General features: G+C 72.4%; 46 protein-coding genes (2 of these 46 running past the window's edge). 26 read left to right on the forward strand and 20 right to left on the reverse strand.

Going from position 1 to position 57,170, the window contains the following annotated elements; genetic code table 11:
• A protein-coding gene (locus AOQ37_RS01695) for a THUMP-like domain-containing protein (protein ID WP_062641355.1) crosses the window boundary here: on the reverse strand, window positions 1–797 show its 5' portion. Its footprint begins 400 nt before the window's first position; only the first 797 of its 1,197 coding nucleotides appear in the window; its start codon is at window positions 795–797; its stop codon lies off the left edge, out of view.
• A 139-nt stretch (window positions 798–936) separates the two neighbouring features.
• Between AOQ37_RS01695 and AOQ37_RS01700 the strand changes: the two genes are divergently transcribed.
• The 4 genes from AOQ37_RS01700 (at window position 937) to groL (ending at window position 5,052) form a co-directional block, all read left to right on the forward strand.
• Window positions 937–1,926 (forward strand): polysaccharide deacetylase family protein, encoded by a 990-nt coding sequence (locus AOQ37_RS01700; RefSeq protein WP_374701468.1) that lies wholly within the window; start codon window positions 937–939, stop codon window positions 1,924–1,926.
• The gene (locus tag AOQ37_RS01705) at window positions 1,923–2,747 is read left to right on the forward strand and encodes a polysaccharide deacetylase family protein (protein ID WP_374701469.1); all 825 of its coding nucleotides are present in this window, start codon (window positions 1,923–1,925) and stop codon (window positions 2,745–2,747) included. The genes AOQ37_RS01700 and AOQ37_RS01705 overlap by 4 nt, the downstream gene beginning before the upstream one ends.
• Window positions 2,748–3,006: 259 nt before the next feature.
• On the forward strand, window positions 3,007–3,315 hold the full coding sequence (groES, locus tag AOQ37_RS01710) for a co-chaperone GroES (protein ID WP_020132158.1): 309 nt from the start codon (window positions 3,007–3,009) through the stop codon (window positions 3,313–3,315).
• A gap of 111 nt (window positions 3,316–3,426) precedes the next feature.
• On the forward strand, window positions 3,427–5,052 hold the full coding sequence (gene groL, locus AOQ37_RS01715) for a chaperonin GroEL (protein WP_062640374.1): 1,626 nt from the start codon (window positions 3,427–3,429) through the stop codon (window positions 5,050–5,052).
• 116 nt (window positions 5,053–5,168) lie between these two features.
• Here the strand turns inward: groL and AOQ37_RS01720 are convergent, their stop codons facing one another.
• The 3 genes from AOQ37_RS01720 to AOQ37_RS01730 all read right to left on the reverse strand — a co-directional run bounded on the left by AOQ37_RS01720 (window position 5,169) and on the right by AOQ37_RS01730 (window position 7,682).
• Window positions 5,169–5,876, reverse strand: a complete 708-nt coding sequence (locus AOQ37_RS01720; RefSeq protein ID WP_062640376.1) for an ester cyclase — start codon at window positions 5,874–5,876, stop codon at window positions 5,169–5,171.
• A gap of 89 nt (window positions 5,877–5,965) precedes the next feature.
• A complete protein-coding gene (locus tag AOQ37_RS01725) occupies window positions 5,966–6,739 on the reverse strand; it encodes an SDR family NAD(P)-dependent oxidoreductase (RefSeq protein ID WP_062640378.1) in 774 nt (257 codons plus the stop codon).
• A 223-nt stretch (window positions 6,740–6,962) separates the two neighbouring features.
• The gene (locus AOQ37_RS01730; RefSeq protein WP_062640382.1) at window positions 6,963–7,682 is read right to left on the reverse strand and encodes an MOSC domain-containing protein; all 720 of its coding nucleotides are present in this window, start codon (window positions 7,680–7,682) and stop codon (window positions 6,963–6,965) included.
• Window positions 7,683–7,762: 80 nt separating this feature from the next.
• Here AOQ37_RS01730 and AOQ37_RS01735 point away from each other — a divergent pair, with 80 nt between their 5' ends.
• Window positions 7,763–8,698 carry a LysR family transcriptional regulator gene (locus tag AOQ37_RS01735; protein ID WP_062640384.1) on the forward strand — a complete coding sequence of 312 codons (936 nt, stop codon included), beginning with the start codon at window positions 7,763–7,765 and terminating at the stop codon, window positions 8,696–8,698.
• Window positions 8,699–8,785: 87 nt separating this feature from the next.
• Here AOQ37_RS01735 and AOQ37_RS01740 read toward each other — a convergent pair whose 3' ends face one another.
• Window positions 8,786–9,115 (reverse strand): WhiB family transcriptional regulator, encoded by a 330-nt coding sequence (locus tag AOQ37_RS01740; RefSeq protein WP_020132152.1) that lies wholly within the window; start codon window positions 9,113–9,115, stop codon window positions 8,786–8,788.
• 379 nt (window positions 9,116–9,494) lie between these two features.
• On the opposite strand from AOQ37_RS01740, the gene AOQ37_RS01745 reads away from it, so the two are divergent.
• The 4 genes from AOQ37_RS01745 to AOQ37_RS01760 all read left to right on the forward strand — a co-directional run bounded on the left by AOQ37_RS01745 (window position 9,495) and on the right by AOQ37_RS01760 (window position 14,081).
• A complete protein-coding gene (locus AOQ37_RS01745) occupies window positions 9,495–10,106 on the forward strand; it encodes a response regulator transcription factor (RefSeq protein ID WP_003948568.1) in 612 nt (203 codons plus the stop codon).
• A 452-nt stretch (window positions 10,107–10,558) separates the two neighbouring features.
• Complete coding sequence (locus tag AOQ37_RS01750) at window positions 10,559–11,146, forward strand: sigma-70 family RNA polymerase sigma factor (RefSeq protein WP_028807228.1); 588 nt, start codon at window positions 10,559–10,561, stop codon at window positions 11,144–11,146.
• Window positions 11,147–11,323: 177 nt separating this feature from the next.
• A complete protein-coding gene (gene guaB, locus AOQ37_RS01755; RefSeq protein ID WP_062640386.1) occupies window positions 11,324–12,829 on the forward strand; it encodes an IMP dehydrogenase in 1,506 nt (501 codons plus the stop codon).
• A gap of 127 nt (window positions 12,830–12,956) precedes the next feature.
• Window positions 12,957–14,081, forward strand: coding sequence for a GuaB3 family IMP dehydrogenase-related protein (locus AOQ37_RS01760; RefSeq protein WP_057602914.1), 1,125 nt, complete (start codon window positions 12,957–12,959; stop codon window positions 14,079–14,081).
• A 434-nt stretch (window positions 14,082–14,515) separates the two neighbouring features.
• On the opposite strand, the gene AOQ37_RS01765 is transcribed toward AOQ37_RS01760, so the two are convergent.
• A complete protein-coding gene (locus AOQ37_RS01765; protein WP_062640388.1) occupies window positions 14,516–15,724 on the reverse strand; it encodes a nucleotide sugar dehydrogenase in 1,209 nt (402 codons plus the stop codon).
• Window positions 15,725–16,124: 400 nt separating this feature from the next.
• Here AOQ37_RS01765 and AOQ37_RS01770 point away from each other — a divergent pair, with 400 nt between their 5' ends.
• Window positions 16,125–17,831, forward strand: coding sequence for a glycerol-3-phosphate dehydrogenase/oxidase (locus tag AOQ37_RS01770; RefSeq protein WP_078889932.1), 1,707 nt, complete (start codon window positions 16,125–16,127; stop codon window positions 17,829–17,831).
• A gap of 127 nt (window positions 17,832–17,958) precedes the next feature.
• On the opposite strand, the gene AOQ37_RS01775 is transcribed toward AOQ37_RS01770, so the two are convergent.
• Window positions 17,959–19,002 (reverse strand): serine hydrolase domain-containing protein, encoded by a 1,044-nt coding sequence (locus AOQ37_RS01775; RefSeq protein WP_062640397.1) that lies wholly within the window; start codon window positions 19,000–19,002, stop codon window positions 17,959–17,961.
• 252 nt (window positions 19,003–19,254) lie between these two features.
• On the opposite strand from AOQ37_RS01775, the gene AOQ37_RS01780 reads away from it, so the two are divergent.
• From AOQ37_RS01780 to AOQ37_RS01800, 5 genes are all read left to right on the forward strand, one after another.
• Window positions 19,255–21,417 (forward strand): serine/threonine-protein kinase, encoded by a 2,163-nt coding sequence (locus tag AOQ37_RS01780; protein ID WP_062640399.1) that lies wholly within the window; start codon window positions 19,255–19,257, stop codon window positions 21,415–21,417.
• 188 nt (window positions 21,418–21,605) lie between these two features.
• Complete coding sequence (locus AOQ37_RS01785) at window positions 21,606–24,329, forward strand: serine/threonine kinase C-terminal domain-containing protein (protein ID WP_062641358.1); 2,724 nt, start codon at window positions 21,606–21,608, stop codon at window positions 24,327–24,329.
• Window positions 24,330–24,500: 171 nt separating this feature from the next.
• Entirely contained in the window at window positions 24,501–26,237 is a 1,737-nt protein-coding gene (locus tag AOQ37_RS01790) for a serine/threonine protein kinase (RefSeq protein ID WP_062640401.1), read from the forward strand.
• 72 nt (window positions 26,238–26,309) lie between these two features.
• Complete coding sequence (locus AOQ37_RS01795; protein WP_062640403.1) at window positions 26,310–27,971, forward strand: serine/threonine-protein kinase; 1,662 nt, start codon at window positions 26,310–26,312, stop codon at window positions 27,969–27,971.
• Window positions 27,972–28,063: 92 nt separating this feature from the next.
• Window positions 28,064–29,683, forward strand: coding sequence for a serine/threonine-protein kinase (locus AOQ37_RS01800; RefSeq protein WP_062640404.1), 1,620 nt, complete (start codon window positions 28,064–28,066; stop codon window positions 29,681–29,683).
• Here the strand turns inward: AOQ37_RS01800 and AOQ37_RS01805 are convergent.
• On the reverse strand, window positions 29,680–30,594 hold the full coding sequence (locus AOQ37_RS01805; RefSeq protein ID WP_062640406.1) for an AraC family transcriptional regulator: 915 nt from the start codon (window positions 30,592–30,594) through the stop codon (window positions 29,680–29,682). The two genes, AOQ37_RS01800 and AOQ37_RS01805, sit on opposite strands and share 4 nt — an antisense overlap.
• A gap of 95 nt (window positions 30,595–30,689) precedes the next feature.
• Between AOQ37_RS01805 and AOQ37_RS01810 the strand changes: the two genes are divergently transcribed.
• The 4 genes from AOQ37_RS01810 (at window position 30,690) to AOQ37_RS01825 (ending at window position 37,158) form a co-directional block, all read left to right on the forward strand.
• Entirely contained in the window at window positions 30,690–31,586 is an 897-nt protein-coding gene (locus AOQ37_RS01810; protein ID WP_062640408.1) for an MBL fold metallo-hydrolase, read from the forward strand.
• Window positions 31,587–31,617: 31 nt separating this feature from the next.
• Window positions 31,618–33,513, forward strand: coding sequence for a serine/threonine-protein kinase (locus tag AOQ37_RS01815; RefSeq protein ID WP_062640410.1), 1,896 nt, complete (start codon window positions 31,618–31,620; stop codon window positions 33,511–33,513).
• Between the two features lie 122 nt (window positions 33,514–33,635).
• A complete protein-coding gene (locus AOQ37_RS01820) occupies window positions 33,636–35,279 on the forward strand; it encodes a succinic semialdehyde dehydrogenase (RefSeq protein ID WP_062640412.1) in 1,644 nt (547 codons plus the stop codon).
• Window positions 35,280–35,331: 52 nt separating this feature from the next.
• Window positions 35,332–37,158 (forward strand): GMC family oxidoreductase N-terminal domain-containing protein, encoded by a 1,827-nt coding sequence (locus AOQ37_RS01825; protein ID WP_062640414.1) that lies wholly within the window; start codon window positions 35,332–35,334, stop codon window positions 37,156–37,158.
• Window positions 37,159–37,234: 76 nt separating this feature from the next.
• Here the strand turns inward: AOQ37_RS01825 and AOQ37_RS01830 are convergent, their stop codons facing one another.
• The 5 genes from AOQ37_RS01830 to AOQ37_RS01850 form a co-directional block, all read right to left on the reverse strand.
• Window positions 37,235–38,305: an LAETG motif-containing sortase-dependent surface protein gene (locus AOQ37_RS01830; RefSeq protein ID WP_234436762.1), complete on the reverse strand. Its 1,071-nt coding sequence runs from the start codon at window positions 38,303–38,305 to the stop codon at window positions 37,235–37,237.
• A gap of 134 nt (window positions 38,306–38,439) precedes the next feature.
• Window positions 38,440–39,483, reverse strand: coding sequence for a hypothetical protein (locus tag AOQ37_RS01835; protein WP_062640416.1), 1,044 nt, complete (start codon window positions 39,481–39,483; stop codon window positions 38,440–38,442).
• A 253-nt stretch (window positions 39,484–39,736) separates the two neighbouring features.
• Entirely contained in the window at window positions 39,737–40,786 is a 1,050-nt protein-coding gene (locus AOQ37_RS01840) for a hypothetical protein (RefSeq protein ID WP_062640418.1), read from the reverse strand.
• Between the two features lie 43 nt (window positions 40,787–40,829).
• Window positions 40,830–41,447, reverse strand: coding sequence for a hypothetical protein (locus AOQ37_RS01845; protein WP_234436763.1), 618 nt, complete (start codon window positions 41,445–41,447; stop codon window positions 40,830–40,832).
• Between the two features lie 789 nt (window positions 41,448–42,236).
• Complete coding sequence (locus tag AOQ37_RS01850) at window positions 42,237–42,518, reverse strand: chorismate mutase (protein ID WP_062640420.1); 282 nt, start codon at window positions 42,516–42,518, stop codon at window positions 42,237–42,239.
• Between the two features lie 344 nt (window positions 42,519–42,862).
• Here AOQ37_RS01850 and guaA point away from each other — a divergent pair, with 344 nt between their 5' ends.
• Window positions 42,863–44,443, forward strand: coding sequence for a glutamine-hydrolyzing GMP synthase (gene guaA / locus AOQ37_RS01855; RefSeq protein WP_062640421.1), 1,581 nt, complete (start codon window positions 42,863–42,865; stop codon window positions 44,441–44,443).
• 25 nt (window positions 44,444–44,468) lie between these two features.
• Here guaA and AOQ37_RS01860 read toward each other — a convergent pair whose 3' ends face one another.
• Together AOQ37_RS01860 and AOQ37_RS01865 are read right to left on the reverse strand one after the other, a co-directional pair.
• The gene (locus AOQ37_RS01860) at window positions 44,469–44,942 is read right to left on the reverse strand and encodes a pyridoxamine 5'-phosphate oxidase family protein (protein ID WP_062640423.1); all 474 of its coding nucleotides are present in this window, start codon (window positions 44,940–44,942) and stop codon (window positions 44,469–44,471) included.
• 139 nt (window positions 44,943–45,081) lie between these two features.
• Entirely contained in the window at window positions 45,082–45,708 is a 627-nt protein-coding gene (locus AOQ37_RS01865) for a hypothetical protein (protein WP_062640425.1), read from the reverse strand.
• Window positions 45,709–45,818: 110 nt separating this feature from the next.
• Between AOQ37_RS01865 and AOQ37_RS01870 the strand changes: the two genes are divergently transcribed.
• Window positions 45,819–46,613: a class II aldolase/adducin family protein gene (locus AOQ37_RS01870; RefSeq protein WP_062640427.1), complete on the forward strand. Its 795-nt coding sequence runs from the start codon at window positions 45,819–45,821 to the stop codon at window positions 46,611–46,613.
• A 7-nt stretch (window positions 46,614–46,620) separates the two neighbouring features.
• Here the strand turns inward: AOQ37_RS01870 and AOQ37_RS01875 are convergent, their stop codons facing one another.
• Complete coding sequence (locus AOQ37_RS01875) at window positions 46,621–47,556, reverse strand: LysR family transcriptional regulator (RefSeq protein ID WP_062641364.1); 936 nt, start codon at window positions 47,554–47,556, stop codon at window positions 46,621–46,623.
• Window positions 47,557–47,734: 178 nt separating this feature from the next.
• Between AOQ37_RS01875 and AOQ37_RS01880 the strand changes: the two genes are divergently transcribed.
• Complete coding sequence (locus tag AOQ37_RS01880) at window positions 47,735–49,087, forward strand: MFS transporter (protein WP_078889933.1); 1,353 nt, start codon at window positions 47,735–47,737, stop codon at window positions 49,085–49,087.
• A 162-nt stretch (window positions 49,088–49,249) separates the two neighbouring features.
• Here the strand turns inward: AOQ37_RS01880 and AOQ37_RS01885 are convergent, their stop codons facing one another.
• Window positions 49,250–50,173 (reverse strand): DUF4429 domain-containing protein, encoded by a 924-nt coding sequence (locus AOQ37_RS01885; protein ID WP_062640428.1) that lies wholly within the window; start codon window positions 50,171–50,173, stop codon window positions 49,250–49,252.
• A gap of 201 nt (window positions 50,174–50,374) precedes the next feature.
• On the opposite strand from AOQ37_RS01885, the gene AOQ37_RS01890 reads away from it, so the two are divergent.
• Entirely contained in the window at window positions 50,375–51,664 is a 1,290-nt protein-coding gene (locus tag AOQ37_RS01890) for a hypothetical protein (RefSeq protein ID WP_078889934.1), read from the forward strand.
• A 293-nt stretch (window positions 51,665–51,957) separates the two neighbouring features.
• Window positions 51,958–52,494, forward strand: a complete 537-nt coding sequence (locus tag AOQ37_RS01895) for a DoxX family protein (protein WP_078889935.1) — start codon at window positions 51,958–51,960, stop codon at window positions 52,492–52,494.
• A gap of 190 nt (window positions 52,495–52,684) precedes the next feature.
• On the opposite strand, the gene AOQ37_RS01900 is transcribed toward AOQ37_RS01895, so the two are convergent.
• Window positions 52,685–52,930 carry a hypothetical protein gene (locus tag AOQ37_RS01900; protein WP_062640434.1) on the reverse strand — a complete coding sequence of 82 codons (246 nt, stop codon included), beginning with the start codon at window positions 52,928–52,930 and terminating at the stop codon, window positions 52,685–52,687.
• Window positions 52,917–54,605, reverse strand: coding sequence for a PspC domain-containing protein (locus AOQ37_RS01905; protein ID WP_199824913.1), 1,689 nt, complete (start codon window positions 54,603–54,605; stop codon window positions 52,917–52,919). Before AOQ37_RS01905 ends, AOQ37_RS01900 begins: the two co-directional genes overlap by 14 nt.
• A gap of 142 nt (window positions 54,606–54,747) precedes the next feature.
• On the opposite strand from AOQ37_RS01905, the gene AOQ37_RS01910 reads away from it, so the two are divergent.
• Window positions 54,748–56,076: an ATP-binding protein gene (locus tag AOQ37_RS01910; RefSeq protein WP_199824914.1), complete on the forward strand. Its 1,329-nt coding sequence runs from the start codon at window positions 54,748–54,750 to the stop codon at window positions 56,074–56,076.
• A complete protein-coding gene (locus AOQ37_RS01915) occupies window positions 56,073–56,825 on the forward strand; it encodes a LuxR C-terminal-related transcriptional regulator (RefSeq protein ID WP_062640436.1) in 753 nt (250 codons plus the stop codon). The genes AOQ37_RS01910 and AOQ37_RS01915 overlap by 4 nt, the downstream gene beginning before the upstream one ends.
• 13 nt (window positions 56,826–56,838) lie before the next feature.
• On the opposite strand, the gene AOQ37_RS01920 is transcribed toward AOQ37_RS01915, so the two are convergent.
• Window positions 56,839–57,170 carry the end of a C40 family peptidase gene (locus AOQ37_RS01920; protein WP_062640438.1) on the reverse strand. The gene runs 751 nt beyond the window's last position, so only the last 332 of its 1,083 coding nucleotides appear in the window; the start codon falls outside the window, past its right edge — the gene reads right to left on this strand; the stop codon is at window positions 56,839–56,841.

Here is a 57,170-nt window from a genome sequence, read left to right on the forward strand (position 1 = left end):
ACCGGCCGCACGTCCGGGTCGGGCAGCCCGGCGCCGAGCAGTGTCCGCGGCCCCGGGAGCAGGGTGGCCCGCACGGCCCCCGGCGCGGTGCCGAACCACAGCACCGCCTCCTTCACGTCCCCGCCGTCCGAGATCCACTCGGCCTCGGCCTCGGCCGGGATCGCCTCGTGCGGCACACCGGGCGCGATCTTCAGGGCGGCGCGCGGGGCGGCGAGCGCGGCGCCCACCGCCCACGACAGGGGCGGCGAGTACGCCTCGGGATCGAAGATGCGCCCGCGGCCTCCCCGGCGCGCCGGATCGACGAACACGGCGTCGTAGCCCGCGGTGTCCACCTCGGTGACGTCCGCCTCCCGCACCTCGATCAGCGCGCTCAGTCCCAGCACCTCGGCGTTCGCGCGCGCCGCCTGTGCGGTGACCGGGTCGCGGTCCACGGCCAGCACCCGGATCCCGGCCCGGGCCAGCGCGATCGCGTCGCCCCCGATCCCGCAGCACAGATCGGCGACGGACGTCACGCCCAGCGCCTTCATGCGCTCGGCCCGGTATCCGGCGACACTCGCCCGCGTCGACTGCTCCACGCCGTTCGGCGTGAAGAACATCCGCTCCGCGTCCTCGGCCCCGAACTTCGCCGCCGCGCGCTGCCGCAGCCGGGCCTGGCCGAGCGCGGCGGACACCAGCTCGGCGGGGTGCTCTCGGCGCAGCCGGGTCGCGACGGCGAGCTCGTCGGCGGGGGCGGTGTCGCGCACCAGATCGAGGAGGGCACGGCCCTCGGAGGTGCGGAGGGGAGCGAGGTCGTTCACCACCTCATTGTCGACCAGCCGCCCGCCGCACCGGTCACCGCCCGCCTCGTCGGCCTCTTTGGGCCAGTCGGTGGACGGTGGGTCCGCGGCGGCGGTGTCGGACGGGGTTCCCGGGCGGTGACTGCGAGGATCCCGCGCCATGGGACCTGTCGTACAAAATGATGACAAGCGCGGCTGTTCTCGGATGCGGCGTCGGCGCGGGCCCGGGTACGGGCGCGCGGGCGTCCGGAGCCTGATCGCCGTCCTCGCACTGGCCACCGTCGCCTCGGGCTGCGCGGGAGGCGGCGAGGACGCCGGCGGCCCCGCGAGCCCCGCGCCGGGCCAGCAGCCCGGCAAGGCGGGGCCGCCCCCCGCGGCGGCGCCCGCCCGCGCCCTGCACGCGTACGCCGCCAGGCTCCGCGCCGCGCACCAGGCCCGGATCGCCGCGGCGCGGCGCTGGGGCCTGAAGAGGGTCCCGTTGACACCCCCGGCGCCGCCCGCCCACAAGCCGGAGATCACCACCCGCAAGGGCTTCGAGGTCGACGACCACGAGGAACTCGGCCTGCCGCCGGTCTTCACCACCGTCCCGACGAAGGACCGGGTCGTCTTCCTCACCATCGACGACGGCGCCGAGAAGGACCCGGCGTTCCTGCGCATGATGACCGAACTGAAGGTCCCGTACACCGCCTTCCTCAGCGACTACCTGGTCAAGGACGACTACGGGTACTTCAAGAAGATGCAGGACCGGGGCGTGGCGCTGAACAACCACACCCTGCACCACCCCTACCTGCCCGCCCTCTCCTACGCCCGCCAGAAGCGCGAGATCTGCGGCATGCAGGACGTGATCGAGAAGCGCTACGGCAAACGCCCGGCCCTCTTCCGGCCGCCCTTCGGCAACTACGACCGGGACACCCTGCGCGCCGCGAAGAACTGCGGCGTGCGCTACGCACCGCTCTGGGCCGAGGAGGTCTTCGTCGACCACTGGGAGTACCGCGAGTGGGACCAGGACCTGCACCCCGGCGACATCGTGCTGAGTCACTTCCGCGGCCGCGGCGACTGGAAGGGCACCATGCCCGACATGGTCCGCCGGTTCCTCGACAAGGTCACGGCGAAGGGGTACGCGGTGGGACGACTGGAGGACTACCTGTGAGGACGCGGGGCCTGCCGGCCGTACTGCTGATCCTGACGACCCTCACCTCCCTGGCGGCCCTCACGGGCTGCGCCCAGTCCGTCGACCCGATCGAACGGCTCGGCAAGAAGGCCGCCGCCCGGGTCCGCCCGCACGGCCCGGCAGGACACGACGCGTACCGGCGCTGGGGCCTGACGGTCCCGCTGGCCCCCGCGCCGCGCCGACCCGCCCGCTCCCTTGCGGGCAGCCCGGGAGCGGCCTTCCCGCCGGTCGTCGACCACGTGCCGACCACCGACCGGGTCGTCTTCCTCACCTACGACGACGGCGCCGAACGCGACCCCCGCTTCGTCGACATGGTCCGCGAACTGCGCCTCCCGGTGAGCATGTTCCTCACGGACAGCGTGGTGGGCCCGGGGTACGCCCACTTCGCCCGGCTCCGGTCCGTGGGCGCGAACATCCAGAACCACACCCTGGACCACCCGGCCCTGCGCGGCCTGCCCTACGCCGGCCAGCGTGCCGAGATCTGCGGCCAGCAGGACAAACTCCGCGCCCGCTTCGGCCTGCGCCCGCGTCTCTTCCGCCCGCCCTACGGCGCCTACGACACCACCACCCGGCGCGCCGCCGCCGACTGCGGCATCGCGGCCATCGTCCTGTGGCGCGCCTCGATGGGCCCCACCGGCCTCACCTTCACCCACGGCCCCCACCGCCTCCACCCCGGCGACGTCATCGCCGTGGCCCCCGACGAGTCGACGGGCCCGGGCCTGCGCGACCGCACGACCCGCCTCCTGCGCCGCATCCAGGAAGAGAACCTGACGGTGGCCCGACTGGAGGACTACGTCTGAGGGATCCTTCCGGTCCGGTGCGGGCGGCGGTCTCCCGGTCCGGCGACGGGGGCCCGCCGCCCGAAAACCTGCCGACGCGCCGTCGGCATTGGCACTCCGCTTGACCGAGTGCTAATCGCGGTCATAGTCTCGCTTCTGGCACTCCCCCCTGGAGAGTGCCAACAGCGACGGGCAGGTCCGGCACCCGCGACGACGGATCCACCTGGTCGCCACCTCAGACAGTTAGCCCCGTGAGATCTCCGAAGGGGGAGGTCGGATCGTGACGACCACCAGCTCCAAGGTTGCCATCAAGCCGCTCGAGGACCGCATTGTGGTCCAGCCGCTCGACGCCGAGCAGACCACCGCCTCTGGCCTGGTCATCCCGGACACCGCGAAGGAGAAGCCCCAGGAGGGCGCCGTCCTCGCGGTGGGCCCGGGTCGCTTCGAGAACGGCGAGCGCCTGCCGCTCGACGTCAAGGTCGGCGACGTTGTCCTGTACAGCAAGTACGGCGGCACCGAGGTGAAGTACAACGGCGAGGAGTACCTCGTCCTCTCGGCTCGCGACGTGCTCGCGATCATCGAGAAGTAATTCACCCAGTTTTGCAGTGAACTGCGCTCCTGGCCCCGCGACTTTGTGAAGCCGGGTGCTGGGGGCGCAGTTCGTTTCTCCCACGTTTTCCGAGAGGGCTGAACCGCTCCCATGGCGAAGATCCTGAAGTTCGACGAGGACGCCCGTCGCGCCCTCGAGCGCGGCGTCAACAAGCTTGCCGACACGGTCAAGGTGACGATCGGCCCCAAGGGCCGCAACGTCGTCATCGACAAGAAGTTCGGCGCCCCGACCATCACCAACGACGGTGTCACGATCGCCCGCGAGGTCGAGCTCGACGACCCGTACGAGAACCTCGGTGCCCAGCTGGTGAAGGAGGTGGCGACCAAGACCAACGACATCGCGGGTGACGGTACGACCACCGCCACCGTGCTCGCCCAGGCGCTCGTACGCGAGGGTCTGCGCAACGTCGCCGCCGGCGCGTCCCCGGCCTCCCTGAAGAAGGGCATCGACGCCGCCGTCAAGGCCATCTCCGACGATCTGCTGGCCACCGCCCGCCCGATCGACGAGAAGTCCGACATCGCCGCCGTCGCCGCGCTGTCCGCCCAGGACCAGCAGGTCGGCGAGCTCATCGCCGAGGCGATGGACAAGGTCGGCAAGGACGGTGTCATCACCGTCGAGGAGTCCAACACCTTCGGTCTGGAGCTGGACTTCACCGAGGGCATGGCCTTCGACAAGGGCTACCTGTCGCCGTACTTCGTGACGGACCAGGAGCGCATGGAGGCCGTCCTCGAGGACCCCTACATCCTCATCAACCAGGGCAAGATCTCCTCGATCTCCGACCTGCTGCCGCTGCTGGAGAAGGTCATCCAGACCAACTCCTCCCGCCCGCTGCTGATCATCGCCGAGGACCTCGAGGGCGAGGCCCTGTCGACCCTGGTCGTGAACAAGATCCGCGGCACCTTCAACGCGGTCGCCGTGAAGGCCCCCGGCTTCGGTGACCGCCGCAAGGCGATGCTCCAGGACCTGGCCGTCCTCACCGGCGCCACGGTCATCTCCGAGGAGGTCGGCCTCAAGCTCGACCAGGTCGGCGTCGACGTGCTCGGCTCCGCCCGCCGCGTCACCGTCACCAAGGACGACACCACGGTCGTCGACGGCGCCGGCGACTCCTCCGAGGTCACGGGCCGCGTCGCGCAGATCAAGGCCGAGATCGAGAACACGGACTCCGACTGGGACCGCGAGAAGCTCCAGGAGCGCCTCGCGAAGCTGGCCGGCGGCGTGTGCGTCATCAAGGTCGGCGCCGCCACCGAGGTGGAGCTGAAGGAGAAGAAGCACCGTCTCGAGGACGCCATCTCCGCGACCCGCGCCGCGGTCGAGGAGGGCATCGTCTCCGGCGGTGGCTCCGCTCTCGTCCACGCCGCCAAGGTGCTGGAGGGCGGCCTCGGCAAGACCGGCGACGAGGCGACCGGTGTCGCCGTCGTGCGCCGCGCCGTCGTCGAGCCGCTGCGCTGGATCGCCGAGAACGCGGGCCTCGAGGGCTACGTCATCACGGCCAAGGTCGCCGAGCTCGACAAGGGCCAGGGCTTCAACGCCGCGACCGGCGAGTACGGCGACCTGGTCAAGGCCGGCGTCATCGACCCGGTCAAGGTCACCCGCTCCGCCCTGGAGAACGCCGCCTCCATCGCCTCCCTCCTCCTGACGACCGAGACCCTGGTCGTCGAGAAGAAGGAAGAGGAAGAGCCGGCCGCCGCGGGCCACAGCCACGGCCACTCCCACTGACGCAGCGCGTCGGTGACCCCGACCCGGGCCGGTAGGCACCGACCACCGACCCGGGTCGACAGCACGGCAGAGGCCCGGCACCCCATGCGACAAGGGGTGCCGGGCCTCGGCGTCCACTACCGCTCCAGCGCGTCCAGCGCCCCCAACTGCTCCATCAGCCCCAGCCGGTCGTACTGCCACCAGGCCTCGACGATCTTCCCGTCCTCCCGGCACCGGCAGACGGTCGTGCCGGTCATGGTGACCCGCTTACCCGTGGCCGGGATCCCCATGAAGTCGCCCTTGTGGGTGCCGGTCCAGGTCCACCGGGTGCACACGCGGTCGCCCTGCTCGATCTGGTCCTCGAGGGTGAAGGCGAAGTCGAACCCGCCCCGCCACATCTCGACCTCCCGGCGCATCGCGTCCATCCCCATGGTGTCCTGCTCGTTGGCGGGATCGTGGTCGTGGTAGTCCTCGGCCAGCAGACCGTCCAGCGGAGCCAGTTCGCCGGGCGCGCCGATCGTCTCGAAGAACCGCCGCGCCGTCCCGGCGTACAACTGCTCGTCCCGTACGACGTCGAGATCCGTGAAGGTCGGCATCTCGTCGCACAGGGCCACCAGCTCCCGGAAGACCTTGTCGGTCTCCGGAAGGTTCGAGTTGCGCATCGCCTCCTCGTACGAGGGGAACTCCACGATCTCGATGAAGTGCGACGCGTCCGAGCGGTCCTTGCCGACCACCGCGTGCGACGCGGTCCGCTTGCCCCTGGTCTGTTCGACCCAGGTGTCCATCAGCCGGTCCATCTCGTCGAACCGGCTGGTCTTGCAGTCGATGAGCTGTACGAACGTCATGACGCCGCCTCCGGCCCCCCTGGGTCCGGTCTCCGTCACGCTCATTTTCCCACCGGAGCGCCGACGTCACCCGTCCACCGCCGGGGCCGCTACTGGGGCCCGTACTTCCGGCCCGTCCTGGAGCTGATGCCGCCGAGCAGCGCCCGGGGGGTCACCTTCACCAGCCCCATCAGCGCCTTGTAGCGGGGGTCGGGGATCGACAGCGACTTCCCGCGCGCCAGGTCGTGCAGCGCGGCCGCGACCAGCTTGTCCGCGTCCAGCCACATCCAGCCCGGGATGTTGTCCGTGCCCATCCCGGCCCGCTCGTGGAACTCCGTGCGCACGAACCCGGGGCACAGCGCCATCAGCCGCACCCCGCTCCCCGCCAGGTCCTTCGCGGCTCCCTGGGTGAACTGCACGACCCACGCCTTGGACGCCCCGTACGTCCCGCGCGGGACGAAGGCCGCCACCGAGGCCACGTTGACGACACCCCCGCGCCCGCGTTCGCGCATCGCCGCCGTCGCCGCGGACGTCAGCCGCAGCACGGCCTCGCAGTGCACCTTGAGCATCCTCAGCTCGTCGGCCATGGACACGTCGAGATAGCGGCCCTTGTTGCCGAAGCCGGCGTTGTTGATCAGCAGGTCGACGGGGTTCTTGCGGTCGCCGAGCCGCGCGGCCACCGCCTCGATGCCCTCGTCCGTGGCGAGGTCGGCCGTCAGCACCTCCGCCTCGATGCCGTGCCGGTCGTGCAACTCGGTCGCCTGCTCGCGCAGCCGCTTGATGTCCCGTGCCACGAGGACGAGATCATGCCCGTCCGCCGCCAGTCTGCGCGCGAACGCGGCGCCGATGCCCGCGGTCGAACCCGTAATCAGAGCCGTTGTCATGGCAGAAGATTAGTGACCCGGAGTACGGGCGTCCGATGTCTGCACGCGGCCTCCCGAAGGTGAAGGGCTCGTGCGTGAGACCGCGTACGCCGTCCCGCGCCCCATCCGCTCCCCGGGCACCTGGCACGGGCCGGACTGACGCGAACTCAGCCCCCTTACCCGTCACCGCACTTGGCCCCCGACCTGCTCCCTGCCCGCCCCTCACCTGCTCCCTGCCCACCCCTCACCTGCCCCCGGACCCCTTCCCGGAGGCGATCCCGGACTCGTTCCCGGACTCGTCCCCGTATTTCTCCACGTACCTACGGGCCGCCGCCAGCGCCTCCGGGTGCAGCGCCTCGCCCGCCGCGAGCAGCCGGGGCAGCAGCTCCCGGTGCGTGGTGCCCGCCTGGAACTCCATCCGGGCCGTCACCTCGTGCTCCGGCAGGTGGACGATCCGCACCTCGTCCCCCGCGCGGATCTCGCCCGGCACGATCACCCGCAGATACGCGCCGGTGGCCGCCTTCTCGGTGAACCTCCTGACCCACCGCTTCTCGCCCAGGTGGCCCTGGAAGGTGCGGCACGGTATCCGCCCGGAGGTCACCTCCAGCACCAGGTCGGGGCCGACCCGCCAGCGCTCGCCGATCCGCGCGCCGGAGACGTCGAGCCCCGTGGTGGTGAGGTTCTCGCCGAACGCGCCGTTGGCCAGCGGGCGCCCCAGCTCGCGCTCCCAGTCGTCGAGGTCCTCGCGCGCGACGGCGTACACCGCCTGGTCGTCGCCGCCGTGGTGGCGCAGGTGGCACACCGCGTCCCCGGCCAGTCCGCTGCCCCCGACCCCCTTGGGGCCGGGCGCCGCGACCCGCACGGGCCCTTCGACCGGCCGTTTGTCGATCCCGGTCAGCCCCTGCGGGTGGTCGGTGTACGGCACGGCCTTCGGGCGGCCCAGATTCACAGACAGAAGCCTCATAGCGGCACGGTACGAGCCCTGAGGTCAAAGTGTCGACGCATTATTCGCCTGGCTGCCCAAGGCTCCCTTATGCTCGATGAATGATCGAGGCCCGTCATCTCCGCGTCCTGCGTGCCGTGGCCGCCGGCGGTTCCTTCTCGGCGGCGGCGCGCGAACTGGGCTGCACCCAGCCGGCCGTCAGCCAGCAGATGAAGGCCCTGGAGGCGTCCGTCGGCACGCCCCTGCTGGTCCGCAGCGGACGCGAGATGCGCCTGACCCAGGCGGGCGAGGCCCTCGTCCGGCACGCGGCCGGCATCCTGTCCGGCCTGACCGCGGCCGAGGAGGAGGTCGCCGCCATCGCGGGCCTGCGGGCCGGCCGGGTCCGTCTGGTGTCCTTCCCCAGCGGCAGCTCCACCCTCGTCCCCACCGCCCTCGCCGCCCTGCGCGCGGCCCACCCCGGGACCCGGGTCTCGCTGGAGGAGGCCGAGCCGCCGAAGTCGGTCGAACTCCTCCGCGAGGGCGACTGCGACATCGCTCTCGCCTTCCGCTACGAACGCGCGACGGGCACCGGCGACGCCGCCCAGGCGGGCGAAGGCGAGTGGGACGACCTCGTCGTACGGCCGCTGCTGACGGACCGGCTGGTCGCTCTCGTCCCCGAACGGCACCGCCTGGCGCGCACCGACCCCTCGGGGTCCGTCGCGATCGGCGACCTCGCCGCCGAACCGTGGATCGCCGGCTGTCCCCGCTGCCGCGGACAACTGGTCCAGGTGTGCGAGAGCGCGGGCTTCACGCCCCGCATCGACTTCGCGACCGACGACTACCCGGCGGTGGTCGGCCTGGTGGGCGCGGGCCTCGGCGTCGCCGTGCTGCCCCAGCTCGCGATCGAGTCCGTCCGGCCGCGCGGTGTCCGCGCGGTGGCCCTGGAACCGGCGGTGCGACGGGAGATCGTCGCGCTCACGCTGCCCGACCTGGCCCAGGTGCCGGCGGTGTCGGCCACGCTGGAGCAGCTGGGCCGGGCGGCGGCACGCGTCGGCTGACCGGCAGCGAAAAAACGGCGGGCACACACGTGTGTGCCCGCCGTTTTTCGGGACCGCCGCGTCACAGCGCTTTGAAGAAACGTTCCTTCATGTGTTCGAGGACGCGTCTCTCGCGCCCGACGACGCCGACACCAGGCGATTGCGCGCCCGGCCCATCAGCTCCTCGCGCTCGTCCTCGGTCAACCCGCCCCACACGCCGTACGGCTCGCGTACCGCCAGCGCGTGCGCCGCACACTGCGCGCGGACCGGGCACCTCATGCAGACCTCCTTGGCCGAGTTCTCTCGAGCGCTCCGAGCCGCCCCGCGCTCACCCTCCGGATGGAAGAAGAGCGAACTGTCCACCCCGCGGCAGGCAGCGAGGAGCTGCCAGTCCCACAGGTCCGCGTTCGGTCCGGGAAGGCGGGAGAAATCTGCCATTGCGTGACCCCTTGTAGCCGTTCAGAGCGGATACGGTGCCCACGACCGTACAACTACGATCTAAGGAGATGAAAATATGACTCATTGCGAATCTAGCCTCAGACACCAGTAAAAGGGAAGAAATAGGGCCGAATGGGGCATCGCTTGTGATGAAAGCTTGAGGGTCCGTGTGGCTGCCTCCTCTGTATCCGCCCCCTCACGTAGAGTGCCGAAGAATGCATGCGGCCCCGTAACTCTTTCGAGTGACCGTCGTTGAGAGTGCGGTGGCGGTTGAAAACACAAACGCTCGGGCAGGCGTCCGAGACGGTCGACCGCACAGGTGACGATTCGTAACAGCCTGGAGGCACAAGGTGACGCGCATCAGCTGCGGAGGGCGGCCATGACATCCGTCCTCGTCTGCGACGACTCCCCGCTTGCCCGAGAGGCGCTCCGCCGCGCGGTCGCGACCGTGCCCGGCGTCGAGCGCGTGACGACGGCGGCCAACGGCGAGGAAGTCCTCCGCCGCTGGGGTGCCGACCGCTCGGACCTGATTCTGATGGACGTACGCATGCCCGGACTGGGCGGCGTCGAGACCGTACGGCGACTGCTGTCCGCCGACCCGGGAGCACGCATCATCATGCTGACGGTCGCGGAGGACCTCGACGGCGTCGCCCTCGCGGTGGCCGCCGGCGCCCGCGGCTATCTGCACAAGGACGCCTCGCGCGCCGAACTGCGCGCGACCGTCACGCAGGCGCTCGCCGACCCGACCTGGCGGCTCGCCCCGCGCCGGCTGCGCTCGGCCGAGATGGGCGCGGCGCCCACGCTCACCGCCCGTGAGATCCAGGTCCTCGAGGGCATGAGCCACGGCCGCTCCAACGCGGAGATCGGCCGTGAGCTGTTCCTCTCCGAGGACACCGTCAAGACGCACGCCCGCCGGCTCTTCAAGAAGCTCGGCGCCTCGGACCGCGCGCACGCGGTGGCGCTCGGCTTCCGGTGGGGACTGGTCCGCTAGGAGCTCTCCCCGCCTGCCCGTCCCCGCCGCCTGTCTCCGATGTCCGTCCCCGCGGGCCCGGAGCGGACCCGAGCGGGACCGGGCCGGGCCGGTCCACCGAGGGACGGACCGCGGCCGTCCGGTGGATCCGATCGGCTTCGGGTGACATCCGTCATCCGGTGAGGGGAGCGGGGTCGTGGACCGAACTCCCAGCTCAGACGCGGTGCGGAGGCCGGACGGCAACCTCTGTCACCGCACGGCGTACCGGAGCGGCGCAGCCTCTCGCAGGATGCCCGCTGCTCGTTTCGCCGCGGATGCCGCATCCTTGAGGTGTGGAGTTCCTCGGGGACGAGTCGGTCGAGCGGGAGGGGAGGGCGCAGGGGATGACTTCCGGCGCACCTGCTCATAACGCTTCGGTGCACAACGAAGGGCACGGTGCCGCGGCCGGTCCGGCCGCAGTGCACCATGGACCGATGCGCGATGACGAGGCGGTCACTGCCGTGGGGACGATCGGGTCGCTCGTCCATCGCGCCGTGGACGGCGACGAGCAGGCCACTCATGACCTGCTGGCCCATGTCCACCCCTTGGCGCTGCGCTACTGCCGTACCCGGCTGTCCCGGCTGCCCGGCGACGCGCGCCACTTCGTCGAGGACCTCGCGCAGGAAGTCTGCGTGGCGGTTCTTCTCGCCCTGCCCCGTTACCGGGACACCGGCAGGCCTTTCGAGGCCTTCGTCTTCGCCATCGCCGCGCACAAGGTCGCCGATCTCCAGCGCGCCGCGATGCGCCACCCGGGCTCGACGGCGGTGCCCTCCGACGAGATGCCCGAACGGCCGGACGACTCGCTCGGTCCCGAGGAGCGCGCCCTGCTCAGCAGCGACGCCGAATGGGCCAAGAAGCTGATGGCCAACCTGCCCGAGAACCAGCGGGAACTGCTCCTGCTGCGGATCGCGGTGGGCCTCACCGCCGAGGAGACCGGCCAGATGTTGGGAATGTCACCCGGCGCGGTCCGGGTCGCCCAGCACCGGGCGCTGAGCAGACTGCGGGCGCTCGCCGAGCAGTAGCGCGATCCGCGGTGGCCCCCTGGCGCCGCCCTCGAAAGGCGCGTCGCTGAACAGGGCGCCGACGGTTTCCGTACGAACATACGAAGCCCGGAGTCACGTCCGACCGTGGAATTCGGGAGGTGCGGTTCCCGTTAGCATGGACATCCGCACCGATCAAGGCCATTTGGGGAAGGTGTCATGACTGCCAACGTCGACGGAGTGCCCGGAAAATTCGCGACCCTCGGGCTCACCTACGACGACGTGCTGCTGCTGCCGGGCCCGTCGGACATGGCTCCCGACGAGATCGACACCGCCTCGTACGTCTCGAAGAACGTGCGGGTGAACATCCCGCTGCTCTCCGCCGCCATGGACAAGGTCACCGAATCGCGCATGGCGATCGCGATGGCCCGTCAGGGCGGCGTCGGTGTTCTGCACCGCAATCTCTCCATCGAGGACCAGGCCAACCAGGTCGACCTCGTCAAGCGCTCCGAGTCCGGCATGGTGACCGACCCGATCACCATCCACCCGGAGGCCACGCTCGCCGAGGCCGACGCGCTGTGCGGCAAGTTCCGCATCAGCGGTGTCCCGGTCACCGACGGCAACAAGCGGCTGCTCGGCATCGTCACCAACCGCGACATCGCCTTCGAGACCGACCGTTCGCGCCGCGTGCACGAGGTCATGACGCCGATGCCGCTGGTCACCGGCAAGGTCGGCATCTCCGGCGTCGAGGCCATGGAGCTGCTGCGCAAGCACAAGATCGAGAAGCTTCCGCTGGTCGACGACGAGGGTGTCCTCAAGGGCCTCATCACGGTCAAGGACTTCGTCAAGGCGGAGAAGTACCCGCACGCCGCGAAGGACGCCGAGGGCCGGCTGCTGGTCGGCGCCGCCGTCGGCGTGGCCGGTGACTCCTTCGAGCGGGCCCAGGCCCTGATCGAGCGCGGTGTCGACTTCATCGTCGTGGACACCGCCCACGGCCACTCGCGGCTCGTCGGCGACATGATCGCCAAGATCAAGTCGAACCACACGGGCGTCGACGTCATCGGCGGCAACATCGCCACCCGCGACGGCGCCAAGTCCCTCGTGGACGCGGGCGCCGACGCCATCAAGGTCGGTGTAGGACCGGGCTCCATCTGTACGACCCGCGTGGTCGCCGGCATCGGCGTCCCGCAGGTCACCGCCATCTACGAGGCCGCGCTCGCCGCCAAGGAGGCCGGTGTACCGGTCATCGGCGACGGCGGCCTCCAGTACTCCGGCGACATCGCCAAGGCCCTGGTCGCGGGTGCCGACACGGTGATGCTCGGCTCGCTGCTCGCGGGCTGCGAGGAGTCGCCGGGCGAGCTGCTGTTCATCAACGGCAAGCAGTTCAAGTCCTACCGCGGCATGGGCTCCCTGGGCGCCATGCAGACCCGCGGCGAGCGCAAGTCGTTCTCCAAGGACCGCTACTTCCAGGAGGGTGTCGCCTCCGACGAGCAGCTGATCCCCGAGGGCATCGAGGGACAGGTGCCCTACCGCGGCCCGCTGTCCTCCGTCGTCCACCAGCTGGTCGGCGGCCTGCGCCAGTCGATGTTCTACGTCGGCGGCCGGACCGTGCCGGAGCTCCAGGACAACGGCCGCTTCGTCCGGATCACCTCCGCGGGCCTCAAGGAGAGCCACCCGCACGACATCCAGATGACGGTCGAGGCGCCGAACTACAGCCGTAAGTGACCCGCACGCGCGCGTGAAGCGTTGGTCAGGCGTACCAAGGGCGGCCCCGGGGACTCCGGGGCCGCCCTTGTCGTACCCGTCGGCGATACTGGAAGACGCTGCAACGCATCAGGGAAAGGCCACACACGTGACTGAGATCGAGATCGGGCGCGGCAAGCGCGGCCGCCGGGCGTACGCCTTCGACGACATCGCCGTCGTCCCCAGCCGCCGTACGCGGGACCCGAAGGAGGTCTCGATCGCCTGGCAGATCGACGCCTACCGGTTCGAGCTGCCCTTCCTGGCCGCCCCCATGGACTCGGTCGTCTCCCCGGCCACCGCCATCCGTATCGGCGAGCTGGGCGGCCTCGGCGTCCTCAACCTCGAGGGCCTGTGGACCCGGCACGAGGACCCGCAGCCGCTGCTCGACGAGATCGTCGAGCTGGACGCGCAGACCGCGACCCGCCGCCTCCAGGAGATCTACGCGGCTCCCATCAAGGAGGAGCTGATCGGGCAGCGCATCAAGGAGGTGCGCGACTCGGGCGTGGTCACCGCGGCCGCCCTGTCCCCGCAGCGCACGGCCCAGTTCTCCAAGGCCGTCGTGGACGCGGGCGTGGACATCTTCGTCATCCGCGGCACGACCGTGTCGGCGGAGCACGTCTCCGGTTCGCACGAGCCGCTGAACCTGAAGCAGTTCATCTACGAGCTCGACGTCCCGGTGATCGTCGGCGGCTGTGCCACCTACACGGCGGCCCTGCACCTGATGCGCACGGGCGCGGCTGGCGTCCTGGTCGGCTTCGGCGGCGGCGCGGCGCACACCACGCGCAACGTGCTGGGCATCCAGGTCCCGATGGCGACGGCGGTCGCGGACGTGGCGGCGGCCCGCCGTGACTACATGGACGAGTCCGGCGGCCGCTATGTGCACGTGATCGCGGACGGCGGCGTCGGCTGGTCCGGCGACCTGGCCAAGGCGATCGCCTGCGGTGCCGACTCGGTGATGATGGGCTCGCCGCTGGCGCGCGCGACCGACGCGCCGGGCCGTGGTCACCACTGGGGCATGGAGGCCGTCAACGAGGAGCTGCCGCGTGGGCAGAAGGTCGACCTCGGCACGGTCGGCACCATCGAGGAGGTCCTCACCGGCCCGTCGCACACGCCCGACGGCTCGATGAACCTCTTCGGTGCCCTGCGCCGCGCCATGGCCACCACCGGGTACAGCGAGCTGAAGGAGTTCCAGCGCGTCGAGGTGACGGTGGCGGACTCGGTGCACCGCCGATAGGCGCTTCTCCGTAGGACGTCGGCAGGGGCCGGTCAACTCACTCGGGTGAGGTGGCCGGCCCCTTTCGCATGCCCGGACGGGCCGGGGCGGGTGACGCGGAGCGGGGGCGCGCGGTCGCGTTCGGGGCGGAACCGGGCTGGTCAGGGGGGCGTGGGCCATGGCGGCGTCGTGGAAGGGGGCGCCCGTTGGACGTCACCGCAAGCCCACCCGCTGGGACCGCTTCGGACGGTGCGGTGCCGGAGGAGGTGGATCTTGCGTCTTTTCGGATGGTGAGCGGCCGCCCCCAACACACGTAGGGGCGGAGATTCCGTGATGCATCCTGGAGCCTGCCGCAGTGACCGCTGCGGTGGGCTCCGCCTGTTCCGTACGTTACCGGCGGGCGGTGGCGCACGCCACCAGCCCCCGGAGCCCTGGGCGGCCGTGTGCGCCCCGGCTCACAACCGGTGCGCCGCCCCCGTAGGGGTGGCCCCCCGCGTGTCCAGCAGCAGCTGCGCCTTCACCGACAGGCCCTGGAGGTCGTACGTCCGGTGCTGCTGGAGGAGGATCGTCAGGTCGGCGTCCGCCGCGGCCTCGTACAGGGAGTCGGCGCGCGGCACCGGGCGGTCCAGGACGCTCCAGGACGGGACGTGCGGGTCGTTGTAGCTGACGGCGGCGCCGAGCTCCATCAGGCGGATCGCGATCTCGCGCGCGGGGGTGTTCTGCTGGTCGGCGAGGTCGGGCTTGTAGGTGACGCCGAGCAGCAGCACGCGCGCGCCCCGCGCCGACTTGCCGTGCTCGTTGAGGAGGGCGGCGGCGCGCTGGACGACGTAGCGGGGCATCCGGCTGTTGACCTGCTGGGCCAGTTCGACCATGCGCAGCGGGCTGCCGGAGTGGCCGGTCCGGTCCAGGGGGACGGAGTGGCCGCCGACCCCGGGGCCGGGGCGGAAGGCCTCGAAGCCGAAGGGCTTGGTCTCCGCGCAGCGGACGACGTCCCACAGGTCGACGCCGAGGTCGTGGCAGAGGACGGCCATCTCGTTGACGAGGGCGATGTTCACGTGCCGGAAGTTGGTCTCCAGGAGTTGCACGGTCTCGGCCTCCCGCAGGCCACGCGCGCGTACCACCTTGTCGGTGAGACGGCCGTAGAAGGCGGCGGCGGACTCGGTGCAGGCGGGGGTGAGACCGCCGATGACCTTCGGGGTGTTGGCCGGGTTGAAGGCGCGGGTACCCGGGTCGACCCGGCTGGGGGAGTAGGCCAGGTGGAAGTCGCGTCCCGCGCGCAGGCCGGAGGTCTCCTCCAGCAGAGGCCGCAGGAAGTCCTCCGTGGCGCCCGGGTACACGGGCGACTCGAGGATCACGGTGGTGTGCGGGCGCAGGTGCCCGGCGAGGGTGCGGGCGGCCGTTTCCAGCTGGGTCAGGTCGAGCCCGCCGTCCGCGTCGCGTGGGGTGGGGGCGCAGATGACGGCGGTGCGTACCCGGCCCAGCTCGGCGGGGTTGGTGGCGGGCCGGAAGCCTCCCGAGAGCATCCGGCGCAGTTCGGCGGGGCTGAGGGAGCCGGCCTCGGGGCCGGTGCGGTAGCCGATGGTGGGGATTCCGGCGGCCACGGCGGCCTGGGCCAGGGGCAGGCCGAACGGGCCGAGTCCGATGACGGCGAGATCTGCGGGCATGGCGTATGCCGTCCTTCCCAGTAACCGAGGTGGGACAGGTGCGCAAGCCCGGTGGACAGAGTGGGCGAGCGCAATGTCAGACTAGGAGTAAATATGACCGTTATGCGGGATTGATCGACTGTGTTGGCGGTTGTGTCGATCGGCCTGCCCGGGCCGTGCGCCGAGCGGCGGCGACCCGCGGCTGCGGCGGTCGGCGACGACCGGCAGCGACCAGCCGTGACGGCCCGTGGCCTCCGTCGCGTTCTCCGGAAGGGTCGGTTCAGGTTCCGTGGGAGTTGTCCACAGGCTGGGGGCGAGTGGTGGCTGAAGCGGGGCATCGCGGTCAGAATTTGGGCATGAGGGATACGAACCGGATCTCGCCCTGAGGGTGCGGCCGGCGCGACCTGTACGGGAGGCAGCGGTGAGGACAGCGACACTGGGGCCGGCACAGCGAGCCGAGTCACTGGCAGCCATGGCCGAGCGGGAGCTGGACGTGCTCGTGGTGGGAGCCGGTGTGGTCGGCGCGGGCACCGCCCTGGACGCCGTGACACGCGGCCTGTCCACGGGCCTGGTCGAGGCGCGCGACTGGGCGTCGGGCACGTCGAGCCGGTCCAGCAAACTGATCCACGGTGGCCTGCGCTATCTGGAGATGCTCGACTTCGCGCTCGTACGGGAAGCGCTCAAGGAGCGCGGGCTGCTGCTGGAGCGGCTCGCTCCGCACCTCGTGAAGCCCGTGCCCTTCCTGTACCCGCTCCAGCACAAGGGCTGGGAACGCTGGTACGCCGGTTCGGGCGTAGCGCTCTACGACGCGATGTCCATGGCCCGCGGGCACGGCCGGGGCCTGCCGACGCACCGCCACCTGACCCGCGGTCACGCCCTGCGGGTCGCCCCCGCCTTGAAGAAGGACGCTCTGGTCGGCGCGTTGCAGTACTACGACGCCCAGATGGACGACGCCCGCTTCGTCGCCACCCTCGTGCGCACGGCCGTGGCCTACGGGGCGAAGGCGGCCAACCGCGCGCGGGTGACGGGCTTCCTGCGCGAGGGCGAACGGGTCGTGGGCGCGCGTGTGCAGGACGCCGAGGGAGGAGGGGAGTACGAGATCCGCGCCCGGCAGATCGTCAACGCCACAGGGGTGTGGACCGACGACACGCAAGCGATGGTGGGAGAGCGCGGGCAGTTCCACGTCCGCGCGTCCAAGGGCATCCATCTCGTCGTGCCGAGGGACCGCATCAGCTCCTCCACCGGTCTGATCCTGCGCACCGAGAAGTCCGTGCTGTTCGTCATCCCGTGGGGCCGGCACTGGATCATCGGCACCACCGACACCGACTGGGACCTCGACAAGGCCCACCCGGCCGCCTCCAGCGCGGACATCGACTACGTGCTGGAACACGTGAACTCGGTCCTGCGGGTCCCGCTCTCCCGGGACGACGTCGAGGGCGTGTACGCCGGGCTGCGCCCGCTGCTGGCCGGCGAGTCCGACGCCACCAGCAAGCTGTCGCGGGAGCACACCGTCGCGCATCCGGTACCGGGGCTGGTGGTCGTGGCGGGCGGCAAGTACACGACGTACCGGGTGATGGCGAAGGACGCGGTCGACGAGGCCGTGCGCGGGCTCGACCAGCGGGTCGCCGACTGCGTCACGGAGGACGTGCCGCTGATCGGCGCGGAAGGCTACCGGGCGCTGTGGAACGCGCGGGCGCGGATCGCGGCGCGGACCGGGCTGCACGTGGTGCGGGTGGAGCATCTTCTCAACCGTTTCGGGGCGATGGCGGAGGAGGTGCTGGACCTCATCGCCACAGACCCGACGCTGGGCGAGCCGCTCCAGAGCGCCGACGACTACCTGCGTGCCGAGATCGTCTACGCCGCCTCCCACGAGGGGGCACGGCACCTCGACGACGTCCTGACGCGCCGCACCCGTATCTCCATCGAGACCTTCGACCGCGGCACGCGCAGCGCCCGTGAGGCCGCCGAGCTGATGGCGCCGGTCCTCGGCTGGGACAAGGACCAGATCGAGCGCGAGGTCCAGCACTACGAGAAGCGGGTGGAGGCCGAGCGGGAGTCCCAGCGTCAGCCCGACGACCTGACGGCGGACGCGGCCCGGCTGGGAGCGCCGGACATCGTGCCCCTCTGAACTTCCGAACGTCCCTTCCCGGCCCGGTGAATTCCCCTGTCGGCCCCGCGCCCGCCTCGGCTTGCGCGGGGCCGATTCACTCGAACGGGTGCGCCGATCCGGGATATCCGTTCGGAGCCGGGTCGTTCTACGGACAGCGAGGACAGAACTCGGCGGCGAGCAGGGCCGGTTCGAGGGCGGGGTCTGCGATCGCCGTCGTGTTCACCCGGAAGGTGAGGACACGCCGACCGTCGACGGTGGCCGCGGTGCGCACGTAGCTTCCGGTGATCCGGCCGTTGTGTCCCCACACCGTGACGCCGCACGGGAGCTTCACGGGGAACAGACCCATGCCGTACGAGCCGTGTGCGGTACGGGTGTCGAGCATCTCGCGCAGCCGGCGCGGGGGCAGCAGTTCGCCGCCGAGCAGCGCCGCGTAGAAGCGGTTCAGGTCGGTGAGCGTGGTCACCAGCTCGCCCGCGGCCCCGGCCACCCGCGGGTCGAGTGCGGTGACGTCGGTCCCGTCCGGGGCATAGGCATGGCCGTGCGGGGAGGGCAGAGAGGTGCGGGAGCCGGGGAAGGAGGTGCCCGTCAGACCCAGCGGAGAGATGATCCGCCGCTTCGCCTCCGTGGCGTACGGGCGGCCGGTGACCCGCTCGACCACCAGGCCGAGCAGGACGTAGTTGGTGTTGGAGTAGGCGAAGCGGCCGCGGTCGGCCGGAGGGTGGGTGACGGCGATACGGACGGCTTGCAGCGGGAGGACGGGCACGACTCCCTCGGTGTCCCGGGTGAAGTCGTACAGGCCACTGGTGTGGGTGAGCAGGGAACGCAGGGTCAGCGCGCGCCCGTCGTTGCCCGCCCCGCGCACCAGGCCCGGCAGGTGCGACTCCACCGTGTCGGACAGCGACAGCCGGTGCTCGGAGGCCAGTTGGAGCACGACGGTGGCGAGGAAGGTCTTCGTGATGCTGCCGGCCCGGAAATGGTCGGAGCGGGAGACGCCGGGGCCGGCCTCCGCGTAGCGGGTGCCGCTCTCCTCACCGGCCAGCAGGGCGGCGGCGGGCGCCTTGCCCCGGGTGAGGAGCAGCGGGAGGAGGGAGGCCGTGGGCGGTGCGGGGGCGGCCTGTGAGCCGGTCGCGAACAGGCCGAGGAGCGCGAGGGCCACGGGTCCGGCCACCATGCTCCGCAGCGGTCGCATCACGACTCCTCCCTTCTGCTCTCCTTCCCCGGCAGCCCCATCATCCAGGGCCGGTGGTGTCTCACTTCAGCGGGTCCCCGCCCCGCGAAAGGGGCCCGTGGGGCCCTGTGGCCGGAGCGTGCTGCACCTTCTGGCCGGAATGCACCGCTCCCGAGTGCGGCCGGAAGGGGATGAGAGGCACCCTGGGCGTCGGGCACTTGTCGGGTGAGGGACAATGGAGGCTCTGTCAGGGCGGGTTGCATGAGGGGACGCATGTCGGAGGCGGAGCGGGCGGGAGCATCCCGTCAGGACAAGAGCGCACGTCTCCTCGCCGGGCGGTACCGGCTGGGAGACGTACTCGGCCGCGGCGGCATGGGGACGGTGTGGCGCGCGGAGGACGAGACCCTCGGACGCACGGTCGCCGTCAAGGAGCTGCGGTTCCCGGGGAACATCGACGAGGACGAGAAGCGCCGGCTGATCACGCGGACGTTGCGCGAGGCCAAGGCCATCGCGCGGATCCGCAACAACAGCGCGGTGACGGTCTTCGACGTGGTCGAGGAGGACGACCGGCCGTGGATCGTGATGGAACTCGTCGAGGGCAAGTCGCTCGCCGAGGTCATCCGTGAGGACGGCGTGCTGGAGCCGAAGCGCGCGGCGGAGGTCGGGCTGGCCATCCTCGACGTGCTGCGTTCGGCGCACCGCGAGGGCATCCTGCACCGTGACGTGAAGCCGTCGAACGTGCTGATCGCCGAGGACGGCCGGGTCGTGCTGACCGACTTCGGCATCGCGCAGGTCGAGGGCGATCCGTCCATCACCTCCACCGGCATGCTCGTCGGCGCGCCCTCGTACATCTCCCCGGAGCGGGCCCGCGGTCACAAGCCGGGCCCGGCGGCCGACCTCTGGTCGCTCGGCGGTCTGCTGTACGCGGCGGTCGAGGGCTCGCCCCCGTACGACAAGGGCTCGGCGATCGCCACGCTCACCGCGGTGATGACCGAGCAGTTGGAGGAGCCGAAGAACGCGGGTCCGCTGAAGGACGTCATCTACGGGCTGCTCACCAAGGACCCCGCGCGACGGCTCGACGACGCCGGTGCGCGGGCGATGTTCAACGCCGTGCTGCACGCGCCCGAGCCGCGGCACGCCGAGCCGGTCGACGCGACGAAGGTCGTGCCGTTGCCGGTTCTGCCGGACGCCGCCGGGGGCCGGGGGAGTTCGGCGGGCGCGGAGGCGGGCGAGAAGCTGCGCGGCGCCTTCCGGTCCGTGCGCAAGGCCGCCGTCGCGGCGGGCGCCGCTACCTCGGCGGCCGCGGCCCGCGCCAAGTCGGCGAACGGCACGAGTGCCTCCGGTTCCGTGGGCACGTCCGAGGCGCGGGACGGTGACGCGCGGAAGGGCGATGCGGCCCGGGGCACCGGAGCTGCCGCTTCCGCCTCCGCCGCCGCGCCCGTGGCACCGCCTTCCCGGGCGGCGACGGGGCCGGCCTCGCGGCCGGTGTCCGGTGCCGCGTCGTCGTCCTCGGTGTCGTCGTCCGCGTCCGTGCCGTCGGCCCGTTCCGGTTCCGGTTCGGGTGCGGGGGCTGGTGCAGGCGTTGGTGCCGGAGGCAGTGGCGGGGGCAGTGGCGGGGGTGCCGGGCGGAGTTCCGGGTGGCCCGTGATGACGCCGCCGGATCTGCCGCCGCGGCCCGTGCCCAGGGCACCGCTGACCGATGTGGTGCCCAAGCGGACGCTGGTGATCATCGCGGTGGTCGTGGCGCTCGCGGTGCTCGGCACCGTGCTGGCCCTCACCCTCGGCGGGGACGACGACACCGCCGGCGGCGCGAAGGACGGCGGTGCTTCCCGGGCGGTGGCCACGGGGAGCGCCGGCGCCGACACCAAGGAGGACGAGGACAGCGGGACCCGTACGGACGGGTCGTCCTCGCAGTCCTCGCGGGCCTCCGCGTCCGCGGCTTCCCCGGGTTCCGCTTCGGGCGACACGTCCGCGCCGGGGGGCGCCGGTACGGCCGGGGCAGCCGAGGCGTCGACGACGCACCAGGGCGGTCAGGGCTACTCGATCGGGCTGCCCGCGGGGTGGAAGTACCAGTCCTCGGACTCCGCGGGCGACCGCTTCACCGGGCCCGACGGACAGAAGCTGCTCGTCGCCTGGACGACCACGCCCAAGGGAGATCCGGTCGCCGACTGGAAGAACCAGGAGCGCTATATGACGCGCTCCCAGTACAAGAAGATCCGAATAGCGGCGGTGGACTACCGGGGCTGGAACACGGCCGACTGGGAGTTCACCTACACGGACGGCGGGACCGCGTACCGCACCATCGACCGCGGGTTCGTCGTGAACGACGGTCTCGGGTACGCGTTGATGTACACGGCGAAGTCCGCCGCCTGGGGTACCGAGCTGCGGCAGGCGACCTGGAAGACGCTCACGGAGACCTTCACACCGAAGAAGTAGCGCGGCCCCGGCGGCGGACGCCGGGCAGCCGTGTTCGGTTGAGATCTGGCATCCCCTCTTTGCGGGTTGCCTCCGGCACGTATCGTGAGTGCTTGCGGACCGTACGCATCCAGCTATTCGGCCGGATACGGCTGTAACGGCACGCGACACGAACGGAATTGACCGACCGGGCGGCCGGGGGAGGCAACGTGGACGACTACGCGGGTCGAGTGCTCGTCGACCGCTACCGCCTGCCGTTGCCGCCCTCCGACGAGTACGAACTCACGGAGTCGCGCGCCTTCGACACCTACAGCGGACAGGAAGTCCTGGTCCGCCAGGTGCCGTTGCCCGAGGTGGTCGAGGCCGAGGTGCTCGACGCGGAGGGGCTGCCCGAGGGGTTCACCGCCCGGGAGCGCGGGGCACGGCGCCCGAGGCCCCGGGGCGCGGGTGAGGGAACACGACGGCCCGCCGACCCCGTCGTCCGGCGGGCGATGGAGGCGGCGCAGGCGACGGCCGGCATTCCCGACCATCCTCGGCTCGACCAGGTCTTCGACGTGTTCGCCGAGGGCGGCTCGCTGTGGATAGTGAGTGAGCTGGTGGCCGCGCGGCCGCTGGCGGCCCTGCTCGCCGAGAAGCCCCTGACGCCGTACCGGGCGGCCGAGGTCGCCTCCGACGTGCTCATGGCACTGCGGGTGCTGCACGCGCACGGCTGGGTGCACCGGAACATCACCGCGCGCACGGTCCTCGTCTGCGACGACGGGCGGGTCATGCTGACCGGCCTGGCGGTGGGCGCGGCGGAGGAGGCGCTGTGCGGGTACGACCCGGTTCCGGCGCCGGAGGCCACGGAGCGTGAACAGGGCCCGGCGGGCCGGGGGAACGGCGGCGCGGGCCAAGGCGGGGCTGTCGTCGGGCCCCGGGCTTCCGCGATTCCGCCCCGACAGGACGGACCGGGCGCTCTCGGCCCCGTGGGTCCCGGTTCCGGTCCCGCTGGGGCGGGCGGCTTCGGTGGATTCGGCGGTTCCGGTGGTCCCGGCGGTCCTGTCGGGGTCGGTTCCGGCGGGGGTGGGTTCGGTGGCGGCACGGTCGACCCCGAGGCCGCCCGGCGGGCCGCCATAGAGGCGCGCGCGTCCGGGGCGCTGCCGGTGCCGACGGGTGAACCGTCCGGTGGCGGCGGGGCGTCCGGTGCGGTGGCCCGCAGGGCGCCGACCGAGACCGGCGGAGACATCCGCGCCGCGCGCGCCGGGGCGATCGCCGCGTACCGCGCGGGAGCGCGGGCGGCGGCCCGGGTGCAGGAGGCCCAGGAGGCCCAGCAGAACGGACGTGCGGCCCTGCCGGGCGCCCGGACCCCGGCCCACGACGGCCAGGGGACCCCGGCAGGCGGTCCGCCCGGCCAGATCGCCGACCCCTACGGTGTCGCGGGCGCGCCCGTGCCCGGACCCGCCGGGTACGCCCAGGGACAGCCCGCCCACCTCCACCCCGCCGCTCCCGGTGGCGCACCGCACGCCGCCCCGCAGGCCCCGCACCCTTCGCTCACGCCCCTTCCCGGCGCCCAGGTGCCCGGGCAGGGGCAGGGGCAGGGCCAGGGGCCGTCGGGCGAGGGGCGCGCCGGGACCCGGTGGGACGAGTCGGCGGCCGGGGCGCCCGCAGGCGTCGCGCGGCGCGGGCCCGGCACCGCGCTGGCCGCCGAGCGGGCGCGTCAGGCCCGGATGGCCGTGGTCGGACCGGTCACCGAACGCTGGGCGCCCGAACAGGCCGGCCCGGTGCACGAGAACTGGCAGCTGGCCGCGCCGATCGGTCCCGCGACCGACCTGTGGGCGCTGGGCGCGCTGCTCTTCAGGGCCGTACAGGGACACGCGCCCTATCCGGAGGAGTCGACGGCCGAGTTGGTGCAGATGGTGTGCGCCGAGCCGCCTGCCTTCGCCGAGGAGTGCGGACCGCTCAGGCCGGTCGTGGAGTCGCTGCTGCGCCAGGACCCGACCGAGCGGCTCGACTTCGAGGAACTGCGGGGCTGGCTGCGCTCGCTGGTGCGGTCCGCGCCGGAGCCGGAGGCGGGCACCTATGTCGTCGCCGCGCCGCCGAACGATCCCCGTCGGCTGCCGATCGTCCGCCGCCGAGGCGAACTGGTGCGCAGACGGCGGGCCGGGCTGCCCGCCACCCATGGACGGCACAAACGCGGCCGGGCGGAGCCGAGCGGTTCCCCCCGCAGCCTGGGCCGCACCCTGCTGGTGCTGATCCTGCTCGTGCTGGCCGGGGCCATCGCGTACGCCGTGCTCTTCATGCCCAAGGCCGACGAGGAGGGCGCCGCCGGCACGGACGGCTCGCGGCGGACCGGGGCCACCGGAACGCCGGACGGCCAGGCGCCCGAGGCGAGCAGCGAACCCAGGCCCGACCAGACCTCACCGGGCAGCGCCTCACCGTCCTCGGGGTCCTCGGGCGCGCAGGCCACCCAGACGCAGAACGGCGGGTCCGGGGCGGACGTCGCCGACGGGTTCACCGTCCGCGCGGACGACGCCGGCTTCCGGGTCGCCGTGGCCAACGGCTGGGACCGCACCCCGAAGAACGGGCGCGGCCAGGTCGTGTACACGCACGGCGACTTCGAGCTGATCGTCGTCCCCGGACGCGACAGCGCGTCGTCGAACGGCAGCGACCCGATGGTCTACCAGCGGGAGAAGGAGAGCGAGCTCCAGCCGTACCGCGACTCCAGCTGGGCGACGGCCTCCGGACTGCGGACGACGACGGTGGGCGCCCGGACCATGGCCGAGGGGCAGTTCACCTGGACCGACGGCGGCGGGCGGGAGCTGTACGTCCGCAATGTGGCGATCCTCATCTCGGGTCGGTACCACATCGTGCAGGTCAGGGGGCCGGAGGCGGAACGGGACGAGGTGACCCGGCTGTTCGAGCAGGCGTCGGCCACCTATCAGTACACCGGCTGAGCGCCCGTCCGGCCGCCCGCGCCCGGCCGTGTTCGGCCCGTCCGGATCCCTTCCGTCCCTCGAGGCGACAACCGTCACAGTGCTGTCACCTTGGCACCCTGCTGGTTCCCCGGAAGCGGCCCGGTCCTTACGCTGGCTGTGTCAAGAGCATTGCGGGGCAACGTGAATCAGATGCAGGGCGCGCTCCTGGCGGGCCGCTACCGGCTCGCCGACGCCATCGGGAGCGGCGGTATGGGCCGGGTGTGGCGTGCGCACGACGAGCTGCTCCACAGGGCCGTCGCCATCAAGGAGTTGACGGCGGCGCTCTATGTCGCGGAGGGCGACCAGGCCGTTCTGCTGGCGCGGACCAGGGCGGAGGCCCGGGCGGCCGCCCGGATCAACCACTCCGCCGTGGTCACCGTGCACGACGTCCTCGAGCACGACGGCCGTCCGTGGATCGTGATGGAGCTGGTCGAGGGCCGCTCGCTGGCCGACGCGGTCAAGGAGGACGGGCGGATCGAGCCCACCGAGGCCGCCCGGATCGGGCTGTGGGTGCTGCGTGCCCTGCGGGCCGCGCACTCCGCCGGGGTCCTGCACCGTGACGTCAAGCCCGGCAACGTGCTGCTCTCGCACGACGGCCGGGTCCTCCTCACCGACTTCGGCATCGCCCAGATCGAGGGCGACAGCACCATCACCCGCACCGGCGAGGTCGTCGGCTCGGTCGACTACCTGGCCCCCGAGCGGGTGCGCGGGCAGGACCCGGGGCCGTCCTCGGACCTGTGGGCGCTGGGCGCGACGCTGTACACGGCGGTCGAGGGGCGGTCGCCGTTCCGGCGCACCTCGCCCCTGACCACCCTTCAGGCCGTCGTCGAGGAGGAGGCCGCCGACCCCGCGTACGCCGGCCCGCTCGGGCCCGTCATCACCGCTCTGCTGCGCAAGGACCCGGCCGCCCGTCCGGACACCGCCGAGACCGAGCAGCTCCTCGCCGAAGCGGCCGAGGGCCGGCGTCCCGCCAGGGCGCAGGCGTATGTGCCGACGCAGTACGGAGGGCCCGACCGGGCCTCGGGGGACCACCCCGTGGCGCATCCGCCGTCCCACCCGACGGCCGGCACCGCGTACCTCCCGTTGGCACCGGATGCGGCGACGCCCGTCCCCGGCCACCCCGGCCACGCGGGCCATCCCGGTCGGCACGGTCACCAGGTGACCGCCGCGACCGCCGTGGGGCCGACGCGTCCCGGTGCGGAACCGGCCACCCCGCAGTCCCCGCCGCCCCGGCGTCGTCGTCGGGTGCTGGCGCTCGTGGTCGTCCTCGCCGCGCTGGTCGGCGGCGGTACGGCGGTGGCGTGGCAGAAGTGGGACGAGGGGCGGCAGGACACCGGTGGGTCCACGTCGTCGTCCGCGTCCGCGTCGGCGTCCGCCTCGCCGAGCCCGAGCACCCCGTCCGCGACGAGCACCCCCGCCGACTCCTGGCTGGAGGTCGACGACCCGCTGGGCTTCGGGCTCTCCCTCCCCGAGGGCTGGGAGCGGGAGGTGTTCCAGGACGACGGCGACCTCAAGCAGATCGACTACTCGCCCGACGGCGGCGAGCACTTCCTCCGGATCGCCCTCGACAGGTCCCCCGACTTCAGCGACCCGTACGCGCACCAGGTCGACCTGGAACAGCAGCTCCAGCGGCTGGTCGACTACCGCCGGGTCACCCTGGAGAAGAACGTCTACCGGGACCGGGACGGTGCCGAGTGGGAGTACACCTGGACCGCGCAGGCGAAGGACACGGAGTTCCCCGGGCCGCGCCGCGCGATCGAGGAGACCTACGTGGCCCGCGACGGCACCGAGTACGCGATCTACATGTCCTCGCCGGCCGAGGACTGGCCCGAGGCGGCCGAGCAGTTCAGGAAGGTACTGCAAAGCTGGCGGGAGCCGACCGCGTAGAGCCGTGCCCGTCCCGGTAGTTGGCCGGACGGCGCCCCGGAAGCGTGACGTCCGGTGGGGCATGATGAGCCCATGGGGACAGAGGGGGGCGGGGACACCGCACGGGTCATCGCGGGCCGTTACCGGCTGGACGCGAGACTCGGGCGCGGAGGCATGGGGGTCGTGTGGGGCGCCACCGACCAGTTGCTCGGGCGGCGGGTCGCCGTCAAGGAGCTGACCCAGGACGACACGCTCTCCGACGAGGAGGCGCGCGGCCGCCGCGACCGGACCCTGCGCGAGGCCCGCGCGGTGGCCCAGCTGAGCCACCCGCACATCATCGTCGTGCACGACGTCGTCGAGGAAGGCGAACGTCCGTACATCGTCATGGAGCTGATCGACGGCGGCTCGCTCGCCGACCGGATCGCCGCACGGGGGCCGATCCCGCCGGCCGAGGCGGCCCGCATCGGGATCGCCCTGCTCGGGGCGCTGCGCGCCGCCCACACGGCCGGGATCCTGCACCGGGACATCAAGCCCGCGAACGTCCTGCTCGAACGCGACAGCGACCGCGTCGTCCTCACCGACTTCGGCATCGCGCAGGTCTCGGGCGCCACCACGCTCACCGAGACCGGGTCGTTCGTCGGCTCGCCCGAGTACACCGCGCCGGAGCGGATGTCCGGGGCGCGGACCGGCGCGGAGTCCGACCTGTGGTCGCTGGGCGCGCTGCTGTGCACCGCGCTGAGCGGCGAATCGCCCTTCCGGCGCGATTCGTTGGGCGGCATCCTGCACGCCGTCGTCTTCGCCGAGATCCGCACCCCCGCGCAGGCCGAGCCGCTGCTGCCCGTCGTGCGGGGGCTGCTGGAACGCGATCCGGACCGGCGGCTCGGCGCCGCGGAGGCGGAGCGGATGCTGCGCGCCTACCTGGACACCGGGCGTACGCCGACGCCGGTGTCCTCGCGGTACACGCCGACCCAGGCGGACCTGTCCCGGCCGGCGTGGCAGCCACCGGCCAGGGAGCGTTCCACGCGGGGTGTGCTGGTCGCCGCGCTGCTGGTCGCCGCGATGGCGGGGGCGGGCGTGTCGGCGGCGGCTCTCCTGCTGAACGGTGACGGCGACGGCGGACGCACCCCGACGAGTTCGGCGCCGGGCTCCACGGGGAGCGGCGGCTCGGCGGGCGCCACGCCCACCGGGACCCCCTCGGCCACCCGTTCCCCGTCCGGTTCCGCCACGTCCTCCGGGCCCGCCCGGTCCGCCGTGTCCGCCCCGGCAGGCTCCGCCTCCGCCGCCTCGGACGACCGGCCCGGCGGGCCGACCGCCCCCTCCGGCTACCGCGTGGCGGTGGATCCGGCCGGGTTCTCGCTCGCCGTCCCGGAGGACTTCACCCGGGTGCCGCAGGGCGAGCGGGTCTTCTACATGTCCCCGGGCCAGGTCTTCCGGCTCGGCATCAAGGTCGCCGCCGTCCGACCCGGCGGCCCGCTCGCCGTGATGGAGTCCGCCGCGGCCAGGGGCCCGGACACCAACCCGGGTTACCACGACGGCCGGGTCACCGAGACGCGTCACGGCACGCGCCCCGCCGCCCTGTGGGAGTTCACCTGGAACGGCTTCAGCGCGGCGGAGGGGCCCCGGCACACCTACGACCTGTGCTGGGAGGAGGGCGGGCTGCTGTACGACGTGTGGGTGTCGGCGCCGGTCGGCAAGGTGCGGGAGGCGCGCGAGTACTTCGACGTCGCGGTCGACACGTTCGTCGTATCGACCTAAACGGGAGATAAGGCGCATGACGCGTCACGGGTCTGTGACCGGTGTGCGCCGCCGGTGGAAACCGGTCTGTCTGGCGCGATAGGGATGGACCCATGAGTTTCGACGGGGGCGCCGGTCACGAGGCCGACGAGACGACGAGTTTTGTTCTCCAGCCGCCCAGGCCGGTGCCGCCGCAGCAGTCCGCGGTGCCCGTCCGGGTTGCCCCGCCGCAGGAGCCGGGCGTCGGGAGGCTCATCGCGGGACGCTACCGGCTGCTCGCCAAGCTCGGGCACGGCGGCATGGGCACGGTGTGGCGCGCCAAGGACGAGACGGTGGACCGCGAGGTCGCCGTCAAGGAACCCCGCGTACCGGACCACCTGCCCGAACGTGAACAGGCCAACGTCTTCGAGCGGATGCGCCGGGAGGCGCGGGCCGCGGCCCGGCTGGACCATCCCGCCGTGGTGAACGTGCACGACGTGGCGGTCGTCGACGGCCGGCCGTGGATCGTGATGGAGCTGGTCCACGGACGCTCGCTCGGCGACGCCCTCCAGGAGGGCACGCTCGGCGCGCGGGAGGCGGCCCGGGTCGGCCTGGCGGTGCTCGGCGCGCTGGAGGCCGCGCACGCGGCCGGCATCCTGCACCGGGACGTGAAGCCGGAAAACATCCTCCTCGGCCGGCACGACCGGATCGTCCTCACGGACTTCGGCATCGCCCGGATCGAGGGCGAGACGAACCTGACCGACACCGGCGGCATCGTCGGCTCGCCCGAGTTCATCGCCCCCGAGCGGGTGCTGGGCCAGCGTCCCGGCCCGGCCTCCGACCTGTGGTCCCTGGGCGTGGTGCTGTACGCGGCGACGGAGGGCGTCTCGCCGTTCCGCCGCAGCAACACCCCGGCCACGCTCCAGTCCGTCCTCAACGCCGTGCCCGCGCCGCCCGCCGCGGCCCAGGGCCCGCTCGCCGAGGCCGTCAACGGGCTCCTGGAGAAGGACCCGGCGCGCCGTCCGGCCGCCGCCCGGGTGCGGGCGCTGCTGGAGGCCGCCGCGAACCCGCCCGCGCCAGAGCCCCGGCTCACCCAGGTCGTGCGGCACGAAGCCGCCCCGCCCGCCCGGCGCCGGTTCGGTCGCGCGGTGTGGACCGGGCTCGGCGCGGCGGTCGTCGCGGCCGCGGTGGCGGTGTACCTGGTGGTCGCCGACCCGTTCGCGGGGCCGCTGCCGGACGGCTGGGCGACGAAGCCCGAGAAGACCGTCACCGCGACGCTGGCGGTGCCCGACACCTACGTACGCGGCGAACCCGGGAAGAACGCCGCCGACGACGAACACTGGGTCAGCTACACCGATCCGAGCGGCGCGATCTCGGTCGTGCTGCTGGTGAGCCGCAAGGCGGAGGACACCGGCCACGAGATCAAGGCCTCCGCGGCCGCCGAGATGTACGCCGACGACGGGGACTTCAAGGAATCCGGCAGCTACGAGCTCGACATGCCGAAGGCGCCGAAGACCTCGACCGACGACAACATGACCTTCCATGACCGCAAGGCGGCCGGGAACACGGTCTCCTACACCACCGACGACACCCAGGATCCCGCCCCGCGGGAACTCCGGATCCTGTACTACAAGTCGACCGGCGGGGACATGTACAAACTGATGATCGGCTACCCGGGCAAGGGTGACTTCACCGCGCGCGGCCGCGAGGTGGCCCGCACCGCGATCGCCAACCTGAAGATCGACAAGCTCTAGGTCAGGCCTTGGCCGGCGTTGTGGAGCGGCTGGGCCCGGTACCTCCCCGGTGTCGTCCCGAACTCCCGGCTGAAGGCGTGGGAGAGGGCGTACGGACTGCCGTACCCCGTCTCCCGGGCCACCGTCGCCAGCGGCGCGTCGGTCTCCCGCAGCCGGGCCGCGGCGAGCGTCAGCCGCCACCACGTGAGGTACGCCATCGGCGGCCGGCCGACCAGTGCGGTGAAGCGGCGCGCCAGCGTCGCCCGGGAGACACCCGCCCGGGCCGCGAGAGCGTCGTTGGTCCAGGGCGCGGCCGGGTCCGCGTGCAGCGCGCGCAGCGCGGCCGTGGTCACCGGGTCGCCCAGGACGGCCGGCCAGGTGCCCGCCGCGGCCCGCGCCAGCCAGGCCCGGACCATGTAGACCAGCAGCAGGTCGAGCAGGCCGGGCAGGGCCAGGGAGGAACCCGGCCGGCGGCCGTCGAGCTCATGGGCCAGCAGGTCGACCGCGCCGCGGAGTTCGGCCGGCCGGTCGGCCCGGTTCGCCAGGTGCACGACCTGGGGCAGCTCGGCCAGCAGCGGGTGCGTACGGCTGCGGTCCAGGCGGTACTTGCCGCACAGCAGCTCCACGTCACCCGCGCGGTGACCGGGCCGGACCTTCTCGAACGGCACCGCCCGGGCGGCCGTCGCCGCGTCCACCGGCCCGTCGGCCAGCACATGCCCCGCGCCGTGCGGCAGCAGCACGACGTCCCCCGGGCCGAGGTGGATCCCGGTGCCGCCCTCCGGCAGGAGCCAGCAGCTTCCCGCCAGGACGACATGGAACCCGGCGCCCTCGTAGGCGGCGATCCGGGTGCACCAGCGGCCGCCCACCTCCAGCCGGTCGGCGTGAGGCCGTCCGGTGCGTACCGAGGAGATCGCGTCGCTCACCACGTCCATGAGCGAAGGGTAGGAGAGCGGGTGAGGCGCACGCGTATCGGAGCGAGCGTTGCGGGCATCGAAACACTCGGTGGCGGCTTCCTAGGCTCGCCGACATGACGGACGAACATGTGCAGAGTTTCACGGTCGGAGACGTCGAGATCCTCCGGGTGGTCGAGTGGCAGTCCCTCTTCGTGCCCGCCTCCGATCTCGTCCCCGGCTGCGGCCCCGAGGTGTGGAAGGAACATCGCGAGCTGCTCGCCCCGGACCACTGGGACCCCGACAGCGGCCGGGTGATGTCGGCGCTCCAGACCTGGGTCGTGCGCAGCGCCGGCCGCACGGTCCTGGTCGACACCGGCGTCGGCAACGGGCGGGAGCGGCCCGGTCTCCCGCACTTCCACCGGCGGGAGGGGGATCTCCCGGGGCGGCTGGAAGCGGCTGGGGTGCGCCCGCAGGACGTCGACATCGTGGTCAACACCCATATCCACGCGGACCACGTCGGCTGGAACACCGTCGACGTCGAGGGGGAGTGGGTGCCGGCCTTTCCCCGCGCCGCCTACCTCCTCCCGGCCGCCGACGACGCCTATTTCGGCCCCGCGGGCGGCTACGGCGGGGGAGAGCGCGAGGACGACCGCCTGGTCTACGAGGACAGTGTCGCTCCGGTGCACCGGGCCGGACAGGCGGTGCTCTGGGAGGGGGAGCACCGCGTCGACGAGCACCTCACCCTGGAGTCGGCCGCCGGCCACACCCCCGGCTCGGCCGTCCTGCGGGTCGCCTCGCGCGGCGAACGGGCCGTGTTCGTCGGCGACTTGCTGCACAACCCCGTGCAGGTGCTGCGGCCCGAGTGCAGCAGTTGCTTCTGCCTCGACCCCGGCCGCGCGGCGACTCAGCGGAACAGGATCCTGCAACGGGCAGCGGCAGAAGGGGAGTTGGTGATACCGGCGCACTTCGCGGGGGCCGGGGCGGTGGAGGTGCGGCGGCTGGAAACGGGACGGTTCGCCCTGGGCAGGTGAGGGCGCCGGAGATCGTGGTAGTCATGGAGGCATGAGCAACGACGGGGGCCCCGGCGGCGCCGGGAGCCGTACGGTGGGCGGCCGCTACCGGCTGCTGGAACGTATCGGCTCCGGCGGTACGGGCACCGTCTGGCGGGCCCACGACGAGCTCATGGACCGCGAGGTCGCCGTCAAGCAGCCCCGGTTGCCCGGTGATCCCGAGGACGACTTCCACCGCCGGGCGGCCCACCGCCTCCACCGCGAGGCCAGGGCCGCCGCCCGCGTCGACCACCCCAACGCCGTCGCCATCCACGACGTGGTGGTGGAGGAGGGCGCGGCAGCGGGTGTGGAGGGCGGACTCCCCTGGATCGTCATGGAGTTGGTCCGCGGCGAGTCGCTGCACGAGGTGCTGGAGCGCGGCCCCCTCGCCCCGGCGGAGGCCGCCCGGATCGGCCTGGCCGTCCTGGGCGCCCTGCGTGCCGCGCACGCCGTCGGCATCGTCCACCGGGACGTGAAACCCGCCAACGTCCTGCTCGGACCTCCCCCGCTGCCGCACCCGCCCCCGCCCGGGCCGGGGCGCCCTCACGGCCGGGTCGTCCTCACCGATTTCGGCATCGCCCACGTCCAGGGCGAGGAATCCCTCACCGTCGGCGGCGAGTTCGCGGGCTCGCTGGAGTTCATCGCGCCCGAGCGGCTGTCCGGCCGCGTAGGGGGCCCCGCCTCCGACCTCTGGTCGCTGGGCGTCCTGCTGTACGCCGCGGTCGAGGGCTCGTCCCCCTTCCGCCGGACGACCGTGGAGTCCACGCTCGCCGCGATCGTCGCCGCGGACCCCCCGGAGCCGAAACAGGCCGGCCCGCTCGGCACGATCGTCGGACGGCTCCTGGTCCGCGACCCGGTACGGCGGCCCGACCCGGCGGAGGTCGCCGAGGCACTCGCCGCGGTCGCGGAGGGCCACCGCGTCCCCGCCCCGGCAGGGGAGCCCGACCAGCTAGGGAAGGCCGGAGCGGGGGGAACGGAGGGAGCCCACGAGGCGCCTGGCCCGGTTGGCCCGGTCGGCCCGGTTGGCCCGGTTGGCCCGGTCGGCCCGGTCGGTCCGGACGGCGCGGTGCCCACGGACAGCCCGGACGGCTCGGTCCCCACGGTCGGCGGGGTCGGCACGGATGGCCCGGTCGGCGCGGACGGCTCGGTCCCCCCGGCCCCCACGGACGGCCCGGACGGCTCGGTCCCCACGGTCCCCACGGACGGCTCGGACGGCCTTCAGCGGTCGCCGGCGCGCCCCACGCCCGCGCGTCGCGCGCTGACGCTGGCCGTGCTCGCCGGACTGCTCGCCGGCGGCACCTGGTGGGGGAGTGCCTGGTTCGGCGGGGCCGACAGCGGAGCGGCGGAACGGCCGGTGACCTACACCGGCTCACCGCCGACGAATCCGTCCGCCTCCGCCCCTGCGTATGCCTCCGCCTCCGCCTCCGCGAATGCCTCCGCCTCCGCCGTCGAGGAGACGCGGTGGGTCGCTCATCGCGAGGCCGGGCTGGACGCCGTCCTGTCCCTCCCGAACCGGTACAGGCCGTCGGAGCGGCAGGTCGGCGCGGACCGGCAGCCGCGCCTGGTGGTCTACTCGCAGGGCTCCGTCGACGTACGCCTCACCCTCTGGGACAAGGCGCCCGCCGCCCCGATGGCCAGGGCGGCCCAGGCGCACGACACCTGGAACGCGCACGCCCCGGACGCGCGCACCCGGACCACCCGGACCACCTTCCACGGCGACCAGGCCGCTCTCGCCGACACCACCTACGGCCTGGACGACACCCCGACCCGGGTCATGGAACTGTTCGTCCTCACCGCCGACGCCCGCATGTACGAGCTGCGCGTCGACATGCCCAAGGGGACGGCGGAGGAGAGACAGGGCACGGCGGTGTTCACAGCGGCCCGCGACCGCCTGGAGATCGGCAAATAACCGGGAACAACGTCCTGATCAGCAGGTTTGTTGCCAGTGAACGCTGGCACCATGTGTGCGGTCGGTGAAACGGTATTACCGGCGGGTACCCAAAGTCCTCCCCACGTCATACTCTGCGCCTCATGACGGACTCGCAGGCCCCGGAAAAGACCGGCACCGAGCTCAGTGGGACGACCACGACCGGTACCAATCCCCTCGCCCCCGCCCCCACCGGCGTCCGTACCGCCGCAGACGTGGTCACGCCCGAGCTGATCGCCCAGCTCACCAAGGGGGTGACCGGCTCCGGCCGTACCGCCAACCACACGCCCTTCACCGGCGAGAAGCTGGCCGACCTGCCCGAGTCCACGCCCGACGACGTGCTGAAGGCCTTCGAGGCGGCCCGCAGGGCGCAGCCGGTCTGGGAGCGCACGCCCGTACGCGAACGCGCCGCCGTCCTGCTCCGCTTCCACGACCTGGTGCTGGAGCGCCAGGCCGAGGTGCTCGACCTCATCCAGCTGGAGACCGGCAAGGCCCGTCTGCACGCCCATGAGGAGGTGCAGGCGGTGGCCGTCGCCGCCCGGCACTACGGTCGCAAGGCCCCCTCCTATCTCCGCCCCAAGCGGCACGCGGGCGCCATGCCGACGCTGACGAAGGTCACCGAACTGCGCCATCCGCGGGGTGTCGTGGGTCAGATCGCTCCCTGGAACTACCCGCTGGAGCTGTCGGTCGGTGACGCGCTGCCGGCGTTCGTCGCGGGCAACGCGGTGGTGATGAAGCCGGACACGGAGACCTGCCTGACCGCCCTGTGGGCCCGTGACCTGCTCGTCGAGGCGGGACTGCCCGCCGAGGTCTTCCAGGTCGTGCTCGGCGAGGGGCCGGTCGTCGGCCCGGAGGTCGTCCGGCACGCCGACTACGTCTCCTTCACCGGCTCCACCCGCACCGGCCGCGAGGTCGCCCAGGGCGCGGCCGCCCGTCTCGTCGGTGTCTCCCTCGAACTCGGCGGCAAGAACGCGATGCTCGTGCTCGAGGACGCCGACATAGAAAAGGCCGCGGCCGGTGCCGTCCGCGCCTGCTTCTCCTCGGCGGGCCAGCTCTGCATCTCCATCGAGCGGCTGTACGTCCACGAGTCGATCGCGGACGCCTTCGTCGAGCGCTTCGCCGCCCGCACGAAGGCCATGCGTCTGGGCACCTCCCTGGCCTACGGCGCCGACATGGGCTCCCTGGTGGGCGAGCGCCAGCTGGAGACGGTGACCCGGCATGTGGAGGAGGCCGTCACCAAGGGCGCCAAGGTGGTCGCCGGCGGGGTCGCCCGCCCGGACGTCGGCCCGTACTTCTTCGAGCCGACGATCCTCGACGGAGTGACGGAGCCGATGTCCGTCTGCTCCGAGGAGACCTTCGGCCCGGTCGTGTCGATCTACCGCTTCAAGACCGACGACGAGGCCGTCGAGGCAGCCAACTCCACTCCGTACGGCCTGAACTCGTCGGTGTGGACGAAGGACGGCCGGCGCGGCCGGGAGGTCGCCGCCCGGGTGCGGGCCGGCACCGTGAACGTCAACGAGGGCTATGCCGCGGCCTACGGCAGCGTCCAGTCCCCGATGGGCGGCATGAAGGACTCCGGGCTCGGCCGCCGCCACGGTTCCGAGGGCATCCTCAAGTACACCGAGGCCCAGACGGTGGCCCAGCAGCGCGTCCTGCCGATGGCTCCGGCCCTGGGCATGGACGACGAGAGGTACGCCCGGTTCATGAGCACGAGCCTGAAGGTGATGAAGGCACTCCGGCTCCGGTAGCCGACCGCTCCACCCCCGGCCGCCCGCACGCACACTCGACGAGGAGAACCCCGTGCCCCAGGACGCCCATGCCCACGCGGACGCCGACGCCCACGCCGTCGCCCCCGTCGACGCATACGACTACGACGTCCTCGTCGTCGGCTCGGGCTTCGGCGGTTCGGTGACCGCCCTGCGCCTGACGGAGAAGGGCTACCGGGTCGGCGTCCTGGAGGCGGGCCGCCGCTTCACCCGCGAGTCGCTGCCCAGGAACTCCTGGGATCTGAAGAACTATCTGTGGGCGCCCCGGCTCGGCATGTACGGCATCCAGCGCATCCACCTGCTGGGCAACGTCATGGTGCTGGCCGGCGCGGGCGTGGGCGGCGGCTCCCTCAACTACGCCAACACCCTCTACGTACCGCCGAAGCCGTTCTTCGACGACCCCCAGTGGCGCGACATCACCGACTGGCAGGAGGAGCTGAAGCCGTACTACGACCAGGCGCGGCGCATGCTGGGCGTACGGCTCAACCCGACGACGACCCCCTCCGACGTGCATCTGAAGGCGGCGGCGGAGCGGATGGGCGTCGGCGACACCTTCCACATGGCGCCGGTCGGTGTGTTCTTCGGCGACGGCGAGGACGCCGACGGGACGGCGAAGGCCGCGCCGGGGGAGCAGGTCGCCGACCCCTACTTCGGCGGCGTCGGCCCGGCCCGCAAGGCCTGCACCGAGTGCGGCGAGTGCATGACCGGCTGCCGGCACGGCGCGAAGAACACCCTGAACGAGAACTACCTCCATCTCGCCGAGAAGGCGGGCGCGGTCGTGCACCCGCTGACGACGGTGGTGTCGGTCACGGACGACTCGCGGGGCGGCTACGCGGTCGCCACGCTCCCCACCGACGACCGCCGCAAGGCGCGGGGCCGGGTCTTCACGGCCCGCCGGGTGGTGCTCGCCGCAGGCACCTACGGCACCCAGACGCTGCTGCACCGCATGAAGGCGAACGGACAACTCCCGTATCTCTCCGAGCGGTTGGGCGAACTGACCCGCACCAACTCGGAGGCGCTGGTCGGCGCGCAGACCGACGACCGCCGCTATCGCAAGGTGACGGGCGCGGCGAAGGTGGACTTCACCCGCGGAGTCGCCATCACCTCCTCCGTGCACCCGGACGCCAGCACCCATATCGAGCCGGTGCGCTACGGCAGGGGCTCCAACTCGATGGGCGGCCTGTCGATCCTGCAAGTGCCGTACGCGGAGGGTTCGTCGAGGGTCGCCGGCTGGCTGGCGAACGCGGCCCGCCACCCGCTGCTCGTCCTGCGCTCGCTCTCCAACCGCAAGTGGTCGGAGCGGACCATCATCGGCCTGGTGATGCAGTCCCTCGACAACTCGCTGACGACGTACCTGAAACCGGACGGCGTCGGCAAGGGGCTGCTCACCGCCCGCCAGGGCCACGGCGCCCCCAACCCCAAGCAGATCAAGGCGGCCTCCGAGGCGGCTTCCGCGATCGCCGCCGAGATCAACGGCTTCGCCGGATCCAACGTGGGCGAGCTGATGGGCACCCCGCTCACCGCGCACTTCCTCGGCGGCTGTCCGATCGGGGACTCGCGCGAGACGGGTGTCATCGACCCGTACCACCGCCTCTACGGCCACCCCGGCATCTCGGTCGTCGACGGCGCCGCGGTCTCGGCGAACCTGGGCGTGAACCCGTCGCTCACCATCACCGCCCAGGCCGAGCGCGCGATGTCGTACTGGCCGAACAAGGGCGAGACGGACCCGCGTCCGGCGCAGGGCACGGCGTACGAGCGGCTGAAGCCGGTGGAGCCGGTCAGCCCGGCGGTGCCGGCGGAGGCGTTCGGCGCGCTCCGCCTGCCGTTCCTGGGGATACCGGCCGTCCCGCCCAAGCAGTAGGCGTTCCGCCCGGCACAAGGCGAAGGGACCTGCGCCCCCCTCCGAGCGCAGGTCCCTTCGCTGGTCTCGTGCCGCGTTACGCGTGCGTGCCGACCTGGCGGCGACGGACCGCGAACACCGCGCCGGCGCCGGCCACCACGGCGACCCCGCCGACGAGCCCGATCATCGGCAGCGCCGAGTTCGAACCGGTTTCGGCGAGGCTGCCGCTGATCGGCTTGGCGCCGCCCTGGGCCTTGGTGCCGTCGGTGGGCTTGTCACCGTTGGGCTTGGCGTCGTCGACACCGTCCGTGTCGCTGCCGGCGCCGAGGATCTCGACGTCGTAGTAGTCACCGTTGAAGTGGCAGTCCGACTTGTCGCCGACGTACAGGGCGTCGCTCATCGCCAGCGAGGAGCCCGCCGGGGCCGATGCCGCGACCTGCACCCGCAGGTCGAGAGACGCGGAGGAGTCCGCCTCCAGCTCGTCGAGCTGGGCCAGGAAGGAACCCGTGACGTTGACCGTCGTGCCGTCCTCGTCCTCGTAGGAGTCCTGGTAGGCGTCGGTCCACTTGCCGTCTTCCTTGACCTGGATGACGGCGAGGCCCTCGGACAGCCAGGCGTCCGTCTCGTCGGCGTAGTCCAGGAACATGGCGATGTACACGTGCTCGAAGTCGACGTCGGAGTCGTTCCCGACCTCGTACGTGAAGTCGTGCCAGCCCGAACCGGCGACGATCTTGCTGGGCAGGCCCTTGACCTCGGCCGTGAGGTCCTCGTCCAGGTCGAAGGACTCGCAGTCCGTGTCCGGGTCGAACCCGTCCTCGCTCTCGCTCGCCGACGGGCTCGCGGTGGTCTTGCCGGAGCCGGACGCCGACGGCGACGAGGTGCTGGAGGAGGAGCTGGACGCGCTCCCGGTCTGCGACTCCGACGCCGACGGGGACGAGGTGTCGGAGGAGGAGGCGGAAGCACTGGAGCCGCTCGAGCCGGACGGCGAGGCGGATGTGTCGTCCGAGGCGGACGTGCTCGCGGACGGCGAACCGCTCTCCTCCGCGAAGGCGGCGGGCGCGGACAGCAGGGCGAGCGGCGCGATGACGGCCGTCGCGGCCATGGTGACGAGCGTGCGGCGGAGCTTCATGGAGACCTCGGTGGATCCGGTGTGGGAGGCCTTCCGCATGGGGGTCGGGATGTGGCCTTCGGTTCGGTAGGTGTGACAGGCCGAAGCTGTGAACAGTTGTGCTCAGCTCACAGGATCTTTATGTGGTACCCGTCACACCTGTCACACCCGCCCCCCGAGCCCGGGTCCCCCGCTCAGTCCTCCGTGTCCGTCGGGAGGAGCTCGCCCACGTCGGTCCCGCACTCCCGCTCGATCCTGGCGACCGACGCCTTGAGGGCGGTGTCGTCGACCGAAGCGGAGCCGCCGGTCCCGGCTTCGAGCGAGGCGGCGTACCGGCGCAGCGCCGAGGCGTCCTTCCCGGCCGGTCCGGCGAGGTCCGCGAGGTCGGTGAGGACGGCGGCGAGCTCGTCCGGCGTGTGACGGCTGTCCTCGGACACGGCGAGCGGCGCGGCGACGGAGCAGAAGGTGTCGGCCGGCTCGCCGGCTCCCGCGACCTTCTGGTACCGGGCGGCCGGGTCGAGCGCGAAGTACCGTGCGGCCGTGGCGTCGGGAGTCGTGCTCCGCAGGATCTCCTGGACGCCGGTGGCCGGCTTCCCCGCGGTGCGGAACGCCATCGGTTCCTCGTCGCCGGGCACCAGCCGCTCCTCCCACGTCGAGCGGTAGGCGTCGGCCGTGACCGTCTCCCCCTCGAACTCGCCCTCGCCGATCCGGCCGTGGTCGTAGGGCAGGACCCCGCCCGAGCCGAGCGGCGACCAGGTTCCGTCGGCGAAGCGGGCGAACGTGATCACGTAGTCGTGGCCGACCTCCAGCCGCGAGGCGTCGGGCGACCCCAGTTCGTTCCTCGGGCCGTCCTTCAGCTGCCATCCGTCGGCGGTGAACGACACCGTCGACGGCAGGGCGGGCGCCTCGGACCGGGCCCAGACGAGCTCCTTGACCTGGAGGTCGACCGTCCGGGACAGATAGTCCTCGTCCGTGCCGGTCTCCTCGCCGGTATCGCGCCGCTCGTGCTCGGCGGTGACCCGGACGACGGCGACCCGGTCCCCGTACGACACCCAGTCGGTCGCGGTGAAGGACGGCACCGCCTCCTTGTCCGACGTGCCGAGCACGACGCCCGCGCTGTCGGCGTTCGCGCTCCCGGCGTCGCCTCCTGAGGCGTCGTCGGTCAGCGGGACGAGCGCGAGCGCACCGGCGACGGCCGCGCCCAGCACGGCCCCCGCGATCTTCGTTCGCGTGGTCATGGCCACGGGACTCCCCCTCGGGTCGGTTTCGGAAGGTCATCACAGTGACGCCGCTGGAGCCCTGTTCGTTCGGAGCCCTGTTCGTTCGGATCCCCGTTCGTCCGGATCCCCGTTCGTCCAGGGGCCCTCTTCGTCCGGGGGCCTCTTCGGCCGGGAGCCCGGTGCTCCGGGGCTCGGCGAGAGATCCGTAGGGGGCGGACCGCCGGGGGAAGGCGGCCCGCCCGGTCAACGGGGGCCGGTCACCGCGGGTCGGTCACTCCGCGTCGCCGGTGTCGTTCGGCAGGAGTTCGCCGACGTCGATCGTGCAGGCGCGCGCGATCCGCGTGGCCGCGGTCCTGCGGATGGTGCTGGCGGTCCAGTTCGTGTCGTCCCCGGTGCGCAGCTGCGCCGCGTAGGCGCGCAGGATCGTGCTGTCCGCCGCCTCCGACATACCGGCGAGGTCGCCCAGGATGTCCGCGAGCTCGCTCGCCGTGTACCTGCTGTCGGCGTCGGTCGCGAGGGGCGCCGCCACCCGGCAGAAGGTGTCCGCCGCCGCTGCCGCCGCCACGGCGGCCTTGGCGACCAGCCGGGCGCGGGCGACCGCGTCGAGGGAGTAGTTCTGGGCGGCGGTGGCGTCGGGGGTCGCACTGGTCAGGAGCGCCCTGACGCCGGCCGCGCTCTGGCCCGCCGCCTGGTAGGTCACGGGTTCGGCCACACCGCTGACCAGCCGCGAAGCCATCGTCGAGCGATATGCCGAGGCGGTCACCGTCGTGCCCTGGTACTCGCCCTGACCCACCTCGCTGTTGTCGTAGGGGAGGACGGCGCCGGTCCCCAGCGTCGACCACTCCCCGTCGGAGAAGTGGGCGAACGAGACCAGGTAGTCGTGTCCGACCTCCATGCGGGACGCGTCCTGCGAGCTCACGCGGAGCTTGCCCTCGTCCTTGAACTCCCAGCCGTCCGCGATGATCGACAGCGTGTCGGGCAGGGCCGTGGCACCCGCGCGGGACCACACCCGTTCCTTGACCTGGAGGTCGATCGTCCGGGAGAGGTAGCCCTCGCCCGCCGAGATCTCCTCGCTGTCGGCGACCCCCTCGTGCTCGGCGGCCACATGGACGACCGCCGCCTGGTCGCCGTACGAGACCCAGTCGCTCGCCGTCCGGGACGGGATGGCGTCCTTCGACTCGCCGAGGACGACGTCGCTCCGCCGGTCCGCGTCGGTGGCGCGCGCGTCGTCCGTGAACGGGACGAGCGCGGCCGAACCGATCAGGACGCCGGCTATGGCGGCGCCCAGCACGGTGCCCGTTATCTTCTTTCCGGTGCTCATTGCCACGAGATTCCCCCTGGTCGGATCTCACTAGGTCGCGATCTCAGTAGGTCGCGTTGATGTTTTCCTTGTTGTTGGCGCCGAGCCGGTAGACGTCGTTGTAGGACATGCAGCCGAGGCGGTCGTCGTACAGACCGAGCCGGGGGCTGGCTTCGGGGCCGTGCGTCAGGCCGACGGCGTGCCCGGTCTCATGGCACGCGTCCGACTTGTTGACGGAGCCGATACCCGTGTGGTCCTTGTTGAAGACGATGTAGTGCTGGTCGCACTTCTTCGTGCTGGAGGCGTCGTCGCACCAGGTGATGCCGATCTTGCCGCGCGACAGGGTCTTCGCCTTGTAGACGACGTCCGTCTCGGCGCTGCCCCGGTAGACGCCGGAGGACTGGATCTTCACCACGAGGTCGGTCGGCCCGAAGTAGTCCCTGGCCGCCCGGGAAATGGTGCTCTTCTCGGCCGAGGACAGGCTGCCCTCCCGGTAGATGGTGAGGGTCTTGTTGTCCGTCTGGCAGAACCCGTCGCCCATCTCGCCGTCGACGCAGGTGTGGAAGTAGTTCCCGGTCGGATACATGTTGTCGGTCAGTGCGGCCTGGACGATGGTGGTGCCCGCGGCCAGGGCTGCCGTCGCCACCCCGATGACGAACACACTCCTGCGTTTGATCGCCACTGGCGATCCCCCCTGTCTGTCCGCCTCCTGTGTGCCTCCTCGGAATTTCCGGTGAGCGTGGGGCGGCTGGGGGTGATCTAACGGGAACAAGCACTGGCCAAAAGTTGACCGAGCGTTGATTGGCCGGAAGCGATCAGTAAGAGGCCGAATGTGTGTATAGCGTGAAAGGCCGGTGAAAGCATTCGGAAATCATTTGCCTTTCCCGCCTGCCTCCCATAGAAGGCCGCGTCCGGTCGCGTCACGGCGCGCGTTCGTGCGGGGGCATGACGAAGGGCCCCGCGGGACGGATCCGCGGGGCCCTTCTTTATCGTCAGCACCGGCGTCAGGGCAGCGCCGGTGCCTGGGAGCGGCGCCGGGGGGTCGCGCCGCTGGCCTGGACCTCTGGCAGTGCGGACAGCACGCCGAAAGCGGTTGTCCGGAGGGGGACTTGGGCCTGTTCGGGGCTTATTACGCATCGTGCTGGATGAGCGCGGCGCCCGCAACCGTTTGACCCAGCCCTTGTGCATTTTTGCATTTTTCGCCGGTCGGCTCGGCCCCGGGCGTCCCCGGGGCCGGCCGTTCTCTGGGGTGACCGGGCTGCTGTCCCCTGCCGTCCGGTCACTTGTCCGGAGCGAGGTCCCACGGCGCACGGCACGATCCGTACGCCTCATCGCTCCAGCGAGCCACGCGTGGTTATTCCGGGCCCGCCCCTGGCTGGAACGGACACCAGGACCAACGAAGCCGTCCGTCGGGCGGTCACGCGCCCGTACGGGTGAGAAGGGGGCCGACGGGCCGAACCGGCGTCCGAGCTCAGACCCGGCCCCGGCACAGTTCGAGCAGCGTCATCGCCAGCGACGTACCGGGCCTGCCGAGGGCGTCCCGGTAGTGGCCGAGGACCTCCATCTCGCGGGAGAGGTTCACGCGCCGGCCGCCGGAGGTGATCCGTGCCTCCTGGATGACGGCGGAGACGGCCATCCGTTCCTGGATCAGGCCGATGATCCGGTCGTCGAGCGCGTCGATGCGCTCACGCGCGCCGGTGATCACGTCGGCGGCCTCGGGGGTGCGGGCGCCGGTCACGTCGATGGTGGTCATGGGGGCTCCTGTGATGGGTACGGGTGCCCCGGAGCGGCAGGACCCGGGTGGAACGACAGGCGCCCCGGGCCTTGTCGGCCCGGGGCGCCTGGGAAGTCGCTCGTCAGTTGCTCAAGCAGCACGACCATGGCAGCCGGTGGGCCGGTTGCCATAGGTAAAGACGAAGGTCGCGTGCGTGAACATGGCGCCAGTATGCAGGGTCGCCGGGGAAGGTCCAAGGCGGTTCCCGGGGCGGTTCGCATGATGAGACGCCGGGGGGTGGCTCCGCCGCCGGGACCGGTCCCACGTCCACCTCGGTAGAATCGGGTCACACAGAGACCCCGCCCCACCGCCGGAAGGCCCCCGTGTCATCAGCGACTCCTACTGCCGCCGCCCCCGACACCGTCCTGGTCGTCGACTTCGGCGCGCAGTACGCCCAGCTCATCGCCCGCCGAGTCCGCGAGGCGCGGGTCTACAGCGAGATCGTGCCGAGCACCATGCCCGTCCAGGAGATGCTCGCCAAGAACCCGGCGGCGATCATCCTCTCCGGCGGCCCCTCGTCCGTGTACGAGGAGGGTGCCCCCCGCCTCGACCGCGAGATCTTCGAGGCCGGCGTCCCCGTCTTCGGCATGTGCTACGGCTTCCAGCTGATGGCGCAGACCCTCGGTGGCACGGTCGACAACACCGGCGCCCGGGAGTACGGCCGCACCGAGCTGCACGTCTCCCGCTCGGCCTCCACCCTCTTCGAGGGCACCCCGGACGAGCAGGCCGTGTGGATGTCGCACGGTGACGCCTGTTCCGCCGCCCCCGAGGGCTTCGTCGTCAGCGCCTCCACGGACGTCGTCCCGGTCGCCGCCTTCGAGAACGACGAGAAGAAGCTGTACGGCGTCCAGTACCACCCCGAGGTCATGCACTCCACGCACGGCCAGCAGGTGCTGGAGCACTTCCTGTACCGCGGGGCGGGCCTCACCCCGGACTGGACCACCGGCAACGTCATCGACGAGCAGGTCGCGGCCATCCGTGAGCAGGTCGGCGACAAGCGCGCCATCTGCGGACTCTCCGGCGGTGTGGACTCGGCGGTCGCCGCGGCCCTCGTCCAGAAGGCCATCGGCTCCCAGCTGACCTGCGTGTACGTCGACCACGGTCTGATGCGCAAGGGCGAGACCGAGCAGGTCGAGAAGGACTTCGTGGCCGCGACCGGCGTCCAGCTGAAGGTCGTGGACGCGGAGGAGCGCTTCCTCACCGCCCTCAAGGGCGTCTCGGACCCCGAGGAGAAGCGGAAGATCATCGGCCGCGAGTTCATCCGGGTCTTCGAGCAGGCCCAGGCGGAGATCATCGCGGACGCGGGTCCGGCCGTGGAGTTCCTGGTCCAGGGCACGCTGTACCCGGACGTCGTCGAGTCCGGCGGCGGCACCGGCACCGCGAACATCAAGTCCCACCACAACGTGGGCGGCCTGCCGGAGGACCTCGAGTTCCAGCTGATCGAGCCGCTGCGCAAGCTGTTCAAGGACGAGGTCCGCATGGTCGGCCAGGAGCTCGGCCTGCCGGAGGAGATCGTCCAGCGCCAGCCGTTCCCGGGCCCCGGCCTCGGTATCCGGATCGTCGGCGAGGTCACCAAGGACCGTCTGGACCTGCTCCGCGACGCCGACGCGATCGCCCGCGAGGAGCTGACGGCCGCCGGTCTCGACCGTGAGATCTGGCAGTGCCCGGTGGTCCTTCTCGCGGACGTCCGCAGCGTCGGCGTGCAGGGTGACGGCCGCACCTACGGCCACCCGATCGTCCTGCGCCCGGTCTCCTCCGAGGACGCGATGACGGCGGACTGGTCGCGCCTCCCGTACGACGTCCTGGCGAAGATCTCCACCCGGATCACCAACGAGGTGCGCGACGTCAACCGTGTCGTCGTCGACGTGACCTCGAAGCCGCCGGGCACCATCGAGTGGGAGTAGTCCTCCCGGTGCCGGTCCCGGCCGGTCAGGTCCGTCTGAGCGTGCGCACCGGCGCTCCGGGCTGCCAGACCTGGGCGACCAGATAGGTGTCGTCCTCGACGAAGGTCCGTACGACCTCCGTCAGCTCGGTGCGGAAGAGGTGGAACGGCTGCGGCGGTTCCACCTCTTTCACGTACGCCGCCCGCGCCTCCCCGTCCTCCACCTCGACCGCCCGGCCCGCGATCCGTACGTCGCCCCCGCCCATGCCGGTGCCCTCGCCGGGGTTGGCCTGGAGGCAGAAGCGCGCGTCACGGCGCAGGTCGAGGGCCTTGAGCGAGCCCGGCATCATGCCGAGCCACACCTCACCGCCGAGGAAACGGACCTCGATGCCGGTGGTGCGGGGGGAACCGTCCTTGCGGAGCGTGGCGAGGACGTGGTGCGTGAAGGCTCCGAAACGTTCCTCGGTGAGCCGCGCGAGCGCGGGTTCGGCTGCGGCGAAGGCCGCCCAGTTCGCTGTCATACGGCGAGTCTGGCGCCGATACCCGACATCCGCTGTCCGGTATACCCGGCCGTGGGCCGGAACCGTGGGTCAGGACCGTGGATTCCGCTGTCCGGCATACCCCGGCCGTGGGTCAGGACCGCGGGTCAGGACCGCGGGGTCACCAGCCCTGCGGCACCGGCCGGACGTACCGCTCCAGCCCCGCCGCGTCCCGCACCGGCGTGCAGCCGGCCGCCAGGAGCCGCTGGGCCAGCTTCGCGCGCCGGGCGGTGTTGACCTTGAGGGCGCCCACCATGAACAGCGGCATCAGCACGGCGAGCGGGAGCAGGACGGCGTACTTGCCGGTCAGCACGGCCATCAGCAGGAACAGCGCCGCCGATCCCCAGCCGATGCCCAGCAGCTGCTTGCGGTTGGCGGCCGCGCCGAGGGCGTCGTGGCGGATGAGGGCGACGATCACGTCGACGTCCGCCTGCACCTCGGGGACCGGCGTCAGCGAGCCCAGGTACATGCCCGGCACCGGGCGGCCGGGGCCCGGGTCGGGGAAGGCCGCGAAGTTCGCCGCGGCCCGCTGCCGCGCCCAGGGGCCCGGGTCGCGCACCAGCTGGACGTGCATGATCCGGTGCTTGCCGACCAGCCGCACGCTGTCGTACCGGAAGCCGTAGCACTCGGCGAGGTAGACCAGCGCGCCGAACGTCTCCAGCTCCGCGAAGGGGTGGACGAGCTCGATGGCGTCACGCGTCGTGATCTGACGCATGAGGGCGGTGACGTGGCGGTCGGCGAGGCTCAAGGTGTGCTCCGAAGGTGACGGAAATCGTCATCTTTACATAACGGCTCTGCCCTTTTGCGCTGACCGACGGTAACTTCCGCGTCGTAAAGCAACCCAGTGCTGGAGGACCGATGCACGGGCCCACGCCGCCTGCCCCCCTGCCCACCGACCGGCTCCAGTTCGCGATGCCGCCGATGCACGACTCGGTGGAGGACGAGCGCCGACACCGCAAGGAACGGCTGGCGGGCGCGGTGCGCATCTTCGGGCGTCTCGGCTTCGAGGACGGCGTCTCGGGACACATCACCGCACGCGACCCGGAGTTCGACGACTGCTTCTGGGTCAACCCGTTCGGAATGCCCTTCAAGCACATCACCGTCAGCGACCTGGTGCTGGCCAACGCCGAAGGACAGGTGATCGAGGGCCGCTACCACGTCAACCAGGCCGCCTTCACCGTGCACGCCCAGGTCCACGCGGCCCGCCCGGACGTCGTCGCGGTCGCCCACTGTCACTCGGTGCACGGCCGCGCCCTCGCCGCGCTCGGCGAGCTGCTCGACCCGATCACCCAGGAGAGCTGCGCCTTCTACGAGGACCACGCGCTCTACGACGCCTATACCGGTGTGGCCGTCGACGCGGGCGAGGGACGGCGTATCGCGTCCGCGCTCGGCTCCCGCAAGGCGCTGGTGCTGCGCAACCACGGGCTGCTGACGGTCGGCGACTCGGTGGACGCGGCCGCCTGGTGGTTCCTGTCGATGGAACGCTCCAGCCAGGTCCAGCTGACCGCGCGGGCGGCGGGCCGGCCCGTCCTGATCGACCACCGGGCGGCGGTCGCGACCCGGGAACAGCTCGGCGGCGACCTCGTCGCGTGGATCAACTACCAGCCGCTGTGGCAGGACATCAGCCGGAGCGAGCCGGACCTGCTGAGCTGAGCGGGATTCAGTGCGGGAGCACCCAGTCCGGCGTCCAGGTGCCGGGGACGTCGTGGCCGGGCGTCGTGGCGGCGAGGTGGGCACGGAGGGTGGCCAGCGCCGGGTGGGGGTTGTCGCGGTGCCACAGGAGCGAGTGCGGGTAGACGGGCGTCGGGTCGGTCACCGGGATGCGGCGCAGGCCGTGGCCGGCGGGCCAGATCAGGCGGGTCTGCCCGCCCATGAAGGTGGCCAGCGCCGGGGTGTCGGCGATGGTGTCGAGGAGGGCGTCGGAGCCGAAGTTGGGGCCGGTCGCCTCGATCGTCAGACCGAACTCGGCGACGAGGTCGTCGTAGTAGGCCGCCCACTCGGTACCGGGGACGATGCCGGGCATCCAGATCCGGTGTCCGGCGAGCCGGGCCACGGGAACCGACCGGGCACCCGCCAGCGCGTGGGCGGGGCCGGTGAGCAGTTCGAGCGACTCGTCCAGCACCCGGAGGGAGGCGATGTCCTCCGGTAGCGGCCGGCCGGGCACGGCGACCGCACGGAAGGACGCGTCGATCGCACCGGACCGGATGGCGGCGACCGCCGTCTCGATGTCGAACAGCGTCATCACGTCGAGCTCGATGTCGGGATGCGTGCGATGGAAGCCGCGCATCAGGCCCGACGCCGCGCTGCGCGAGGTGAGCACGTCGACGCGCAGCGGACGGCGGCCGGTGCGCACGGACGCCACCGCGCGCTCGGCGACCCGCAGCAGTTCCCGCGCGTGGGGCAGGAACGCCTGCCCGTCGATGGTGAGCTCGGCACCGCGCGCGGTGCGGGTGAACAGCCGCACGCCGAGCTTGCGCTCCAGCACGGCGATCCGCTTGGAGACCGCCTGCTGGGTGACCGTCAGCTCGGCGGCGGCCTCCTGGAACCGTCCGGCGTCGGCGGCGGCGACGAAGGTCCGCACGGTATCGAGGTCCAGGCCGATGTCCATGCCGACCAGCCTAGGGTCACAACCGATGGTTGTGGGTTGGTGGCCTTGCGGTTGTTTGATCCCCACGTCGAAAGCCCGCTTTGATGCATCCGATCGCGCATCGGTTGTGCGGCCGGGTGTCGCGCGGTCGGGCGCCGTGCGGACGGGTGACGAGGGGGCGGCGGGCATGAGGAAGAGGTACCAGCGGACATCTCGGCTCGGGCCTCGGCTCGGACAGCGGCTCGGGCGTCGGCTCGGACACCGGCTCGGACGTCCGTCGGGGCGGCGGCCGGGACGTCAGCCGGGACGTCGGCTGGGGCGGCCGTTCGGGTGGCTCTGGGGAGCGTACGGGACCAGCGCGCTCGGCACCTGGCTGGCCTTCGGCGCGTTCCCGCTGATCGCCATCCAGGTGCTGCACGCCGGACCGGCCGAGGTCGCCGCGCTCTCCTCCGTGGGAGCCGCGGTGGGCGCGGTGGTGGCGCTGCCGCTCGGCCCGTGGGTGGAGTTCCGCCGCAAGCGGCCCGTGCTGATCGCCACGGACCTGGTGCGGTGCGCGGCACTGCTGACGGTCCCCGCCGCGTTCGCGCTCGACGCGCTCACCTTCCTCCAGCTCCTGCTGGTCTCGATCGTCGTCGCCGCGGCCGACATCACCTTCCGCGCCGCCTCCGGCGCGTACCTGAAGACGCTGCTGCCGGCCGAGGACCTGCTCGTCGCCAACGCCCGGTTCGAGTCCACGGCCTGGACGACCACGATCATCGGACCGCCGCTGGGCGGCGCGGCGAGCGGTCTGCTCGGCCCGGTGGCGACCGTGGTGGCCGACGCGGTCAGCTACCTGCTCTCGGCCCTCGGCATCCGCGCCATGGGCGGCCACGAGCCGCCGCCCGAACGCCGGGAGGCCGCCCGCCCGCGGGCCCGGGACCTGCTCGACGGCTGGCGGTACATCCTCGCCGACGCGACACTGCGACCGCTGTTCCACAACACCGCCCTGTTCAACGGCCTGGTGATGGCGACCCAGCCGCTGCTCGCCGTCCTGATGCTCGGCAGGCTCGGCTTCGCGCCCTGGCAGTACGGCCTCGCCTTCGCCGCGCCCTCGATCGCCGGACTGCTCGGTTCGCGGCTGGCCCGACCGCTCGTCACCCGGTTCGGGCAGCACCCGGTCCTCGTCGTGTCCGGGGCGCTGCGCGCGATCTGGCCGGTCGGCCTGGCGTTCCTCGGGCCGGGCGTCGGCGGGCTGCTGCTGGTGACCGGCGTCGAGTTCGGACTCATTCTCTGCTGCGGGGTCTTCAACCCGGTCTGCGCCGCCTACCGCCTCGAACGCACCCCGACCGGCCGGGTCACCCGCACCCTGACCGCCTGGACGGTGACGACCAAGGCCACGACCGCTCTCCTGACGGCTCTGTGGGGCGTGCTGGGCGGCCTGCTCGGCCTCCGTACCGCCATCGGCCTGGCCGGGGTGCTCCTGCTGGCGACCCCCCTGCTGCTTCCGTGGCCCGACCGCGCGCCACGGCACGAGCCCGCCCCGGCCCGCAGCCGCACCTGACCGGCCCACACCTGACCCGCAGCCGCACTTGACCCGCCCACAGCCGGCCCGCAGCCGCACCTGACCCACACACACCTGACCCACACACACCTGACCCGCACACACCTGACCCGCAGCCACCCCACTCCGCCCCCGCACCTTCCGGGACCGGCCGGGCGCGCCCTAGAAACCGCGCAGGACGACCGCCTTCGTCCGGGCGAACTCCTCGTCCGTGAGCACCCCGTCCCGGTGCAGCTCGCCCAACTCGCGCAGGCGGCGCAGCAGTACGTCGTGGTGGTCGGCCGGGGGCGGGACGGCCGCCGCGGGCCCGCGCCCGCGGGCCACGTCCCCGTACTCGCGCTCCTGCCCGCCGTCGCCCTCGCCCCGCGTACCCGTACGGGCGGAGGGGTGCGGGAGCCGCGCGGTCACCGCGGTCGCGACCAGGGCCGTCAGCAGGTCGCGGCTCACGTTCCCCCACAGGTCCAGGGCGTACGGGTCCTTCTCGGCCGGGAGCTTCGAGAACACCGTCTCCCGGGTCACGAACCGCAGGAAGCCGTCCTCGTAGCCGGAGTTGGGCAGCCATTCGACCCGTACGACATCGCCGACGTTGATCACGCGCGGGCCCGTCGCCCGCTTCACCCGGTCCGAGGTGTCCGCCCAGTCGATGCGCACCTGGGTGCCGTCGAAGGAGACGGTGCCGTCGGAGGAACGCACGGAGACCGGGACCGGCGGACCCGGCAGGAGGTAGGCCTTGGTCGGTTCGCCCGGGATCTGGTCGAGCAGCAGCGCGTGCCGGATCTCCTCGGCGAGGTACTCGGCGATCCCGGAGCGGTCCACGTCCACGACGAGCCGGTACGGATCGGCCGGGTCCGGCAGCCGGCCGCCGGTCGCGTGCAGCAGCGGGTCGGCCCCCTCGCGCAGCCGCATCCGCAGCCGCCCTCGCTTGCGTTCGGGCTCGTAGACGACCCCGGCGACCGCTTCCAGCGGCACGGTGATCTCCCCGTACGTCTGCCGGAACAACGGTACGGAGCGGTGGAGTCCGGGGGTGATCCTGACCGATGTGCCGTCGAAGGCCCAGGTCCCGTCACGCTGGATGATCTCGGCCATACGGAAATTCTCGCAGCCGGGTCAACACGGCCCGGCCCGCTTCACCCGCGCTGACCAGACCTGCCGGGAACCAGGGGTGTGCCGTAGGGCACAATTCGCTGTCATTGCGGGGGAGTTGTTCACAGTGCGGCGGCCGGGATCCGGACAGGGTCCCCAGAGGGTCGCCATCCGATCGGGTCGTGGGGAAGGCGGGCGTCGGACATGGCGGTGCAGGAGGCGAGACAGGGCACGGAGTCGAGCAGGGGGCCCGGCGTCCACGAAGGCGGCTGTACCTGCGGGGACTGCCCGCACGGGGCCCGCGCGGGACACCGTCGTGCGGTGGCCGAGTTCCTGGTGCAGCGCGACGGGTTCGCGGCCGGGCACGGTCTGCCGGCCGCTGTCGCCCACTCCGTCTCCGCCTCCCGCCAATGGGTCTCCGAGGAGCTCACCCAGTCCGCGGAGCTCGTCGCCGAACGCGGCCGCGCCGAGGGCGACGCCTGGCTGTCCCGGCTGTGGCTCCGCACCGCGGTCACCGTATGGGTGTCGGTCGTGGCCCTGCTGCTGGTGCAGTCGCTGACCGCCATCGGCGCGGGCTGGACCGACGCCCGCACCGCCGGGCTCCTCGCCGCCCTGGTCGTCGCCGGCGCGCTGACCGCCGCCTCCTGGTTCCACCGGGCGCGCGGCGGGGCGCTCGCCCCCGTGATCGGCGAGGACAACCGCCTCTCCACCTCCCGTGCGGTCGCCGTCGCCTGGGTGCTGCTGGTGGCCTACGCGGTGCTGGTCCTGGTGGGCCGGCTCGCCGCCGCCTCCGGCCACGCCGAACGCGACGCCCTGCTCGCCGGGCTCGACCTCGCCCGCGGCGCCGGTGTGGTGACCGTCCTCGCCGTCGTCTGCGGGATCGCCGTGCTGGTGCGCCGGGTGGTCGGCCTGCGCGTCCTCGGCCAGCGGCTCCAGAAGGTCCGCGCCGACCGCCCCCGGGCCGCCGACCTGCTGACCGACGACGCCGGCCGCGGCACCTTCGCCGACATCCAGTACGTCGTGATCGGCGCCGTCGCCCTCGTGTTCGCCGCGGTCCGGCTGGCCCGCCGCCCCGACCAGCTGCCCGACCTGCCCTGGGGCCTGGCGGTGGTGGTCCTGGTCTCGGCCGCGACCTACCTGGCCGGCAAGTACGCGGAGGGCGGACGCCCCGTCATCCTCTCCGTCGTCCGCTCCCGCGAGGCCGGCGACCTCGACGCCCCGATCCGCACCGGCGACGACATCGAGATCCGCGGCGCCGGATTCGTCCCGCCCGGCGCCCAGACCGCCGACCGGCTCTCCCGCATGGTCGTCCGCATCGGCCCGGTCCATGTCCATGTCCCCCTCGTGCCGGTCACCGGCGGTTTCAGCAACCCCACCGACGCGGTCCTCACCGTCCCCGTCCCGGCGGACGTGGAACCGGGCCGGGTGGACGTACAGGTCGTCACGGCCGCGGGCGCGGAGACGAACCGGTACGCGATCGACGTCACGGACTGAACCGGCGGGCGACGACGGGCCGAGACGGTGGGCGACGACGGGCCGAGACGGTGGGCCGACGGGTGGGCCGACGGGTGGGCCGAGACGGTGGGCCGACGGGTGGGCCGAAGCGGTGGGCCGACGGCCAGGTCGAGGGCCGGGCCGTTGGGCGGCCGTTGGGCCGGAGTGAATTGATCGGGCGAAGTGAACCACCGGTTCCGAGAGCTCGCGCAAACAGTTGAGCGCACCCCCCATTTCGTACGTATGGTCTGTTGAGGGGTCCCACCACTCCGGGCGAGAGGCGGCTACGGGCGATGACTCACGGCATGCGGACGGATACCTATCCCCCCTATCTGGACGGCGGCGGCCGCGACTGGAGGGACACCGCCACCCGGTACGCCCTCCTTCCCCTGCGCATCTTCCTCGGCGTCACCTTCATCTACGCCGGTCTCGACAAGCTCACCGACGGCGCCTTCCTGAAGGACAGCGGCGCCGGCTCGATCGGCGACACCATGCGGGCCGTCCGTGACTCCTCGGCCATCCCGGCCCTGGTCGACATGGCGCTGAAGAGCCCCGTCGGCTTCGGCTACGCGATGGCCTTCGGTGAACTCGCCGTCGGCATCGGCACCCTGCTGGGTGTCCTCACCCGGCTCGCCGCGCTCGGCGGCGCGCTGATCTCGCTCAGCCTGTGGCTGACCGTGAGCTGGGCCTCGGACCCGTACTACTACGGCAACGACCTCGCCTACCTGATGGCCTGGCTGCCCCTGGTCCTCGCCGGTGCCCCCGTCCTCTCCCTGGACGCCGCCTGGCGCTCCAGGCGACGACAACGAGCGGGCACCCGAGCCGCCTAGCGCCCACGCCCGACGGCCCTCACCTGCCACCTGACCGTGAGGTCGAGCCATCTCCGGCCGGACGATGGCTGCCGGTCGGGCGGCTCCACCGGTAGTGGTGGCTGCCGGGTCGGCGGTCGGTCGGCAGGGCGGCCGGGGGCGATCGGCCGGGGCGGCCGGGGCAGAGGCAGCCGGGCAGCCGTGCCGTCGGTCAGGCGGTCGGGTCCGGGCCGGGGCCGGCCGGGGTGGTCCGGCGGGACCGGACCCGGCGTCTGCGTATGCTTCCCGCCACCGCGCCGGTCGCGCCCGCCAGGCAGAGGCCGGCCGAGACCACCGGGATCACCACGAACCACGGCGTCTCCCAGAGACCGCCCGCGTCACCCGCGTAGATGACGCCCGCGAGGGTGAAGAAGGCACCGGCGACCAGCCTGCCCGGCCGGAACTCATGACGCAGCACGGGCCACCTCCGCCTGTCCCACTCCGACCTGGAGGTCCAGGTCGATGGTCCCGCCGTCCTTGCCGCCCGAGACCGGCGACAGGGTCACCTCCTTGTGCTTGCCCGGCTGCACATCCACATCCTTCTCGTCGTCGCCCGGCAGCTGGATGTCCCCCAGCCCCACGTCGATCCTCACCTTCACGGTCACGTCCGGCGGGACGATCACCCGGAGCCGACCCGCCCCCACCTCCGCGTTGGTGCTCACCGTCTGCCCCTTCGCGAGTTCCAGCCGGGACAGGTCCAGGGTGCCGTCCCCGGTGCCCAGGTCGTAGTCCGGCCGTACGTCCGCCACCGCCGCCGGCTGCCACACCGTGTCGATCCAGCGCGTCCCGATGTCCTTGGGCAGGACGGCCGTACCGGCCAGCAAGCCCGCCGTGACGATCGCCAGGAACACCGACCCCGCGCCGGTCCGCCCCAGGAACGAGCTGACCGCGATGCCCACGCCGAGCACGATCAGCGCCGCCGCGAGCCCCGCCTGGAGGCTGGTGCCGAGCGGATGGTCGTCCCAGGTCAGCCGGGTGACGAGGCCGGCCGCGGCCGCGGCGAGCAGGAAGAGCCAGCCGCCGATCCAGCGCGGGCCGCGCGGCCCGGCGTACGGCTTGTGCGGGGCCCGTATGTCCTCGGGACGGCGCGTGTGGCCGGCGAGGTCGACGTCGATGGTCGCCGTGAAGTCCCGGGCGCGGGCGTCCCACGGGCCCCACAGATAGCCCGTGCCGCCGTCGTGCGTCCCGTCCTTGACGATGGGGTCGCGCCACCAGGAGGGGTAGGCGGAGGGGACGGGCGGCGCCTGGGCCTCCGGCGGGGCGTCGGCCACGGCCTGCGCGGCCAACGGGTCGGAGTCCGAGGAGTCCCGGTGCCGTGACCAGTAGCCGGCGCCCGCGAGGAGGAAGGAGACGACGACGGCGAAGGCCAGCACGCTGCCGTTGTTCAGCATCGACAGGAACACCCCGCAGCCGACCAGCGCGAACAGCACGGCCGCGAGGGCCTGGCCGTCCACCCGGCCGGTCAGCAGCTTGCGCACCTCGTTCTGTTCGTCGTCGGAGTAGGGGACGAAGAGCCAGGCGAACCCGTAGAAGATGAGCCCGATGCCGCCGGTCGCGGAGAGCACGGCGAGCGTGATCCGGAAGATCACCGGGTCCATGTCGCACTGCCGCCCGAGGCCCGCGCACACCCCGGCGAGCACCTTGTGCTCGCGGTCCCGCCGGAGCCTGGGCAAAAGCCCGGCGGTCTCGGTCCCTCGCGGCGCCTGCGGCCCTCCGGGCCCCTGGCTTCCGCCCGGCCCCTGGCCCGCACCCGGCCCCCGGCCCGATGCCGCGTCCTCGGCTCCTGACCCGCCGCCGGTTCCCGTGCCGGTGCGGGCCGCCGCCGCGGCGGCGGTCGCGGCCTCGGTGGCCGCCTCGACCGCCGTCCTGCCGTCCGCGTCCGGGCCCGCCCCCGCCGACGGGCCGCGCCCCGAGACCCGTCCCTCTCCTTCCCCTCCTTCCCCTCCTTCTCCTTGTTCTCCGTGCGCGCCCGCCCGCTCGTGCGCGCGCGGTCCCTCACCCGCGGCGCCCCGGGCGCCGGAGGACGGGGCGGCCGCGTCGGACGCGGTGCCCCCGTCAGGCACGGCGTCCGCGGCGTGCTGGTGATCTGTCATGAGTCCATGGTGGCGGGCGAGCCGCCCTCGCGGCAGTCGGAATGACCCTGGTCGGACCCTGATATCGGCCCTGATCCGGGGCGGGGAGGCGTTCGACGGGCGAGGAACCGGGAGATCAGGGGCGTCTCGGGGGCGAACCCTGATGCCCGGGACCGGCGCCCGTGTGACCATCGTTGGCATGCCGGAAGCCGCAGCAGTGCCACTCGTCGAACCGCGGCCGCCGCGCAAGCTCTACCGCAGCAGTGACGGACGCTGGCTCGGTGGTGTGGCGCGGGGGCTCGCCGGGCATCTCGGGCTGCCCGTGGTGTGGGTGCGGCTCGTCTTCGCGGGCCTGTTCATGGCGGACGGTCTCGGCGCCCTGCTCTACGCGGCCTTCTGGTTCTTCGTACCGCTCGGGGTCGGCGGGGTCGGCGACCAGAAGCCCCCGGCGCTCGTCGGCACCGAGACCGCGCCCGACGGCCGTCGCAGACTCGTCGCCCGCAAGCCCGACAAGGGGCAGATCGTCGCGCTGCTCCTCATGGTCGTCGTCGCCATGGTCTTCGTGGGCAACGTGAATCTGGGCAGCGGCGCCAAGGCGTACCTGCTGCCCGCCGTCCTCGTCGGCGCGGGCGTCGCCCTGGTCTGGCGCCAGGCGGACAACGCGCGCCGGGCCCGCTGGGTCGAGGTCGGCCGCAGACGCCGCACGCTGACCCTCCTGCGGGCGGGCGCCGGCGTCCTGCTGGTCACGGCCGGTGTCTCCGGCATCTTCGTCCTCCAGGGCTCCGCCGCCCACCTCGGTTCGGTGCTCCAGGCGGCCCTCGCCGTCCTCGTCGGCATCACGCTCCTCGCCGGTCCGTACCTGGTCCGTATGACACAGGACCTCTCCGAGGAGCGTCTGATGCGCATCCGGGCCCAGGAGCGGGCGGAGGTCGCCGCCCATGTCCACGACTCGGTGCTGCACACCCTGACCCTGATCCAGCGCAACGCGGAGAACGCCGGGGAGGTACGCCGGCTCGCCCGCGCCCAGGAGCGCGACCTGCGCACCTGGCTCTACAAGCCCGAGGGCACCGGCAAGGAGGAAGCCGACGAGCCGACCACGGTCGCCGACGCCGTGCGACGCAACGCCGCCGAGGTCGAGGACAAGCACGGCGTCCCCATCGAGGTCGTCGTCGTCGGCGACTGCCCGCTCGACGAAGGGGTCGGGGCACAGATGCAGGCCGCGCGTGAGGCGATGGTGAACGCGGCCAAGTACGGTGGCGAGGGCGGCGCCGTGCAGGTCTACGCCGAAGTCGAGGGCAGGACGGTCTTCGTGTCCGTCCGGGACCGTGGCCCCGGCTTCGACCTCGACTCGATACCCGCCGACCGCATGGGCGTCAGAGAATCGATCATCGGCCGCATGGAGCGCCACGGCGGCACGGCGCGGCTGCGGGCCGTCCCGGGCGGCGGCACGGAGGTCGAACTGGAGATGGAGAGGGCGGAGAAGACGTCATGAGCGACCCGACCGACACGACCGGCACGAACAGCACAGGGGGAGCGGCGGAGGCGGCCGAGCCGGCGATGTCCGCCGGGGGCGCGGGCGGACGCCATGTGCGCGTGGTCCTCGTCGACGACCACCGCATGTTCCGTACGGGGGTGCAGGCCGAGATCGGCCGGACCGAGCAGACCGGCGTCGAGGTCGTCGGTGAGGCGGCCGACGTCGACCAGGCGGTCACGGTGATCACCGCGACCCGGCCCGAGGTGGTCCTCCTCGACGTCCATCTGCCGGGTGGCGGAGGCGTCGAAGTGTTGCGTCGCTGCGCTCCGTTGATGGCCGACGCCGAGCGGCCGGTGCGCTTCCTCGCCCTGTCCGTGTCGGACGCCGCTGAGGATGTGATCGGGGTGATCAGGGGAGGCGCCCGGGGTTATGTCACCAAGACGATCACCGGTACCGACCTGGTGGACTCGATCTTCCGGGTGCAGGAGGGCGACGCCGTCTTCTCGCCGCGCCTCGCCGGGTTCGTCCTCGACGCGTTCGCCTCGACGGACGCCCCGCCGGTGGACGAGGACATGGACCGTCTCACCCAGCGCGAGCGCGAGGTGCTGCGGCTCATCGCCCGCGGATACGCCTACAAGGAGATCGCCAAGCAGCTCTTCATCTCCGTCAAGACGGTCGAGTCGCATGTCTCGGCGGTGCTGCGCAAGCTCCAGCTCTCCAACCGGCACGAGCTGACCCGCTGGGCGACCGCGCGACGGCTGGTGTGAGGGACGGGCGGTCTCACACCACCCGGGTCGCGCCCGCGAAGGGCATCTCGTCGATCGGTGCCACGCGCACCGGAGCCGACGGGTTCGGTGCGTGGATCATCTGGCCGTCGCCGATGTAGAGGCCGACGTGGGTGATGCCGGAGTAGAAGAACACCAGGTCGCCCGGAAGGAGTTCGGAGCGGGAGACGCGCTGTCCGGCGCCGATCTGGGCGTAGGTCGTGCGGGGCAGGGAGACCCCGGCGGAGCGGTACGAGGCGAGCACGAGGCCCGAGCAGTCGAAGGCGTTCGGCCCGGTCGCGCCCCACACATAGGGACTGCCGAGCTTGGAGTAGGCGTAGGAAACGG

Origin of the sequence: Streptomyces maremycinicus (genome assembly GCF_001184025.1) — a bacterium.
GTDB lineage: Bacteria > Actinomycetota > Actinomycetes > Streptomycetales > Streptomycetaceae > Streptomyces > Streptomyces maremycinicus.

Excerpts from the sequence above, each read along its gene's own strand:
- AOQ37_RS01765 (WP_062640388.1), bottom strand. The coding sequence starts at position 15,724 with ATGCCCGCAGATCTCGCCGTCATCGGACTCGGCCCGTTCGGCCTGCCC.
- AOQ37_RS01780 (WP_062640399.1), top strand. The coding sequence starts at position 19,255 with ATGTCGGAGGCGGAGCGGGCGGGAGCATCCCGTCAGGACAAGAGCGCA.
- AOQ37_RS01795 (WP_062640403.1), top strand. The coding sequence starts at position 26,310 with ATGGGGACAGAGGGGGGCGGGGACACCGCACGGGTCATCGCGGGCCGT.
- AOQ37_RS01835 (WP_062640416.1), bottom strand. The coding sequence starts at position 39,483 with ATGACCACGCGAACGAAGATCGCGGGGGCCGTGCTGGGCGCGGCCGTC.
- AOQ37_RS01815 (WP_062640410.1), top strand. The coding sequence starts at position 31,618 with ATGAGCAACGACGGGGGCCCCGGCGGCGCCGGGAGCCGTACGGTGGGC.
- AOQ37_RS01800 (WP_062640404.1), top strand. The coding sequence starts at position 28,064 with ATGAGTTTCGACGGGGGCGCCGGTCACGAGGCCGACGAGACGACGAGT.
- AOQ37_RS01730 (WP_062640382.1), bottom strand. The coding sequence starts at position 7,682 with ATGAGGCTTCTGTCTGTGAATCTGGGCCGCCCGAAGGCCGTGCCGTAC.
- AOQ37_RS01820 (WP_062640412.1), top strand. The coding sequence starts at position 33,636 with ATGACGGACTCGCAGGCCCCGGAAAAGACCGGCACCGAGCTCAGTGGG.
- AOQ37_RS01840 (WP_062640418.1), bottom strand. The coding sequence starts at position 40,786 with ATGAGCACCGGAAAGAAGATAACGGGCACCGTGCTGGGCGCCGCCATA.
- AOQ37_RS01700 (WP_374701468.1), top strand. The coding sequence starts at position 937 with ATGGGACCTGTCGTACAAAATGATGACAAGCGCGGCTGTTCTCGGATG.
- AOQ37_RS01870 (WP_062640427.1), top strand. The coding sequence starts at position 45,819 with ATGCACGGGCCCACGCCGCCTGCCCCCCTGCCCACCGACCGGCTCCAG.
- AOQ37_RS01775 (WP_062640397.1), bottom strand. The coding sequence starts at position 19,002 with ATGCGACCGCTGCGGAGCATGGTGGCCGGACCCGTGGCCCTCGCGCTC.
- AOQ37_RS01915 (WP_062640436.1), top strand. The coding sequence starts at position 56,073 with ATGAGCGACCCGACCGACACGACCGGCACGAACAGCACAGGGGGAGCG.
- AOQ37_RS01890 (WP_078889934.1), top strand. The coding sequence starts at position 50,375 with ATGGCGGTGCAGGAGGCGAGACAGGGCACGGAGTCGAGCAGGGGGCCC.
- AOQ37_RS01895 (WP_078889935.1), top strand. The coding sequence starts at position 51,958 with ATGACTCACGGCATGCGGACGGATACCTATCCCCCCTATCTGGACGGC.
- AOQ37_RS01745 (WP_003948568.1), top strand. The coding sequence starts at position 9,495 with ATGACATCCGTCCTCGTCTGCGACGACTCCCCGCTTGCCCGAGAGGCG.
- AOQ37_RS01725 (WP_062640378.1), bottom strand. The coding sequence starts at position 6,739 with ATGACAACGGCTCTGATTACGGGTTCGACCGCGGGCATCGGCGCCGCG.
- AOQ37_RS01720 (WP_062640376.1), bottom strand. The coding sequence starts at position 5,876 with ATGACGTTCGTACAGCTCATCGACTGCAAGACCAGCCGGTTCGACGAG.
- AOQ37_RS01740 (WP_020132152.1), bottom strand. The coding sequence starts at position 9,115 with ATGGCAGATTTCTCCCGCCTTCCCGGACCGAACGCGGACCTGTGGGAC.
- AOQ37_RS01910 (WP_199824914.1), top strand. The coding sequence starts at position 54,748 with ATGCCCGGGACCGGCGCCCGTGTGACCATCGTTGGCATGCCGGAAGCC.
- AOQ37_RS01735 (WP_062640384.1), top strand. The coding sequence starts at position 7,763 with ATGATCGAGGCCCGTCATCTCCGCGTCCTGCGTGCCGTGGCCGCCGGC.
- guaB (WP_062640386.1), top strand. The coding sequence starts at position 11,324 with ATGACTGCCAACGTCGACGGAGTGCCCGGAAAATTCGCGACCCTCGGG.
- AOQ37_RS01790 (WP_062640401.1), top strand. The coding sequence starts at position 24,501 with ATGCAGGGCGCGCTCCTGGCGGGCCGCTACCGGCTCGCCGACGCCATC.
- AOQ37_RS01860 (WP_062640423.1), bottom strand. The coding sequence starts at position 44,942 with ATGACAGCGAACTGGGCGGCCTTCGCCGCAGCCGAACCCGCGCTCGCG.
- groL (WP_062640374.1), top strand. The coding sequence starts at position 3,427 with ATGGCGAAGATCCTGAAGTTCGACGAGGACGCCCGTCGCGCCCTCGAG.
- AOQ37_RS01905 (WP_199824913.1), bottom strand. The coding sequence starts at position 54,605 with ATGACAGATCACCAGCACGCCGCGGACGCCGTGCCTGACGGGGGCACC.
- AOQ37_RS01885 (WP_062640428.1), bottom strand. The coding sequence starts at position 50,173 with ATGGCCGAGATCATCCAGCGTGACGGGACCTGGGCCTTCGACGGCACA.
- AOQ37_RS01750 (WP_028807228.1), top strand. The coding sequence starts at position 10,559 with ATGCGCGATGACGAGGCGGTCACTGCCGTGGGGACGATCGGGTCGCTC.
- AOQ37_RS01830 (WP_234436762.1), bottom strand. The coding sequence starts at position 38,305 with ATGCGGAAGGCCTCCCACACCGGATCCACCGAGGTCTCCATGAAGCTC.
- AOQ37_RS01880 (WP_078889933.1), top strand. The coding sequence starts at position 47,735 with ATGAGGAAGAGGTACCAGCGGACATCTCGGCTCGGGCCTCGGCTCGGA.
- AOQ37_RS01805 (WP_062640406.1), bottom strand. The coding sequence starts at position 30,594 with ATGGACGTGGTGAGCGACGCGATCTCCTCGGTACGCACCGGACGGCCT.
- AOQ37_RS01810 (WP_062640408.1), top strand. The coding sequence starts at position 30,690 with ATGACGGACGAACATGTGCAGAGTTTCACGGTCGGAGACGTCGAGATC.
- AOQ37_RS01850 (WP_062640420.1), bottom strand. The coding sequence starts at position 42,518 with ATGACCACCATCGACGTGACCGGCGCCCGCACCCCCGAGGCCGCCGAC.